This window comes from Paenibacillus sp. ov031 (genome assembly GCF_900143165.1).
Lineage (GTDB): Bacteria > Bacillota > Bacilli > Paenibacillales > Paenibacillaceae > Paenibacillus > Paenibacillus marchantiae.
Map to the genome: position 1 here is coordinate 1040769 of NZ_FRDO01000001.1, position 57671 is coordinate 1098439.

The following is a 57671-nucleotide window of genomic DNA, read 5'->3' on the forward strand; positions in this document are numbered from 1 at the left end:
CTCGCAAGTAGGATATTTGATTACAGCCTTTTCAGCGGGGATGGTCGTAGGAGGTCCCTTACTAACCGCTGCTCTGCTGAATATGCCTAGGAAAAAAGCGTTCATTATGCTAACCGGACTGTTTCTCGCTGGACAGTTGCTTGGCGCGATCGCAGGTAGCTATGAGGTTATGATGGCCTCACGCATCATAGCAGGTGTTGCTTCCTCAGCTGCTTTTGGCGTATCAATCTCGATCTCTGCTTCGCTCGTGGAGGAAAACCAGCGGGGACGGGCGGTGTCGATAATCTTCGGGGGTCTTATGATTGCTACGGTTCTGGGTACACCTGCTGCAACGTGGGTGGCCGATGCTTATGGCTGGCGTTTCAGTTTTTGGGCGGTCGCCATTCTTGTTCTACTGTCAGGAGTAACTGCATTGCGGTTGATCCCCGTATTATCCAGACCGGAGCCCACGAGTTTGCGTCATGAAATGAAATCTTTTCGCAATCGCAAGCTCTGGGCGGCTTACCTGACAAGTTTTCTTATTATAGGAGCCACCTTTGCAGCATTCAGCTACTTTGCTCCAATTTTTACAGAGTTGACGGGCTTTTCAACGTCCGCGGTGCCACTATTGTTTGTTGTGTATGGAGCTGCTACGGTTGCTGGTAATCTGATCACTGGTCGACTGGCGGACCGATACACTATGCTGATTCTAACGATAGGGCTTGTTCTCTTGACGTTTGGTCTTCTGACATTCGCCATTGGCGTACATACAGCTGCCGTGGTTATTCCTGCCGTAATCATCATCGGGTTGGCCGGGGTTCCAATGAATCCGCCTATGGTCGCGCGAGTGATACGCGCGGGAGGAAGTGGTCTGATGGTGAACACCGTTCATACCGCGATCGTCACCTTTGGTGTAGTGGTAGGATCTTCTGTTGGTGGCTTGGCCATTAGTGCCGGTTACGGCCTGGTTGCGCCGATCTGGGTCGGGGTTGTGTTGGCTTTGGTAGGTGTAATTTCGCTGCTTCCGTATATGCGTGGAATCTTCAAAGTTAAGGTTGCAGATATGGATATAAAACATTAAAAACGTTTGATAAGCCGATTTGGCTTTCAGACTTTATGTTCAACAATATGAATAAAAGCAGCCCAGATACGATAAAAGTACTGGACTGCTTCTATTTTTTTGAAATGTGCCCCGGGACATTTCTTCGTATTATTTATAATACAAATGAATTACCCTAATAAATTATTCTTCTGAGATAAATCTTTTGCCAAGCCACAACATTCCGACGCTAATGATTAGAAAATATAAGGGCATTACCAGCAATGAACCGTTATGCAGAGCACCCATTCCCCATGTCGTAAGGCTTACCAGCAAGTAGTAGCCCAAGCTGAATATGGCACCTGCTGTGCCAATTACATCTTGAAAATGAACAAGGGCAAGACTTAGACAATTGGGCAAAGCAATACCTGCGCCAATCAATAGAACAAACTTGGCAGTTAACATGCAGATGATCTGCAAAAGATTGGGCAGCATAGACAAGCTGCTTCCAAGGGTTAGGAGCAGAGCACCGCTGGTCATGACCAGACAACCCAAACGAATAATCTTTTCCGGTGCGTAAACGGTCAATAATCTTTTGGAGATCATTGCACCGACCACCGATGCCAAGGCCACAATAATGCCCAGAAAACCATAAACGCCAGGCGACAGATCAAAGTGTTCAATGAAGATGAAGGGAGCTTCGGCATAATAACTGAATAAAACTCCGTTAATACCACCGATCAATACGCCAAACACCATTACGCGCGGCATGGCGAGCATCTTTTTAACAACCGGAAGTATAGCCACCTTGGATCGTAAAGAAACGTTCGTTGTCTCCGGCAGTTTAATAAAAGCATATATGAACAACAAAACGCTCATCAGTACTAACGCAAAGAATACCCATCTGAAGCCAAGGGCCTGATCAATCCAACCACCAATCAGTGGTCCAACTGCCGGTGTAAATGCAATGACAGCAGAGATTTGGGCAAACATCGCATGTCTTCGATCTCCCGATACACTTTCTCGAAGCATGGTTTGGGTGATAATCGAGCCAGTTGCGGCACCGAAAGCCTGTACGAAACGGCCGATGAGAAGCAACTGAATCGATTCCGAATAAAAGCACATCAAGCTTCCGATCCCATATACGATGAGACCGCCCAGCATTGCAGGTCTGCGACCAATCAAGTCGGACAGCCAGCCCCAGCAGAAAACGCCTAAGGCAAATCCTATAAAATAGATGCTTAACGTGAATTGTACGGAACTATTAGATACACCAAGTGCTGCTGCGATATCTGGCAGCGATGGAGTGTAGATGGTTTCGCTGATTTGTGGAAAAGCGATAAGAACAATCATTAAAAGCAAAGATGGTACAGCATATTTCTTCATTATATATTAGCCCTCCTACAAGCTTATACTCTGTTATGACAACAAGAATATGAGCCTAGCTAGGGAAAGGGGGGCATCATGATGGCGAGACGATTATAAATCATCATTTGTCGAATTACCTTTCATCATTATAAGAGTAGGAGGGTTTGACAATCATTGTTAATACTCGGCCTAGGTTAACATGCTTGATATGTCAAGTCAACCAGCTCTAGCTAATCGTACGATTAAGCAGTTTTGTCCCAAGCTCTGAACGTACTAGACTTGGAATTATGAAATTTAATGAAGCTAGCTATTCGCCAAATGGCAATATAGGACAGGGCAACTACATTATTCAGGAATCCAAGAGTCTTGGGATCAATGCCTGAGATGAACAAGAAGTCAAAGAATCGGATCGAGAAGATAACAATAATTAAAACATAAAGAGATACGTTTCTTTTATAATACATCTTGCCATCCGATTTCCGCTCGAATTGCGTCACCAGAATTAATGGGATCGACAGAATTGCACCTATAGCGATCGAAATGATCATTCTGCCTGATGTAAGCACCAATGTAGGGTCGAACAATTCAAACAAAGATGAAGAGATATAAAGGATCGGAATTAATAATTTCCGGCCTGATTCGTGCAATGGCTTCTTGCTGCCCTGGATAACGCCCCTTAAGATAAGCACGACAATTAATAATGAGATTGTTAAAGATATTGGATTCATGGTAAGCACCTCGTCTGTTTTTTGTGTAACCTAAGTATCGAGGATATTTAAAATTTATATCAGTGTACAAAGTAATTCGTTTAAGGTGACTTTTGTCATCTTCCCGCAAAGATTTATTTTTACAACAAGGAACGGTTTCCAAAACAAATAGGACGATCTCTTCCCAATTGATTCCGGGAAAAAGTCGCCGCTTCAAAAATCTTTTTTTATTGTCTATGTGACAGGGCTATGACCTCGGAAGGCACCTGTCGCTCAATTTGACGAAGTAGAACAACTTGACCGCAGCAATTTTTTACAGTTAGATCGTAACGGCCCTGATGGTGGCAACGGACAACTACTTGTTCGTTATAAGTTCCGTTAGCTGGTACATATCTCTTTTTTAGTGATTTTTTTGGATATGTCCACTCATTCATTGCAGTGCTGGAGTGAGCTAAAAAATATCAAACGGTCGCATCATTTCGTAGTCTTCATGCTCAAGCATGTGACAATGCCATACATAACGCCCGGTAAAAGGTCCGAAACGAGCAATAATCGTTGTAACGTAACCGAAGGGGGTTGCTACAGTATCTTTTAATCCCATTTCATACGGATTAGGAGGACTGGGCGGGCCTGTGAAAATAAGTTTTCCGGTTTTCTGAAAATGAGAAACATCAAAAGGTTGACGATCAAGAATTTGAAAATCAACCAAATGAATATGAATGGGGTGAGGGTCATCATCAATGATATTAATGATACGCCAGATTTCAATCGTATTTACTTCAATTCTTTCGGAGATTCGATCCATCCACATTTTTCCATCTAATAGATTTAAGGAGCGACCATATTGATCCTTCACTCTGACAAGTGTTAAATATCTTGTTCTCTCTGCCATACTTTTTGGGAGTCGTTCGAATGCTTCTAAATAAAATGGAAGTGAGCTGGTATCTATACTTTTTAATGGGACACTTATTCTGAATTGCATGATATCTATTGTTTCAGGGGACGCACTCTTGGTGACATTTTTGAGAATAATAGTTTGACCATAATATTGAGAAAAATCAATGATCACATCTATACGCTCGGCACTTAAAAGTACAAATTCGTTTATTCTTATTGTTGTCTCAAGAAAGCCGCTATCGGTTCCGAGTTGATAAAATGGTTGATTGGATTCCATTTTTAATGTAAGGATTCGACTATTGGATGCGTTTAAAATCCGAAAACGGTATTTTCTTGGTTCTACCTCCAAAAATGGATAAACCTTGCCGTTTATCAGAATGGTATCCGCATCAAAAGGAGGAACAAGGGAAGGATGAGGCAAGTTTGCATCGTTTTGATCCGGTTTGCTGGGGTAGCATAGAGATCCGTCCGGATTGAAAGATCGGTCCACAATGAGTAGAGGGATTTCATATTTTCCTTTAGGAAGATTAAGGGATTGTTCATTTTGGTCTCGAATGAAATAAAATCCCGCGAGTCCTGCGTAGACGTTCAATCTTGTAATGCCTACTGTATGATCGTGGTACCATAACATTGTAGCTCGTTCAATATTTGGATACGTATAAACCTCTCGTTCAAACAAAGGTCCCGTTTGCTCAAAATTTCTCGTAAACCAAGCCTCGGGGTAGCCATCACTATGAGCTGGCGTTCTTCCTCCATGTAAATGCACAACGCTCCTACCCTCTGGAACAGTAATTTCCGAACCATGAATCGTAGTATCAACGGGAAGAAAGTGCTTATTGGGCAGGTCGTTCATCCATTTAACAAACACGGTTTCATTCTTCATCACTTCAAACGTAGGACCTGGAAATGTTCCGTCATAACCCCATAAACGGGTAGGCCCGAGGTCTCTATGCAGCTTCTGAGAAAACTCCTTCATAGTCACTTCGTAATAAGAACTATTACTGCTTCGCTTCCTAGGAGATAATGTGTTTGGAATAGGCAGTTCATCCACGAATTTTTGTAGTTTTATCTTGTCAGGCATAAGAATTGGGAGCCTCCCCACGGTTAGAATTACTATGTAATTTTATGATCTTGAACTTGTTCATTATGTTAGTTGTATATAACTATTGGGTATGCATTCTATTTGTATGTCATTTATACAAACGAGTAAAACGATAGTGATTTCCGCAATCTTTCACTATATGATAAAAGAAATGGATGATTTCAATGAAAGGGAGCGTCGCTTTGGATCGGAAAAGTGGAACAAACACTCTTGGAAGGGCTTTGGATATTTTATTTGCGTTATCTGAGGCGAATGGAACATTATCAGTTAGTGAGATCGCAGAAAAGGTCAGCATTCCAGAAAGCTCAACCTATCGTTTTTTGCAAACGCTTGAAAAGAACGGGATTGTGGAGCGTAGGGGCAAAAATCAGATCGGACTTGGTTTGCGTATTCTAGATTTAGCTCGTAGCTTGAATCAACAAATTCATCGTGAGTTGTTGTCACTTGCATTGCCTATTATGATCAATCTGATGGAGTCTACACAGGAAACTTCGTTATTGTTCGTTAGAACTGGAAATGATGCTGTTTGCATTCAACATGTGAAAGGTCGAGGTCTTATTCAATTTGTAATCGAAAACGGTAGACGTTTGCCTTTACATCAAGGCGCTTCTGGAAAAAGTATCCTGGCTTTTGAAAATGAGAAGACGATTGAGCAGGTTGTAGCGAATATTACAAACGATCGGAACCGATCGGAATTGATTGATAGTTTGAAAGCTGTCAAGGAACAGGGCTTCGCTTGTACTGAAGGAGAATATGATCCCGATGTATTTGCGATTGGAGCACCAGTATTGGATAGTCATGGTCTTGTCGTGGCAAGTCTATCTATTGCGGGTCCTTTATTTCGCGGGACGAAAGAGAGGATACCCGAAATGATTAATAGCGTTATGGAATCGTCCAAGCATCTCTCCAATCTACTTGGAGGGGAATAGAAGAAAATCACCGATCACAATTAATCCCGATAGAAATAGTGGAATTAATGATTGACAAAAGAATGTCCTTGGTAATATTATTGAAATAAGAAATTTAATTATCGCATGTTAATAATAAATGGCTGACCATAACAGTGGAGGTCTTGTTTTTCGCCCATTGGCGAGAAATAAGGCCTTCTTCTTTTTTAGCAAGAATTCGCAATAATAGTTAAATGATGACTGAAGGATGTAAAAAAATTTATTCGTTTATCCAAGTTAACAAATTTGTTTACTGTATTTTGGAGGGAGAGGAAGAACGATGACTGAAGCAGTGGCAGTTGAATTCCAGCATGTAAATAAAAATTATGGCTCTGGCAGTGTGCTGCATGATTTTAATCTTACGGTACCGAAAGGACAGATTGTAACAATTATAGGACCCTCGGGTTGCGGCAAAACTACACTGCTCAAAATGATCAATCGTCTTGAGGAACCGAGTCAGGGAAAGGTTCTTGTTGAAGGGCGAGACGTAGGAGCCGCAGATGCAGTCCAACTTCGACGCGATATCGGATATGTAATTCAACAGATTGGACTGTTTCCACATATGACTATTGAAGAGAATATTGGCATTGTTCCGAGGCTTAAGGGAGCGAGAAAGGAAGAACGAAAAGAGAGGGTTGATCTATTACTGAACCTGATCGGTCTCCCAGCTGAACAATATAGCAAACGTTATCCCCATGAGCTTAGTGGCGGGCAGCAGCAACGGATCGGAGTAGCCCGTGCATTGGCGTCATACCCTTCCATTATTTTAATGGACGAACCCTTTAGCGCACTTGATCCCATCAGCCGAGTCCAGCTTCAAAAAGAACTGATCCAGCTGAATCAGCGGCTGCATAAAACGATAATTTTTGTCACCCACGACATTGAAGAAGCGCTGAAGATCGCTGATCGGATTATTCTACTGAAGGAGGGTGAGGTAATTCAGAACAGTACACCTGCGGAGCTGCTGGCCCATCCGGCAAACGACTTTGTGATCGAATTTATCGGCCAGGAGAGGTTTCGTCCTTCTTTTCCAAGTGGGATGGCACAGCATATTATGATTGACGGTATCTCGATAAGTAATATTTCAACAATCTCAGAGGCACTTGAACTCCTGCGCTTGAATCAGGCTGATGCTCTTGCTGTGACCGGGAATTGGGGAGAACTGCTGGGTATTGTAGGAATCGAAGAAATCAGCGAACATCTGCAGCATGACAGCAAAATGAAGGTCGGTGATATTGTGAAAAATGGGACCCGCGCCCTCTTTGAGAACACACCGATCTCTGATGTATTCGAACTGATGCAAAGTCAACGAATATTGCCTGTCGTGGATGATCAGAACCGTTTAATCGGTACGGTAACCCGTTCAGGTGTTATTGAAGCCATTGGTCGACACTTTCACCGAGAGGAGACCAGTGCATGAACCATATATGGGATACGTTAGCTGCTGACTGGCCGATGATCGTTGAGAAAATGGGAGAGCACATGTATCTGTCCCTCATTTCCGTCCTCATGGCGGGAATCATTGCAATACCCCTTGGTATTTATCTGACCAGCCGCAAGCGGATGGCGGATACAATCATTACTGTAGTCTCTGCCATCCAGACCATTCCAAGTCTGGCGTTGTTCGGATTCATGATTCCGCTGGTAGGCATCGGCACAACACCTGCCATTATTGCATTGACCTTATATGCCGTGCTTCCGATGCTCCAGAACACCTATGTCGGTATTAATGGAGTTCATCCTTCTCTGATTGAGGCAGGAACCGGGATGGGCATGACCAAATGGCAGATGATGAAGATGATTCAGCTTCCGATTGCGCGTAGTGTCATCATGGCCGGCGTAAGACTCGTCGCGGTGCAAACGATAAGTCTTACGACAATTGCGACCTATATTGCCGCAGGAGGACTGGGAGATATCATCACAAGAGGCATTGCCATGATCAATACGGTTACCATTATGGAAGGGGCCATCCCCGTCTCGCTGCTGGTAATCTCCGTTAACTTCATTTTGCTGCTTCTTAACAGGGCACTTACCCCAAAGGGGTTGCGGCATTTGAATAAATTTTAAGCTTTTACCTAGGGAGAGGGGCACCAATCATGACAACCACCAACAAAAAAAGATGGAATGTAACCAAAGGAGGCAGGCTACTTATCACCCTTGGGCTGGTGTTGACAACCGTGCTGACAGCAGTGGGGTGCTCGAATTCCAATGCGTCCGGGCGTAACGATACCATCGTACTGGCCACGAAAGGATTCGCAGAGTCTGATATTTTGGCCAACGCCTTCAAACTCTTGGTTGAGAATGACACGAAGCTGAAGACAGAGATTAAGAAGCTGGACAACACACTGCTCTGGAATGCCATTGACTCAGGGGATGTGGATGCCTATGTAGAGTACAGCGGGACGGCCTTGATCAATATTTTGAAGCAGGAACCAGAATTTGATGCAGATAAAGCATTTAAAACAGTCGTAACCCAACTCAAGGAAAAGAACAAATTGATTGCGCTAGACCCCCTAGGGTTCAACAATACCTATGTCTTTACAGTACGTAGAGAAACCGCTGAGAAGTATGGGCTAAAGACAGCTTCTCAACTTGCTGAGAAATCAGGTGAACTGGTTTTTGGAGCCAGTGAGGAGTTTCTGAATCGCCCAGATGCCTGGCCTTATGTAGAGAGCATATACAAACCAAAGTTCAAGGAGACAAAGTCCATTCAGGACCCTTCCTTGCAGTATCAGGCGATAAAGCAAAAGCTGATTGATGTGAAGCTCTCGTATTCAACGGACAGCCAAATCCTGGCCAATGACCTCGTAGCGTTGGAGGATGACAAGCATGTGTTTATTCCGTATGATGCATTTCCAGTGGTTCGTGAGCAGACGCTGGATGAACATCCCGAGTTGAAAGAAGTCCTCAACAAGTTGGCAGGAAAACTGGATGAGAAGGCAATGCAAAAGTTGAATGCAGAGGTGGAACAGGATCAGAAACCGGCACTTGATGTTGCGAGGGACTGGCTGAAAGCCCAAGGGCTAATCAAGTGAATTTCTACATGATGGATCAATAATTAATGGTAATTACGTTGTCTAACAACGAGTTAATAAGAGAGGGTGACGCATTGTGAGTAATGATAAACGGCAGCTTGCGCTGGGGGCAATGATGTTTTTTCCGGCGGGTGAGCATATTTCAAGTTGGAGACATCCCGGGTCTGAAACAGAGGGACTCCTTGATTTCAATTATTACAAAAGAATTGCGCAGACGGCGGAGCGTGGAAGATTCGACATGTTCTTCTACGCCGATGAACTGTACGTCTGGGATCGATTCGAATCCGGTATTAGCCATGCCAATAGCATTCGGCCGGAGCCGTTCACACTGCTTTCCGCTTTGGCGGCGGTAACGTCTCATATTGGTTTGGCGGCGACCATCTCGACGACCTATAACGATCCGTATCATATTGCCCGGAAGCTGGCGACGCTGGATCATTTCAGTGGCGGGCGAGCCGCGTGGAATATTGTGACGTCTCAGACGGACGAAGAGGCCCGGAACTTCGGTAAGGAACGCCATCTGCAGCATGAGCTGCGATATGAACGTGCGAAAGAATTTGTAGAGGCAACGCAAGGACTTTGGGACAGTTGGGAAGAGGATGCACTGCTGTTCGACAAGGAAAATGGGTACTTTGCAGACAAGAACAAGCTGCACAATCTGGATTACGAAGGTACTCATTTTAAAGTAAAAGGACCCCTTAATATCTCCCGTCCACCACAAGGGTATCCTGTTTTGATCCAAGCCGGAGCTTCGGAAGCCGGTAAAGAGGTAGCCGCGGCAACGGCCGAAATTGTATTTGCCCCTGGTGGCACATTCGCAGAAGGGAAAGCGCTGTATGAAGACATCAAGGGAAGGCTTTCCAAATATGGACGTTCCCCCGATGAGATCAAGATATTGCCTGCCTTGATGCCCATTATTGGTGCTACTGCGGAAGAGGCAGCAGAGCAGCTTGCTATTGTGGAGAATCTTACTCCAGACCGACTGGCTTTGGACTTGCTATCACATTACATCGGGGTAGACGTTTCCGGCTATCCGCTGCATGAACCGCTGCCTTTTCTACCTGAAGTAGAAGGCTTTAACCAGAGTAAAAGTGGTTTACAACGTATCCGACGTATCCTCAAGGAAGAAGATTTGACGCTGATTCAGCTTGCCAAACGGATTGTAAGCAAACGGGCTTTTGCCGGAACTCCCGAGCAGATTGCCGATCATATTGAGGAATGGTTCAACAATGGTGCTGCGGATGGATTCAATATTGCCTTTACTCACCTTCCTGGTGCTCTGGATGATTTTGTAGCAGAGGTAGTGCCCATTCTTCAGCGTAGAGGTTTGTTGCGCCTAGAATATGAAGGAACTACACTGAGGGACCATTTTGGACTCAGCAAACCAGAGAACCGCTATTCACAAGAAAAGATTACTTTAGGAACGGCAGAAAGATAACTCAACGAGGAAGTACAAATAGCTCTAATGTGATGATTTAGCAGGAGAAGGAAAGCGAGGAGTGACTGTGAAAAAGATTGTTGCCGAACGAGGCGGCGTGCTGCGATGCAAAGGCTGGCGTCAGGAAGCACTACTGCGCATGCTGGAGAACGTGCTCGAGAACGGTGAGAACCAGAAGGAGCTGATCGTCTATGCCTCCCTTGGAAAGGCCGCCCGTAACTGGCCTTCCTATCTGGCAATTGTCGATACCCTAAAGCAATTAGAGGAAGACGAAACACTGGTCATTCAGTCAGGCAAACCGATTGGTGTATTCAGAACCCATCGGCAAGCACCACTTGTCGTAATGGCTAACTGCAATCTGGTCGGCCGATGGGCAACCAGTGAGAATTTCTATGAGTTGCAAGATAAAGGACTGATCATTTGGGGCGGCCTTACTGCGGCTGCTTGGCAATACATCGGATCACAGGGTGTCATACAGGGAACCTATGAAATCTTCCAAAGTATCGCAAGGCTGCACTTCGGCGGCGATTTGCGAGGACGTTTCATTCTAACCGCTGGATTGGGCGGTATGGGGGGCGCGCAGCCTTTAGCAGGTTATATGGCTAATGCGGCAATCCTTTGTGTAGAGGTTGCGGAGGAGAGAATAGACAAACGAATTGCTGCCGGTTATTTACAGCGAAAGACAGATAGCCTGGATGAAGCATTACTATGGATTAATGAAGCTGTAAGCAGCGGCACAAGCCTGTCCGTTGGACTGCTCGGAAATGCTGCGGATGTTTATCCAGAACTGCTTCGGAGGGGTGTCCAGCCGGATATTGTGACTGACCAAACATCTGCACATGATTTGTTATACGGCTATATTCCAAGCGGATACTCACCTGCATCCGCTGGTGTGGCACGACGAGAACATCCGACGGAGCTTCAAGCCGCTGCCGGAGCTTCAATTGCGAATGAAGTAAAGGCGATGTTGGAATTCAAACAACGGGGCGCGGTTGTTTTTGACAATGGTAACAATATCCGTTCACAAGCAGTGCAATATGGAGTTACGAATGCTTTTGAGATCGATATATTTACGGAAGCTTTTCTTCGTCCCCTTTTTGCGCGGGCTATCGGTCCTTTCCGCTGGATCGCTCTTAGCGGCGAGGCAGAGGATATACGAATCATTGACGATTATATCCTGAAAGAATTTAGTGATAATGACATCGTATCCAATTGGATCAAACTCGCGAATACGTATGTGCCGTTTGAGGGATTGCCGGCCCGTATAGGCTGGTTTGGGCATAAAGACCGCAGCAAGCTGGCACTCGCGGTTAACCAATTGGTTCGAGAAGGAAAACTTGCAGGACCAGTCGCCTTCTCCCGAGATCATCTGGATGCAGCAGCTATGGCTCATCCCAACATTATGACCGAGCGAATGAAAGACGGAAGCGATGCGATTTCGGACTGGCCGTTGTTGAATGCCATGCTCAATTGTGCATCCATGGCTGATCTGGTGGCGATTCATTCCGGCGGAGGGGGCTACTCTGGTTATATGACAAGTGCGGGAGTCACCATTGTAGCCGACGGATCAGAGGCAAGTGATGCACGTCTTCGTACAGCGCTTGACAATGATACTGGTCTTGGCGTACTCCGATATGCGGATGCCGGTTATGAGCAATCGTTGGCCGAGGTTAAAACAAAGGGGATTGCCCGAATTGATACCCATCAATATGAAACCATTTCATCCACTGTAAAATAACATCGGGAAATGGTTCAACGAAATTTTCATCTAGGAGGAGATTTTATGCGGGAATTAACAAGAGATGATGTAAACGCTGCTGTCAAAGGCGGCTCTGTATTTGCCAGCGGCGGCGGAGGCTGGGTGGATCATGGACTGGAGATTGGACACGCGGCACTGAGTATCGGACGACCGAAGCTCCTGTCGGTAGATGAACTGCCGGATGACGCCATTATATTGACATGTACCGCAATTGGGGCACCTGCCGGACGAGACTGGCAAATGCTTGGAAAGGACTACATTAAGGCTGTTCAGCTAATCATTGAAAACTATGATGGCAAAATAGCCGGGGTCATGACTCCGCAGAATGGCATGTCCAGCACCATTAACGGTTGGCTGCCAGCAGCAGCCCTTGGTCTTGCTGTTATTGATGCTACTGGAGATATCCGCGCACATCCAACTGGCAAGATGGGCTCACTTGGCCTCGCGTCTTCTATTGATTACGAGACGATACAAGCAGTGGCTGGCGGTAAACCAGAGATTGGCAGCTACATGGAACTTGTGGTTAAGGGAACTCCGGCACGGACCTCCAATATACTGCGTACTGCTTCGGACATGGCGGGTGGGTTTATTGCTGCCGCACGGCACCCGCTCCCGATCAAACATATTAAGAAGCACGCTGCGATCGGTGGCATCTCGATAGCGATTGAGTTGGGCCGTGTCATTATGGAGGCAGAGCCGGATGGTCCGGAAGCGGTGCTAGAGGCCGTGGTACACAAGACCAATGGAAGAATCCTCGGCAGAGGGACGGTGACGACAAAAAATGTTCATTATTCAGGTGCTTTCGATGTGGGTACGATCGAAGTATCCATCCCCAACCGTAGGCTTACACTTCATGTGATGAATGAATATATGGCTGTTGAGGACGATGAAGGTACACGCCTGACCACGTTCCCGGACGTAATTACTACGTTTGACCTGAAGAAGGGTCTGCCTGTGAGTGTAGGAGATGTTGAAGAGGGTATGGAAATAGCGGTCTTCGCCATTGATAAATCCAAGGTACCACTGAGTTCCAGTGTAAAGGACCCCACCGTATATCCCGAGGTGGAAGAAATGCTGGGCATCGATTTGCAGAGCTATGCTTTTGACAAGGAGAAAACAATCTATGCTTGAGGAGAGCATTCTCTTGCTCAGCTCTAACCAAATTGTATTGGACGGAAGCCGCATGACCATTGAGGATGTGGAGAGTGTGGCTCGTTCGCGGAGATCCGTAGTGATTGCAGATGAAGCCTGGGAACGACTAGTCTCTGCACGTAAAGTAATTTATGAACTAGCTGCAGAAGGCGTTCCTGTCTATGGACTGAATCGTGGAGTAGGCTGGAATAAGGACAAGGTCATCGGAGATGATTATTTTGAAGATTATAACCGGAATTTATTGTTATCTCACAGTGCTGGGGTGAAGCCGGAGGCTACAGAAGATGTCGTTCGTGCTGTGATGCTTGCCCGGTTAAATAGCCTGCTTGCAGGAGCTACCGGTGCTCAGCCCGATATTGCCAAACGTTATGCAGATTTTCTCAATATGGGTATTCACCCGGTTCTACCGCTTCGCGGATCTGTGGGTGCGGCGGATATTACCTCGATTTCGCATATCGGTCTGGCCATGATTGGTAAAGGTGAAGTGAACATGGCAGGCAATCGGATACCAGCGAGCGATGCGTTAATGGTAATGAGTTTGGAACCCCTGCGCCTTGGCCCCAAGGACGGTCTGGCTATCGTCAGTTCCAATGCTCTCTCAGCCGGAAACGGAGCACTGGCGCTCTTCGACATCCAAGAATTACTGGATACCGCAGACTCTGTATACGCGCTGTCTTTGGAAGCCATCCGGGGAAATATTAGTCCGTTGGATGAAGCGGTTCATCTCAAGCGTCCTTTTCCAGGGCAGTTAAAGAGCCTGGCCATGGTCCGGCGTAGTCTGCGTGGCAGCGGACTCTGGAATGGTTTTAATCCTGATTCGCTGCAAGACCCGCTGAGCTTCCGTGACGCTTGCCAGATTCATGGTGCGGCAAGAGATGCTTATGCCTATGCGCGCCAGCAGCTTGAAGTTCATCTCAATAGCTCGGACGATAACCCCTGTGTGCTGACAGAAGAGCGGAGAATCTTGTCCTGCGCCAATTATGATCCCATAACATGGACATTAGGCTTCGAGATGCTTGGAAGTGCGCTGCATCATGTATCCAAAAGTTCATGCTATCGCATGATCAAGCTGGGTGACCCGGACTTTACAGGGTTAAGCCGTTTCTTAACTGCTGATTCGAGCCGCTCCGTCGGTTTCTGCACGGTTCAGAAAACAGCAACCTCACTGGATGCAGAAATTCGTCATTTGAGTAATCCCGTTTCATCTGATTATTTCTCACTCGCGGGAGACATGGAGGATCATGCTGCCAATTCTCCTTACGTTGTAAGCAAGGTAAGAGAGATTGTTGATCGTGTTACTTATATTTTGGCGATTGAAGCGCTCCATGCTGCTCAAGCTATTGATCTGCGTATGGATATGACTCTGGGTGAGGGGACAAGAGCAGGTTATGAACTGTTGCGTTCCGAGGTTCCTTTTTTGTCTGAAGACCGTAATCAAACCATAGATATAGAGCGTGCTTACCTTCTGCTTAAGGAAGGGAAATGGCTGAAAGCAGTTCGTGGGAAGATGAATTAATTCTCTCAATAATGATGGAAAGAGGAGGAAGTTACAATGGCACATGTTGATCCCCAGTGGTCTTTACGGGACCATTCCCATGAGGGCTGGCAAATTCGTGCGGAGGTCAGTCCAAAGTGGATTCGCGTAAAATTTGACGGGCAGTTTATCGCAGACAGCAAGGAAGTTCTCGTTGTTACCGAAACAGGTAGACTCCCCGTTTATTATTTTCCGAAGAAAGATGTGAACCTTGACGTATTCATACCTTCAGAAAAGCTGGTGAATGATCCGTATAAAGGAAATCAATTGTTTTGGCATATTAGCAGCGGTGGACGTACTGTAGAGAATGCGGTATGGAGCTATTCGGGTGTGCAACAGGAAGAGGTCTATTTGCAGAATCATTATTCTTTTTCATGGAACAAAGTAGATGCCTGGTATGAAGAAGAGGAAGAAGTATTCGTTCATGCGCGGGACCCGTATTCCAGGGTGGATGCGATTCCAGCCTCACGTCATGTTCAAATCGAGTTAGATGGAGTAATTGTTGCTGATAGCAAGCGACCTGTGATTCTCTATGAGACAGGATTGACCCCGCGTTATTATCTTCATCAGGAGGATGTGCGTCTGGATTTGTTGAAGCCCGTTGATTTAACCACAACTTGCCCTTATAAAGGGATAGCCAGCTATTGGACTGCTTTAGTTAATGAAAGAGAATACAATAATCTTGTTTGGAGCTATCAGGACCCATTACCAGAAGTTCATGAAGTTGAAGGACTGTTATGCTTTTACCATGAGTCAGTGGATGCGCTCTATGTGGATGGGGTGAAGTGGTCCCTATCTGCTGATGATCGCCTTCCTTACCGCAATTTAGGATGGGGGGTAAAGTGAAATGGTAAATCATCTGGATTCATCTATTGCCTGCTCTCTGCGTCAGGAAGATAAACTAATGTTGAAGGCAGATCTAAATCCGCGCCGGGTTCACATCACGTTTGCTGGTGAGACTATTGCGGACAGCACACGGGTTATTACACTTCATGAGCGCGGCAAGCTACCGGTTTATTATTTCCCACTAGAAGATGTGATGCATCAATTTCTGGTGAAGACCGAGTTGCAGACCCACTGCCCTATTAAAGGGGATGCTTCTTACTGGACCATTCAAGTGGGTGAGCGTATTTCTGAAAATGCAGTCTGGGGTTATGAGAATCCACTTAAGGACATCGAGTCGATCAAAGGTTTTGTGGCTTTCTATTGGAACAAGGTGGACGCCTGGTATGAAGAAGAAGAGCAGATCTTCGTCCACCCGCGTGACCCATACAAGCGAGTTGATGCGATCCAAAGTTCCCGCCATGTTCAGATCGTTCTAGATGGCATCAAGCTTGCAGATAGCCGCCGCCCGATGATTGTATTTGAAACGGGCGTCCCCGTTCGCTATTATCTTCCGATTGAAGACGTGGATCAGAATGTGCTCACCGCAAATGACAAGCAGACATCCTGCCCTTATAAAGGTGATGCATCCTACTGGACGGCTGTTCTCAATGGACAGACCTATGAGAATATCGTGTGGAGCTATCTAAATCCAATTCCTGAAATTCCAAAGATTGCTGGATTGATGTCGTTTTATAATGAGCAAGTCGATGTCTATGTGGATGGCGAGTTACAGCCCAAACCAAAATGGTACTATTCTGCACTTGAATTCTTTAATGAAACTGAAGTAACTGTCAGAAGACAATGATGAGTGTGTGATGGGGGACTCTGTCTGCTGCATAAGCGGATAGCGCCCTTTTTTTGATGATTGGCTCAAAAGCCTTGTCAATACACAACGATTTGAATACCTTATGACATAACACAAAAGAGGAGGAGATTACATGAGTGAAGTAGGATATGGAAATGTTGGAGGTCTTGGTGGATACGGTGGTTTCACATCCATCGGTGCAATCCTTGTTCTGTTCATCTTGTTGGTCATCATCTCTAAAGCGTTCCTGGTTTAATTCCTTTACCTTATGAACAACTCTGCTGGCATTCCGCTGGCAGAGTCTTTTTGTCATGATTACAATTTGAAAGCGTTTGACATATAGAATTATCAATCTATAATTATGGAGTTATGCATTCAACATAGAATGGATGAAGTTAAGGAGAATAGGTTGGAATGACACTTAAAAAAAGGATCTTTTTGCTGTTTTTTCTCAGTGCGTTTATTCCCTTCATTAGTATATTTGCAATTTCCTACTACACCATTGATTCCATTTTTGCGAACAAGATCGATGATGGCATTCGGAGCAATTTACAGCAGGTGACTTCCTCACTGGAGAATTCGATCACCAACCTGAATCATGTTACTCAGCAATTGTCTTACAGTGGTACATTAGGTAAAAAGTTGGATGAGGTGTTGAAACCATCCTCCAATATATTTGAATTGATTGAAACGCGGGATGAATTAAAGAGCGAATTAAATGTCGTAACGTTTACCAACCCGAATATAGGTTTGACATTGTATTATTTTCAGAAGGATGGCTCCACACAGTTCGGAAACTTTCCCATAAAGGACCGTTTTTCACCCGAATCTTTGCCTGTGCTCTCCAAAGCATATGGGATCACCTACTATGGTCCTCATGTCAGTATGAACCGGTTTGATGATCAACTCGTCTTATCCGCCATGCGGAAGGTAAAATTACCCCAGAGGGACGATGCTTATATTTACGTTGAATCCGGTTTTCACCTTGCGCAGGATATATTGGGTTACAATCAGTACAAGGGAGATCTATCCCATCTGATCCTCGATGGAGAGGGAAACATTGTGTACAGTGAGATCCCTGAAGCGATGAAAGTCGGGGAGAATTTCTCCAGCTTATCGAATGGTGCAGCATCGGACGGTATAGCTCGCGGTCATCATTGGTTCAGACAGGATTCCACTCAGAACTGGAGCGTTGTGTCGGTGATCTCTCAGGCCAAGTATCAACAAGAGAAAAACCAATGGTTGCTTCAAATATTACTGGTCGCTTTATTTTTCCTTGGCTTTACGGTATTTCTGGCTTGGCTGCTGTGGAAGATGGTTTATAAACCCCTTGGTCTGTTTCATTCGCAAATCAACGGAATGTCTCAAAATCCACAAACGACAGGCAGTCAGACCCGTACGCAAATTCCCGAATTTGATTTTCTGTTAGGCGAATTCTCAAATATGCAGCATCAAATCGGTGACCTCTTTAAAGAGGTGCAGCAGAAAGAGAAAATTCGTGCAGACCTTGAAGTAGAGAAGCTGTTGTATCAGATTAATCCTCATTTTTTGATGAATACGCTGGATACGGTGCACTGGCTGGCGGTAATGAATGGACAAGGGGAGATCGACAAGCTGGTGCAGTCCCTGAATAAGCTGTTGTATTACAATTTAGGTAAATTGGGACAGGTTTCCACAATGGAAGAAGAGATTGATGCGCTTAGACAGTACTTGACCCTGCAGCAAATCCGCTATGATTTTGAATTTGATGTGCGTATTTCCGCTGATGAGCAAGTGCTTCAAATACCTGTACCTCGTTTTATACTACAGCCGTTGGTTGAAAATTCACTTTATCACGGACTGAGCGACGAAGGTTTTATTCAAATTGAAGTTACACGCAAAGAAACGCTAAACATTATGATTCAGGATAACGGAGCAGGCATGACGGAGGAAGCGATTGAAAGACTTCTGAACAACCGTGTAGCTGAACATCAAAAAGTAGGGATGGGCATTGGGCTCAATTACGTTCACCGCATGTTAAAAGCACAATACGGGGAGCAAGCTCAACTGGTGATTGAGAGTGAATTGGGAACAGGGACAAGCATATTGCTTATACTTCCGATCAAAGGAGAAGATATCTCGGCATGATTAAGGTATTGATTGTGGATGACGATAAATTGGTACGAAAAGGAATAAGCTCCGCGATGCCGTGGAACGAGTTCGGCATGGAGGTAGTTGGAGAAGCAAGTAACGGGGCTAAGGCATTGGATTTTCTGGAATCCAACTCGGTAGATCTGATGTTAACGGATCTGGCGATGCCGGTGATGTCTGGCATTGAACTGATGCGCGCTGCAAGGCAGCTCTACCCCGAGCTTCATATTGTCGTGCTTACCCTTCATCAGGATTTCGATTATATCCAAGAGGCGCTTAGGCTGGGAGCGATCGATTATATAGCCAAAGTTCAGCTCGAGAAGGAGCAGTTCGAACATGTGCTGAATCGAATACATACCCGGATTGGTGAGCTCGCGAATACAAGACGAAAGCTGCCGCAGCTTGGTGAAACCAATATCCATTACCGTAAAGTGTATGCTCTGGTTTCACTGGACCGAAAGTCCGGCCAAAATTGGCCCATTGGACTCGAATCCAATGTAGACGAGGTCCTATTTGAAGTGGAACGGAACAGCTGGATGTGGGCGGCATCCCTGGATGGAGAGGATCAGCTATTCGATAGATTGAAGGGATACTTGGATCAAATTCCCCAAGGAGCCCTACTGGTATTGTCTGATGTTCAAGAACGGACATGGTCGCAAATTCAAAACTGGATTATAAACTATACAGAAACGTCCTTATTTTATGCGTATGAACCCCAAGATCCGGTTATTGCCGTTTCCTTGAATGAACAAGACACTTCTCCAACAGAACCTCAGGATGAGGACATGGATCGAATTAAGCGAAGTTGGTTTCTATCTCCGTGGACGCATAACGACAATTTTTATAACCAGCTTGTTGAAGAGTTTAAATCCCTAAGGCTGCAAAAAGGGCAATTGATGGGATTACTGTATTCCCTGGTCATGGAGTGGAACCATCTTTTTGCCCAGACTACGCTGGGCAGAATCTCAATGATCCATTCTTTTCAATCCTGGTACGAAGTGGAACAGTGGATCAAGCAGACCTCTGAGAGTATTCGAAAGGCGGATGAACAGACTTCGTATTCTCAGGAAATGATAGATGGTGTGAAAAAAGCCGTGATGATTATGCAAAATGATTTGGATCAGGCTTTTACAGCTTCAGGGCTGTCCCAGCAACTCAACATTAGTCGAAGTTATTTCAGCCAATGCTTCAAGGACATCATGGGAAAAACCTTTAATGATTACTCCCGATATATCCGAATGGAGAAGTCGAAAGAGTATTTATTAAACACAAACAACACGATTTTCTGGATTGCAGAGCGGGTGGGTTATACGGATGAGAAATATTTCAGCCGAATCTTTCGCGAACTGACAGGCGTGCTGCCTAGTGAATATCGACAATTAGGCAGAGCGGACAAATAGTGTACGCTCCACATAACCGACTGACAATCCGGTGAAAGAAGGGAAAGCAATGATCAAGAAGATGGCTGCGTGTGTTGTTGTCGTCAGCTTGATTGCAGGTATCGTATTTTTCAGTATTTCTTACTTTCGGGAATCGCCTAGTGGACCAACAACATCTATACCTGACACAGCCTCCACCGATCCATTTGGCAAATATGAACATCCCGTTTCCATCCGGTTGGGATATGTGGTCGACCCAACTGGTACGGATCTCTCTGAAGGAGAGACATTAGAAAAGAACATGTGGAAAACGGCGATTAAACAAAACCTTAACATTGATGTTGAAGTCATGTGGCAGGTATCCAAAGAGAATTTCGGTCAGAAAATTGATTTGGCTATCGCCAGCAATGATTTGCCAGATGCGATGATCGTTAATCAGGTTCAGTTGAATGAGATGGTCAAAGCGGGAGAAATTGAAGATCTAACCAAGGCATACGCAAGCAGCGCTTCACCCGAGATGAAGAAAATTATCGACAGCACTAATGGATTGGCACGGGAACAAGTGACCTTTGAAGGGAAAATGATGGCTGTTCCGTCTGTGACGGCGGAAGACTTCAGCATGCTCTGGATCAGGCAGGACTGGTTGGATCGTCTTGGGTTGAAACCACCGAAAACGGTGGACGAATTGGAAGCGATCGCGAAGGCCTTTGTGGAGCAGGACCCGGATGGGAACGGAAAACGGGATACGATCGGGCTTGCCTCAAGCACAAGTCTGTTTAACGATTTCAACAACAGTGCTTTTGCTTTTGATCTAACACCGATCTTCTCGGCTTATGGAGCTTTCCCCGGATATTGGCTCGAAAAAGATGGAAAACCTGCATACGGTTCGATTCTACCAGAGACAAAGAACGCTTTGGTAAGGCTTCGTAATATGTATGCCAAAGGTCTCCTTGATCCAGATCTGGGCATTCGCAAAGAGCCAGAGGAAACTGTTATTAGCGGACAGGCGGGGATGTTCTTTCAAGGTTTCTTTGCAGGCTACTGGCCGCTCCCAAGCGCTTGGCTGAATGATCCCAAGGCGAACTGGCAGGCTTACGCGCTCCCACTGGATGCAAATGGAGCATTTCGTGTGAAGGTGGATAATCCCTCAAGTTCTTTCCTTGTGGTTCGCAAAGGGTATGCTCATCCGGAAGCGATCATTAAAATAAACAATCTGTACCTCCGGGATGAGTTCAAGTATGGTACGAGTTTTATGCTGAGCCGCAATTTCTTTGCTCCAGCAGATGAAGCACGATTTGAATCCAAAGCCGTGCAGGAGATTCTGACCGGAACCAAATCCCCAGCTGATTTCAAGGACAAGTCCGAATATAAGCTGTTGGAAAATACGGTTTCGACGATAAAACAAACCAAGCTAAAGCCTTATGATCAACTTGGCATTTCGTATTGGGATCAGCACAGTGAGAACTTTATGCGTGGTTATTCATTACTCGTGGGTGGAAGAAACTTCTTTGATCCGAATATTCATAAAGTTCGAAGCCTTACCTACAAACGCACGCCAGCCATGGAGAGCTCGTGGGTTAAACTGTCCAAATTGGAACATGATACGTTTTTGAAAATTATTTTAGGCGCTGCACCGATCGATTCATTCGATCAATTTGTACAGGAGTGGAAGGAACAGGGCGGCGATCAAGTAACTGCTGAAGTGACTGCATCCCAGAATCAACGCTGAAGAGCTAACCTATACAACGCTGAATTCCACACGTTTTTGTACTCAATTCAATCATTCATAGCCGGTAGACTCCTGTTTGAGGAGTTTGTCGGTTTTTCTTTGTGCCACACTCGCTGTGCTACCTTCCCTTATTAACGAGGATAGACAAATGTAAGTCAGTAGGTAAGATAAATGTTCACAACCTCCATGTTGCTCGTTGATCCGAGTGAAAACTGTATACATTTCTCTATCCAAACTAGCGTTTAATCCCTATCTCGATTAAGCTTCTCCAAGTTTTATAATGAAAGCGCAAACAACATGATAGAGAAATAATCAGAACGAAGGGGAGTTGAATTTGATGAGAAATAATTGGTCAATAAAAAGCAAACTGTTGACGAAACGACTGGCTGTGCTGTCCATGTCCGCATTGATGGTTTCCGTCCTTGCAGCCTGTGGGGGATCCTCCAATCCACCGACTGCTGAGGATGCAGGCCAATATGAGGTAACACCTGGAGATCCGTTCAGTGCCTATAAAGACGAAGTGACGGTAACGATGGGACGTGTTACGACGGCGAACCCGAAATTACCGGCTGGAGATACATATGAGAACAATGCGTATACCCGTCTGGTTAAAGAATCGTTTAACGCACAAATTAAGGACCAATTTGAGGCTAACGGTGAAGATTACAGTCGTCAAGTTTCTCTTGCAATCGCTTCCGGGGAACTGCCCGATATGATGCGTGTCGATTCCAAGGATGAACTTAAAGAACTGGTTGATAATGATCTGATTGAAGATCTGACGGAAGTATACAAACAATATGCCACCGATAACATCAAACAGGTTTACGACTCCTACGATGGCCGTGCACTGGACAATGCCACGATTGATGGCCGACTGATGGGCCTTCCAGCAACCTCTCTGGACTCCGCACCAACTATGGTTTGGGTTCGTCAAGATTGGCTGGATGTGCTGGGAATCAAACTAGATGCTGACGGAGACGGTGCCATCAAGCTCGAAGATGTAGAGAAAACAGCAGAAGAGTTCCTGAAAAAAGATCCTGGGCAAACCGGGAAACCGGTGGGCATTCCTTTTGTGAACACCCTGAATACGACGGACTATAATGGTTCTGCCTACACCATGCTGGGTGTTGCTTCAACCGAAGGGGCGTATCCTCAATATTGGATGAAGGGTGAAGACGGCAGCATCGTTTATGGTTCAACTACAGAGGAAACCAAGCAGATGCTGGGTGTTATGGCCGACTGGTTCAAGAGAGGTATCATTGACCCGCAATTTGGAACCCGTACATTTGACGATATCAATGCACTATACACAAACGGTCAGAGCGGAATTGCTTTTGGACCGTGGCACATTCCAGACTGGGGATTGAGCAGTGTTAAACAGATGGATAAACATGCGAAATTCACGGCTTACACGCTGGAAGATGCAGACGGCAAGGTAAACGTGGCACACGCCAATCCATCCGGTCAGTTTATCGTAGTGAGAAAAGGATATGAACACCCGGAACTCGCGATTAAAATTATAAATCTGTTCTACGATAAACTGGCAAATGACAAAGATGTCGCAACTACCATGCCAGAGGCAGCCAAGTATTTGGAAAGCGGCGTAGACGGTTCAACCAGACCTTTTAATATCGAAGTCAACTCGGCAACCTCACTGCTGGATGATTACTCCGACGTCGTTCGTGGAATTAAAGGCGAGATCGGTTTGGATCAAGTTCGTACAACAGAATCGAAGAACAATATTGGCAGTATCCAAACGTACTTGAAAGACCAGGATACGGATGATGTAACAGCTTGGTCGAAATATCACTCACGTATGAACGGAGTGGGGCTAATTGATAAGTTGACCCAAGAAGGCAAATTTAACTGGATGACGCCAGCGTTCTCTGGAACTACACCAAGCATGAAACAGACGTGGGCTAACCTGACCAAAATGGAACAGGAATCTTTCATCAAAATCATAACGGGTGCAGAACCGCTGGATTACTTCGAAACATTCGTCACCAATTGGAAGAAACAAGGCGGCGATCAAGTGATCCAGGAGATCGAAGCCGAGACCACATCCCAAAAATAATTAAGCTAACACTGCTGACAGGCTGCGCTAAGCAGCCTTTCTTCAGGAAAGGGGTTCATCCATGAAGCAGGAAAAATATAAAGCAAGAAACCGCTTGGGCACGGGTGCCATGTATCATATGATGATGCTGCCAGGCATTTTATTTTTGCTGGTATTCAGCTACATTCCAATGGTTGGTGTCATTACGGCGTTTCAGGATTATGTACCAGCCAAAGGTATGTTTGGCTCCGAGTTTGTTGGACTCAAGCATTTTATTTATATGTTCAAACTGCCGGACATCGGCCAAGTGATCAGCAATACGTTGGTGATTGCCATCGCCAAGATTCTACTCGGGACACTGATGGCCATCATTTTTTCCATTTTATTAAATGAAATCCGTTTTAAATTCGTTAAAAAATCCGTGCAGACCATTGTATATCTGCCTCACTTTTTGTCTTGGGTCGTTCTGGCCTCCGTGGTCGTTAACATGTTCAGCCTGGATGGAAGTGTAAATCAGATTTTAGCCTTTTTCGGCTTGGAAAATATTAATTTTCTCGGAAGCAATACCTGGTTCCAACCGCTAATTATCGGGACGGACGTATGGAAGGAATTCGGTTATAGTTCCATCGTTTATTTGGCTGCAATTACCTCGATTGATCCCGGCCTATATGAAGCGTCAGGCATAGATGGAGCGAGCTGGTGGAGAAAAGTATGGCATATTACATTGCCGGGTATGCTGCCTATTATCCTGCTCATGGGGGTCATGAGTCTGACCAATATTTTGAGCGCAGGCTTCGATCAAATCTACAATCTGTATAACCCGGTTGTCTATGAGTCGGGCGATATTCTGGATACCTATGTATACCGGATTGGTCTCGTTGGCAGACAGTATAGTTTTGGTACGGCTGTTGGGTTGTTCAAGTCAGTGATCGGTATTGTTCTATTATTGTCCGCCAACGAATTGGCCAAAAAATACACCGACAGAAAAATATTCTAAGGAGGCGAAACTTGTGTCTTATTCCGCAAGCCTGAAAGACCGAATGGGCCGGTTTGTCATCTACGCCATCGTTATATTGCTGGCTTTGATCTGCCTCCTTCCATTATGGAATATCGTTGCGATTTCATTCAGCAGCAGTGAGGCCGTCTCGGCCAATGCCGTAGGTCTGTTACCCGTCAAGTTTACAACAGCCGCTTATTCGAAAATTATTGAGGATGCGCAGTTCTGGCGATCCTTTGGCATTTCCGTTCTACGTGTGGCTCTATCCCTTATACTCAACATGATTCTTATTGTTTTGATGGCTTACCCGCTCTCCAAATCGAAAAGGGAGTTTAAGGGCAGAAATATATATATGAATGTCATGATTTTTGCCATGCTGTTCAGTGGGGGCATGATCCCTAGTTACCTGTTGATCAAAAACCTGGATATGCTCAATACAATTTGGTCGCTTGTACTGCCAGGTGCTGTCCCGATATTCAGTGTCATCCTTGTGATGAACTTCTTCGCCGCAGTACCTAAAGCGCTTGAAGAAGCGGCTTTTATCGATGGAGCGAACGCATTGCAGGTTCTGTTCAAAGTGTATGTGCCCGTGTCTATTCCGGCGCTGGCGACTGTATCCCTGTTCAGTATCGTGGGCACATGGAATGATTTCTTTAGTGGATTGATCTATATGACCAAAGTCAGCAATTATCCGTTAATGACCTACATACAGTCTCTTAACGTAAATATTGCTGAACTTCTGCAATCCGGTACAAACTCAGCTCAGCTCAGCAATCTGACTGAGATTTCGAACAAAAATCTAAATGCAGCCAAAATCGTAGTGGCTGTCATTCCGCTGCTGCTGATTTATCCGCTGCTGCAAAAATACTTTGTAACCGGAATTGTTGTGGGGTCGGTAAAAGAATAATAGTGAATGAAACGGATATTGGATAAGCAGAATCTGGTTCAAGAGAAAGGTGGTGCGTTATGGGAAATAAAAATTGGTGGAAAGAAATTGTCGTATATCAAATTTATCCCCGCAGCTTTCAAGATAGGAATGGTGACGGAATCGGGGATCTGAAAGGTGTATTATCCCGACTCGATTATCTGAAGGATCTTGGCATCGGTGCGATCTGGCTGTCACCAGTGTGCAAGTCTCCGCAAGATGACAACGGGTATGACATTTCCGATTATCAGGATATCGATCCGATGTTTGGTTCACTTGAAGATATGGAATTGCTAATTCAGGAGGCGGGCAAGCGGGACATCCGAATTATTATGGATCTGGTGCTTAACCACTCATCAGACGAGCACCCCTGGTTCAAGGAAGCCCGGAAAAGCAAGGATAATCCGTACCACGATTATTATGTGTGGAGAGATGGTGTGGAAGGAACACCTCCCAACGATTTAGGTTCAACGTTTGGTGGATCGGCCTGGGAATGGGTCCCCGAGTTGGGACAGTATTATCTGCATCTTTTCTCTGTTAAACAACCGGATCTCAACTGGGAGAACCCCAAGGTACGGCAAGAGATATATGATATGATTCAATGGTGGATGGATAAAGGCGTAGGTGGTTTCCGTCTTGATGTTATCGATCTGATTGGCAAGCAGCCTGACCTCAAAATTACAGGAAATGGGCCGAATCTGCATGAATATATGCGTGAACTCAGTAAAGAGACATTCCAGAAGGGTGATCTGCTAACCGTCGGAGAAACCTGGGGAGCAACGCCCGAGAGTGCCAAGCTTTATAGCAACCCGGACGGCAGTGAACTATCCATGGTCTTCCAATTTGAACACATTAGCTTGGATGAGCAGGAGGGGAAAGGCAAGTGGGATCTCCAGCCGCTGGATCTGCTTCAATTAAAGAAAGTGTTATCCAAATGGCAGACCGAGCTGAAAGGAGAAGCCTGGAACAGCTTGTTCTGGAACAACCATGACCTTCCGCGGATCGTGTCCCGTTGGGGAAATGACGGGGAATATCGTGTGCAGTCTGCCAAAATGCTGGCTACTCTTCTTCATGGCATGCAAGGTACGCCATATGTGTACCAGGGTGAAGAGTTAGGCATGACGAACGTACGTTACCCTATTGAAGAATACCGTGATATTGAGTTGCTGAATCTGTATAAGGAACGGGTCGAGAATGGGTATCCAGAGGAAGAAGTGATGGAATCCATTTATGCAAAAGGCCGTGATAACGCACGTACGCCGATGCAGTGGGATGCTTCCGAAAATGCGGGTTTTTCGGAAGGCAAACCATGGATTTTGGTAAATCCGAATTACACGGAGATTAATGCGGAAGAATCTATACATGATCCGGATTCCATTTACCATTACTATAAAACACTGATTCAGCTGCGAAAAGAGCATGAAGTGATCATTTATGGGGATTATGAACTGTTGTATCCGGAAGACACCAACCTTTTTGCTTACACACGAACACTTGGTGATACCAAATTGCTAGTCCTGTGCAACTTCTATGGCAAAGTTGTTCCATTCCAGCTTCCAAGCGAATTTGCAGGGGATAAAAGATTATTAATTAGTAACTATTCGGACGTTGTTTCAGAAAACGCACTTCGTCCTTATGAAGCAAGGATGTATCTTCTTGTGTAATTTCAAAAGAGGGTTGAGGGCGAATAGCCTTCAACCCTTTTTTTTGACAAAAAGAAGCTTTTGCAAGAAAACATCAAGCGCCATGGAATGTGAATGTTCCTTGTGGCGAATGATGGAGAAGCTGCGTTCCAGATGCAGCTGTCTAATTCGCAGTTCTTCGATTTCCCCGGTTGCCAACTCCTTATGAACAATCCATCTGGATACCATTGCAATTCCGAGTCCCGCAGCAACAGCTTCCTTCACACCCTGACTGCTGGTGAAAACATAGGACCGCTTCGGACGGATTGCAGTCTGTTCCATAAAATGATCGCTAAACGCGCGTGTTCCCGAACCCAACTCACGAAGAACCCAGGGGTGATCCTGAAGCAAGTTCTGCTCTACCACGACGGAACCGGAAAGGGGGTGACCGGAAGGAGCTACTACGATCATCTCATCCTTCATGTAAGGGATAACGTCAAGGTCTGCCGAGGCTTGCGCTTCACCCTCCACAAATCCGACATCCAGCTGATTTCCCCTAACCGCAGACAGAATCTCCTGGGTATTGCCAATCGTAACCTGAATGTTGACCTGCGGATACTGTGATGCGAATTCTGCCAGCTTCTTAGGCAAAATATATTCACCGATGGTGAAGCTTGCCCCGATCTGAATGCTTCCAGTCACTTCATCCCGCAGCATCTGAATCTCCTGCCGCGCTTCATCGTAGCGGGCCTGAATGACTTTAGCATGTCTGTAGAGGATTGCCCCCGCTTCAGTCAGGGACACTTGCTTTGGAGAACGATGCAGCAGCTTGGCTCCCAGCTCATTCTCCAGATTTTTGATATGCAGGCTCACCCCCGGTTGGGACAGATTCAGCAGTTCTGCGGCCTTGGAGAAATGGCTTTGTTCCGCAACGGTAACGAAGACTTTTAACGCATCAGTTATCATTAGAATTCCTCATTTGAACAGTGTATTTTCTTGGTTATAAGCCTATTGAGCTCATTTTAGCATAAGATACCTAATCAATCATAAGTTTTTGTAATGATTAGGATCGCAGATTCATATTTCACTTCCTTCCTGTCTACTTCTATAGTAAGGATATACTTTATCCAACAAGGAAGTGTGGAGCTATGATTTTACAGACACAATTGAGATTCGTTAAAAACATAAAAGGTGTTAGGAACAGGGGATTTCTGCTGGGAATCGGACTGACTTTACTGCTCTCGTTCATTGCCAAGCTGCTGGGTTATCTGCCGCTCTTAAATATTATGGGTCAACTCGTTATTGCAATTCTGCTTGGCATCTTGTACCGGGCGGTGCGTGGCGTTCCGCTGACCGCTCAATCAGGGATCTCCTTTTCGGGAAAACGATTGCTGCGGTTCGGCATCATCCTGCTGGGTTTGAAGCTGAACCTTATGGATATTGTCCATGCAGGATACAAAGTCGTTGCGCTAGCGGCAATCAATGTTGTTGTTACGATTTTTGTTGTCTACGGACTGAGCAAATGGTTAAAGATCGACAAACGAATAGGGCTGCTGACTGCTTGTGGAACAGCCATCTGCGGTGCAGCGGCAGTGGTCGCGATTGCGCCACAGATCAAGGCCAAAGATGAAGAAACGGCAGTAGGTGCGGCCACGGTAGCTATATTGGGAACAATCTTCACCCTTGCATATACATTGTTATACCCGGTATTGGGTCTAAGTGCGAAAGGATATGGCTTATTCACAGGAGCTACACTGCATGAAGTGGCACACGTCATCGCTGGGGCTGCACCAGGAGGGCAAGCGGCAATAGATATGGCAGTTATCGTGAAGCTAACCCGGGTCGCTATGCTGGTGCCGATTGCACTGATCATAGGTTTGTGGAGTGCACGACAGGCGCGTGGTGGAGAGCAAAAATCATCTAAAGGTATCCGCTGGCGAGAATTGCCAGTGCCCTGGTTCATTTTCGGTTTTCTGGCTATGAGTGGATTAAACACGCTGGGCATTATTCCACAAGAGATGATCTCGGGACTTCTGGTTCTGTCCTATATGCTGCTCGCGATGGCCATGGCTGGATTGGGGTTGGGTGTGGATATTGCAACCTTCCGTCGTCTAGGCAAGAAACCTTTTTTGGCAGGATTGCTGGGCTCTATGGTGTTGTCCATTCTCGGCTTCATGCTCGTTTGTGGCTTTGGCCTGAACTAAGGCGTGTGTTCAAACTTAGGTATTCCCCTAAATGACGTTAACAAAAAGCACGCATTGACCCTAAGTGGATCAATGCGTGCTTTTTGTTGTTTGAAAGATGCTGGTCATTAGATCCAGAATGAACACGAAAGGAATAGTATAAATCCATCGCTTGAAAAAATATAAATATTTCCCTCTTTTGGTTCAAAAGTCCGAAATACACACAGGAAAGTCTGGATAACGATGTATTTTCTGCTCGCAAGCCTTAAGGCTGCTCGTTAACATCCAAAAAGGAACATCAGAAGTCCGAATACCGTCTCTAGGGGTCCGATAAGGAGAATTGGAAGCAGTCTATACTTAATCTATTCCAGAGATGACAAATCCAAGCAGAAAATCAAATCAGTTTATCCAAGAAACTCCTCAAGGTAAGTAAGACCAAATATTATGGTTTCACAATCCTTTTTGAATGCCTTTGCTATTTTTTTGTCATGTACTTTGATAAGGGGGTGATGATCGGCGCAGAGAAAAAATAAGGCAGATCAACCGTCCATTTTCATTGAAAAACCATTTTGCTAATAACCTGAGGAGGAATTGAATTTGCGCAACAAGTACATTATGTGGTCACTCGTATTAACGATGCTGATCTCGAACGTATTCCTGACTGTCGGATTTCCATCTCCTGTATCAGCAGCCGAAAGACCGGACCTGGCACAGGGCAAACAGGTTACCGCGAGCGGGTACAACCAAACATACAGCCCGACCAATGTGATTGACAGTAACCAAGCAACCTATTGGGAAAGTACGAATAGCGCGTTCCCCCAATGGATTCAAGTGGATCTTGGCACCAGCACCAACATTGACCAAATCGTATTGAAGATTCCGACAGTGTGGGAAAAGAGAACCCAAACGATAACCGTGCAAGGTAGCACCAACGGTTCATCGTTCACGGATATCGTGGGTTCTGCAGATTATGTATTTAATCCAACCGTTGGGGAGAACTCGGTTACCATCGATTTTCCTGCTGTCGAGACAAGGTACGTTCGCTTAAGCGTAACGGGCAATTCCGAGTGGCCGGCAGCTCAACTGTCGACATTTGAAATTTACGGTCCAGCCAGTGAGGGACCAACGCTACCTGGCCCCGATCCTGTGGATCCCCCAATCATCCCTACAGAGGGAAGCAACATCGCCATCGGTAAGTCGATTACTGCATCGTCCAGTACCTTATCCTTCGTAGCTGCGAATGCAAACGATAACAATATCAATTCGTACTGGGAAGGGGGCAGCAATCCAAGCTCACTGACGTTGGATCTCGGCTCCAATCATAAGATTACATCCATTGTACTTAAACTAAACCCGGATCCGGTCTGGAGCACCCGAACACAGACCATTCAAGTGCTTGGACATAACCAGGATACAACCACCTTCAGCAATCTGGTTTCCGCCCAATCATATACATTCAACCCGGCTTCCGGTAACACGGTGACCATTCCCGTTACAGCCACGGTTAAACGTCTGCAACTGAACATTACCACGAACTCGGGCGCTCCTGCCGGGCAAATTGCTGAATTTCAGGTATTCGGCACACCTGCACCTAATCCTGATCTGACGATTACAGGCATGTCCTGGTCTCCATCTTCTCCAGTGGAGAACAATGCCATAACCCTTAATGCCATCGTCAAAAACATTGGTTCCGCTGCTTCTCCAGCTTCTAGCGTCAACTTCTATCTAAACAATGAACTGGCGGGTTCCTCACCAGTAGCTGCTTTGCAAGCAGGGGCTTCGACTACGGTCTCGCTTAATGCTGGCAATAAAGCAGCTGCATCATATACGCTCAGTGCCAAGGTGGATGAGAATAACCAGATCATTGAAGAGAATGAGGGAAACAATAATTACACACACGCTTCTTCTTTGGTGGTTGCACCGATTACAAGTTCTGATCTGGTAGGCACGGTCTCTTGGAGTCCAGGAACCCCTACAGCAAACAGCACAGTAACATTTACAGTTAATCTGAAAAATCAAGGCAACATGGCCTCCACAGGTGGTGCACACGGAGTTACAGTGGTTCTCAAGAACGCTGCCGGAGCAACACTTCAGACGTATAGTGGTTCCTATACCGGTACATTGGCACCTGGAGCTTCGGTCAATGTCAATGTAGGTACCTGGACTGCTGTAACTGGTAACTACAATGTGACAACTACCGTAGCAGTAGACAACAATGAAGCTCCGGTCAAACAAACGAATAACGTCGTTACAACAGGTTTGAACGTATATTCAGCTCGTGGTGCAAGCATGCCTTATACCCGGTATGATACGGATGATGCTACGCGTGGTGGCAGTGCCACACTGAAATCCGCACCAACCTTTGATCAGGCTCTTACGGCTTCGGAAGCCTCTGGCCAGCGCTATATCGCACTTCCTTCCAACGGTTCTTATGCTCAATGGACGGTTAGACAAGGGGAGGGAGGCGCAGGTGTAACCATGCGATTCACGATGCCGGATTCCACAGATGGCATGGGTCTTAACGGCGCACTTGACGTTTATGTTAACGGGACCAAGGCCAAAACGGTTCCTTTGACCTCCTACTACAATTGGCAGTACTTCTCCAGTGATCATCCGGGGGATACGCCAAGTGCAGGACGTCCGTTGTTCCGTTTTGATGAAGTGCACTGGAAACTGGATACACCTCTAAAAGCTGGAGATACCATTCGTATTCAGAAAAACAATGGAGATAACCTGGAATACGGTGTGGATTTCCTCGAAATCGAACCCGTTCAGGCGGTGATCCCGCGCCCGGCTAACTCTGTCTCTGTAACCGATTTTGGTGCGATTGCAAATGATGGAAAAGATGACCTTGCCGCATTCGAAGCGGCGGTCCAATCCGCGGTATCTACAGGCAAGACTCTATATATCCCTGAGGGCACGTTCCATCTGGGAAATATGTGGAAAATTGGTACGCCGACGAATATGATTAACAACCTCACCATTGTAGGTGCAGGCATCTGGCATACGAACATTCAATTTACCAACCCTAATGCAGCCTCAGGCGGAATTTCTTTCCGTGTGCAGGGTAAGCTGGATTTCAGCAATATTTATATGAATTCCATGCTGCGTTCGCGCTATAACGAGAATGCAGTTTACAAAGGTTTTATGGACAATTTCGGTAAAAATTCAAAGGTTAGCAACGTATGGGTTGAGCACTTTGAATGTGGTTTCTGGGTAGGGGATTACGCCCACACACCTGCAATCATTGCCGATGGCCTAGTGATCGAGAACAGTCGTATTCGGAATAACCTTGCTGACGGTGTCAACTTTGCCCAAGGCACGAGCAATTCGACTGTACGCAATAGCAGTGTCCGTAACAATGGTGATGATGGTCTGGCCGTATGGACCAGCAACGTGAATGGTGCTCCTGCTGGTGTGAACAATACATTCTCGTTCAACACGATTGAGAATAACTGGCGCGCAGCAGGCATTGCATTTTTTGGTGGCAGTGGACATAAGGCAACCAACAACCTGATTGTTGACACGGTTGGCGGATCGGCGATCCGGATGAACACTGTTTTCCCTGGATACCATTTCCAAGATAACACAGGTATTCTGTTCTCCGATACAACGATTATTAACAGCGGCACGAGTAAAGATCTGTACAATGGTGAACGCGGAGCTATTGATCTTGAAGCTTCCAACGATTCCATCAAGAACGTTACGTTTACCAATATTGATATCCTCAATACGCAGCGCAGTGCTGTTCAATTCGGATACGGCGGCGGTTTCCAGAATATTGTGTTTAATAACATCAACATTAATGGTACCGGTCTGGACGGAATTGAGACATCTAGGTTCACAACCCCACATAAAGGTGCAGCAATATACACCTATACCGGTAATGGTTCTGCCACATTCAATAATCTGACAACAAGCAACATTGCCAACCCTAATGTGAATCAGATTCAAAATGGCTTTAATTTGATCATTCAATAAATTATTTCAAACAAAAACAGGGAGCTCTATGAGTTCCCTGTTTTTTAGGTTACTTTGATGAAGTAAGGTGAACATTGATTGATCCGGATTTGAAATATTGAAAAAATAGCCGCGCAAAGTAAATTTTTAAGATACCCCATATTTGCTTCTGTAGTGACTTAACGTGAGAAGAGGCCAAATATATGTATAGCTGTGATAATGGGAATAAAAGTTCCCGGGAAGACCTGCGCCTGTGGGATATGAGGTTCTCCAATCGTTCTCGTGCATTGATGCAATAAGCCGTAGAACGCCTTGATTCATCTCAGGTGTAGGCTTGGGTTGGACTGCAATGAGCGCGTCAAGTGCCCAAGCGGTCTGGGAAGGGGTACTTTCCCCTAATGGCACATAGTGCAGGAGTCGGTCACTTTGACAGGATTCTCCCCAGCCACCGTCGGAGTTCTGGATGCTTAAGAGCCACTGCGCTCCTTTTTGCAATGTACCATGGCTTGCTGGTAGTCCAACTGCAGTAAGTCCGGTTAATGCAGCCCAGGTACCGTAGATATAACATACGCCCCATCTTCCGTACCATGAGCCATCCTTCTCCTGGTTTCGAATGAGCCATTTTGTTCCACGTTTGATCCATTCAAGCCTGGTATCAAGCCCGGCAAAGTTTCCGAGGTACTCCAAGGTACGTCCCGTTAGGTCAGCCTCTGAAGGGTCTGTAGCCGCAGATTTGGCACCATCGATGGCGAGCCAGGTGAGCATCTCCTTGTTCGTATTTTTTTCGAATGCCGGCCAGCCGCCGTCTTTATTTTGCATGGACAGGACCCAATTCAGCCCACGATTCCAGGATTCCTGAAACGTTGGAAGAGTAGTGGACAAGCTTCGAATAGCCCGTAAAGCTGCTGTTGTATCATCCACGTCTGGATTGATTGTATTCGACTCCGAAAATCCCCATCCTCCAGGGACGGTATTCGGATTATGGATGCTCCAGTCGGCTCTTTTATCTTGCTGACGGGAGAGCAAATAGGAGGCCGCGAGTTGAATAGCCTTATGGTCATCGGTAAGAGAAGCCTCCTGCAATGCGTAGGTGATTAAGGCCGTATCCCATACGGTAGAGGGGGAGTTTTGAATCGTTGTTTGACCTCCAGAAGAACGGCACTGCATTGCCGTGAGTCCGGTTATGGCTTTCGTAATCAGGGGATGCTGCTTATCGTATTTTAGGGCCAATAGGGCAAAGATCATGAGAATTGTACTGCTGGCGTAGCTGTATAATGTGCCATCAGACTCAATCCGCTCTATTATGAACTGTTCTGCCTTTTTTCGTGCAGTGTCGTGGATGTGGCAAGGGTTACCGATCAGTCGGCTGCTTCCGCTTAGAATGTCGTCCTGCATTTCCTGATATCCCGGAGTCGTTAGCTCATCTCCAACATTTCGTGAGTCGGTCAGATCAGATAGATCGGGCGCATGGGGTGGTGTAAGGGCGAAGCGCAAGTCGGCCATAATGAGCATGGGAGTGAGGTGAACTCTGGAATAACCGGAAAATTCAAAATAGTTGATGGGAAAATAGGTAGGGAACATCAGTATTTCCAGGGGGATCATAGAGATGGATAAAGGCCATTTCATTTGTCCGGTAGCAGCAAGAATGGCTTTGGTCAAAATGCTGCTAACTTTTCCAATACCTCCTTTGGACTGAATATACTGTTTGGCCCGCTGGATTGGCTCGTCCGTACTCTGGCTGTACCCGGAGTATAGCAGGGCGTAGTACGCTTCAACCGATGCGGATAAATTTCCATCCTCTTCATCGGCGTACAATCTCCAGCATCCATCCTGTTGCTGTTCGTTAAGGATACGATCATGCAACTCCCGGATCAGCGCTTCATTCGGGATTTCCAATATCCGAAAGAGAATGATGATATAAGCATCAATTACCGTACCGTTCTCAAAACAAAAATGCCAGGAACCATCTTGTTGCTGCTGTTGAAGCAAGGAAGTCATGATCCGATTTATTTCCTCATCAATTGCGCTCAGTACATGGCTCATTCCAGGGATACCTCCAGAGGACGTCATTTTTGTATTATATGATGGCAGACTGGGGGAAATGAGGAGCAGAATGAGCGTGGAATCCAGTCCATTTCAGGATTTTCTACAATTTTATATAAAAAAATAAAATTTAGTGTTGAAATTTTTTCCAATAAAGTGTATAAATATCTTTGTTAACGCTTACAAGATTTTGATCTACATCTTTCTCCGATACCCTTCAAAAAGGAGGTGAAAGTACTACGACATGCAATAACTGAAAAAAGGACTTTATGATTTTAAAAATGAAATCGATTTCATTTTGTAGTATCTGATATTCGGCAGTCCAAATTATCATAAATCAAAGGAGATATGTTTATGAAGATATGGAAAAAGAGTGCGTTAGTGTTGCTGTCCACTTTTCTGGTAACGGCGGGTTCATATGGTTCATATATGCCCAAGACTGCGCATGCAGCGGGTGAACAGGTGGAGGTATGGATTTCAACTTCAGACCCTAATTCTGAACCGGCAGTGGGGCTTAGAACAGATGCCAGACTCACCAAGATTGCATCAAAAAACTTCAGCAGCAACTCAGGCAATGCGGATGTTACCATTACGGTCAACGAAAACCAAACGTATCAGCAGATGGATGGTTTTGGGGTGTCATTAACGGATGCTTCCGCATGGCTCATGAACTACAAGCTGGATAATAATAAGCGCGCGGAAGTGATGGAGAGGCTGTTTGGCAACACAGGCATTGGACTTAGCTTATTGAGACAGCCGATAGGAAGCTCCGATTTTGCTTGGGCCGCCTATACCTATGCCGATACGGCAAATGATACTTCACTCAGCCAATTCACGATCGACCGGGACAAGGCTTACATACTGCCCATGGTCAAAGCGGCAATCGCTAAGAATCCCAATATCAAAGTAATGGGTTCCCCATGGAGTGCGCCTGCCTGGATGAAATATTCCAACAATCTGAACGGCGGCAAACTGAAAGCAGAACACTACGGAACATATGCGAATTATTTCAAAAAGTACATTGAAGCCTACCAGGCTGAAGGGGTACCCATCTATGCTGTTACGTTGCAAAACGAGCCAATGTACGAGCCATCCCATTATCCTTCCATGGGTATGAATGTAGAGGATCAGACGGGCTTTATCGGCGATTATCTTGGACCAACACTCCGCAATGCCGGAATCAACACCAAGATTATTGCATTCGACCATAACTTTCTGAATTGGACCTTCCCGAACCAGGTCATTACGAATCTGAAGAACGCAGGCAAGGGTAGTTACGTATCCGGGAGCGCATTCCACCATTATGACAGTGGGGACGGATCAACAATGACCTCCATGCATAACAGTCACCCGGACAAGGAAGTTTGGTTCACGGAGGGTGGTTTCGGCAACTGGAATGATCCGCAGAATGGTACCTCATCTGGTTTCGATAATATGATGAATGAGTTCATTAATATTACGAGAAACTGGTCCAAATCGATCATTCTCTGGAATGCTGCCCTGGATCAAAAAGACGGTCCAGCATTGCTATCACCGAACAACACGAACAAAGGCATGATTACAATCCGCAACTCGGACAACCGTAATGACGCACCTGAGAATAATGTCACATATCACAAACAATATTATTTGCTGGGTCACTTTAGTAAATTTGTAGTACCCAATGCATACCGCATTGACAGCAACACCGGATCTGAAGTCAAAAATGTGGCTTTCCGCAATCCGGACGGTTCCAAAGTGGTAGTTGCCTACAACTCTTCCAGCTCGTCGAAAAATGTGAAGATCCAATGGGGCAGCCAAAGCTTCGTTGTCACTATTCCAGGCAAGTCCGCTATGACGTATAAATGGAATGGAAATGTTTCTTAAGGGGTAGCAGGAATTCAGATTCCCGCATCCAACAAGCTAGGGGCCGCGAGCAGTCGCGGCTCTTTTCATTTGTTTTTATTTAAAGATCATCCATCGTATACATTTGTTGTGATTTTTACATATTCAAGGATTTTACAATTTTAATATTATGAATTTTTAGTTTAACTGTCCTCTTACATTGGGTTGATATACTAGCCTGAGCTTTTATATGGGAGAGGGGTTAGACAACTTGAAAGACATCAATCAACGCTGGGTAGCGACGATCCTTGTGGCAGTAATGGTTATCCAATCATTCTGGACATTTGCAGGAATCGGACATGCTGCAGCATCAGAAAACCTTAACACCAGCAATTTAGCGAAAAACGTGGTGATCAGCCATTTTTATGGAGGCAAAAAAGACGACGTACTCGACGTCTACGGCAACGACTTTGTAGAACTATATAATCCGACAGCAGAGCCTGTTTCGCTGAACGACTGGTCTATACAATTTGCGGATACCAAAAACAATAATTGGAAGGCAGCTCAGCTAGGGACAATGACTGCCCAGATTCCGGCATTTGGTTATTATCTGATTGCGCTTGGCAGCAACGGCAACGTGGGAGGGCAACTTCCACAGCCGGATGCCAGCGATGCTTCATTTAAACTAGATAACAAAAGTGGAAAGCTGGTCTTGTTGAATACGACAGAATTGTTGACGACTAGCGATCCGATGTCTGATTCTTTACAGGAACATGTGATTGATTTTGTTGGATATAATGCGGATGCTTATTGGGGAAGTCCGGCTCCAGAAGCGGGCAAACAAAACACCATGCAACGATTGGTGTTCGATCCGCTGAACCCGGAGAAATCCACTAAAGAAGCTGCGTTCCCGAATCACGGAAACAACTGGGACACTCGGAATAACGGAAATGACTTCGAGAAGGTCAAAGACGCGAAGGCTCGCAATTCAAGCACAACTTCCGCCTATGTCATTCTGGAAAGTAATCAAAGGTTAGAAATGCAATCGGCTTCGAGCGTAGATCCTGTACATAACAAGATTGTATTGAATGCATTTGGAGGCTTGGTTAAGCAGGGACCATGGTCATCCGACGACTTCAGTGTGCTCGGCCTCCCGGCAGGATTCACTGCTGAAGCCAATGCGAACGGAGATCAGATCGAAGTGACCATAACTGGAGACGATACCGGGAATGTGGTTTCAGACAGCCTTCTGACATTTGAGATTCATCCTGGTGCGTGGGATCAAGTACACAGACCAACCTCATCCTTAACGGTGTATCAAGGAAGCAACACCGTAACTTTGGCTCAATTCACACCATCCAATAAGATTGTAGCAACATTGGACTCCTCATCGTCCAACATTCGTATGAACAGCGCGAAGGACTTAAATACCACGATCCAACTCAATCTTAGCGCCGGCGTTCCCGTGGATGGGGTATTGGACTCGAATGCTTACAGTGTGACGGGCCTTCCTGAGGGAGACTGGAGTATCCAGGCTGAGGGCCGAAGCAGTGATCGTACAATTACGCTATCCATTTCGGGTACATCCACTTCTGCTGTCATGAACTCCGTCATGTTGAATGTGACGTTAATGGCTGAGGCTGTGCAGGATCCGGACTGCCTGGCTTCGGAAGTGATCAGCGTCCCCCTGCTTCGGTACAGTCAACCACTTCTTGCTGATGAGAATCGCAAACATGTCGTTGAAAACAGCATCATAGCGGACAATACAGGTTTTAATGACCCTGCCACCAAAGAATATAAATATGGAAGTGACGCCATGGGAGCGAATGAATATACATTCCTGCGTGGTACACATTCCTTATTCAAGGCTGATCTGGCAGCGGGTCTTATTCCTTCACCGAATTCGGTCATTCCAGGCTGGAATGAGAAGGACATCCTTACGTACACGCAAGGCGATGCCCATATTCAGAATGTGGGAACTTTTAACGACAGTACTAATCAAATGGTGTTCAGCTTGAACGATGTGGATTCTTCCGGCATCGGCAGCTTTTATGATGATCTGATTCGCTTTGTTACAAGTATTTATGTAGTCAAATACGAAAAAGACAGCTCTGCGATTACCAATCTGCAGGACGCCGATTTCCGGGACGTATCTCGTACTTTTCTAGATACCTATAAGGATACTCTGATAAAGATTAATAGCGAGATAAGCCCCAAAAACACTAAGTTGACCAAAAGCAATGTAACTCCATATACGAAAGAGGTCATGGACAAAGTCTCCAAAGTGTCTTACGAGGAAGCATTGCAAAAGTTGCTCGGGAAGCGGGCACTTGATGGAAAATTAAACATTGCCGGCAACTCCGATAAGTTTGAAGCCGCTACAGATGCGGAGAAATCTTCCCTGCAAGACGCTTGGGAAGCATACAAATTGCAAGTCAGAAGCAATTTCCTCAATCTGAGCGATGATGAATTCGATGCCTATTTCAAAATAAAGGATATTGTACGCCGTATTCATCAGGGAATTGGCAGCATTGGGGTTGAACGCTACAATATGTTAATCGAAGGAGCAAGTGAGGCCAATACGGATGATATTCTGCTCGACGTGAAAGAGCAGACCCGGGACGCCAATTTATCGAAAGATGCTTATCTTAAAACTTCAGTTGATCCCGATTCTTATCTGGGTGTACTCGAAGCAATGAATCGCTCGTATCTGATCAAGGAAGTCTCACCTTTTAAAGGGGATTACACGGATAAGCCGTTTAAGAACAAGCAAGAGCTGGAGCAGTATTTGGTCGATGCAGCCAAGGCTTACGCTTATGCAAGCTCGCGCTTGGACAAGGTATCCGATGAGTTGAACTACCGTTTTGAGGAACGTTTTGTAACAAATATCGTACCCATCTGGGATGATTTGCAGAACTTTATTCTTAATGCAGCGGAGGATTACTCCCACCAGGTCGCAGCTGATTTTGCGCTTGTGAAGGAAGATATGCGAACCGGGAAGCTGATTGACGTTTCCACATTGGATGATTTATCTGTTGATCAAGGCGCTTTGACTCCAGCATTCAATCCTGCAATCACGGCGTATACTCTGAATGTTGAACAAGCAACAGACTCCATCAGTATTACGGCGAAGGCTACGGATAGCCAAGCTACTTTGTCTGCTAAAGGTGAACCCTATGCAAACGGAATAAATCAATCTTTCGGGTTGTCTGTTGGAAAAAATGTAATTCCAATTACGGTGCAAGCACGTAATGGATCAAGCAAGACTTACAGTATAACTGTCGTCAGAGCCGGAGATTCCACCTCGGTTCCACCAACGTCTTCGACTCCTTCAACTCCAACTGGAGGAACGAATGGTGATCAAACGGGTACCAATGCCAACAGTGGAACGATTAGTGTGAATGGTGGATCGTTGAGCTTGGGCGGGGTCAAAATCAATGTGCCAGCCGGAGCGATGGAGAGCAGCATCGTCATTTCCGTAAATAAAGTAAGCCAAACGTTGAATCTGTTTACCGATTCCACATTGAAACTGCTCGGAGATGTCTATGAGATTACTGCAAGCAAGAGCGGGAATTTCAGCAAACCGGTAACTGTCACCTTGCCATTCGACAAGAACAAGGTGGACTTTGACAAATCAATAGTGGGATTGTATTGGTTCAACGAGCAGGCCCAAAAGTGGGTTTCACTCGATAATATGAAAGTGGATCAAATGAATGGAACGGTATCGGGAACCATTAATCATTTTACCAAGTTTGCTGTTCTGGTATCCGATAAGACCGTAACGCAAGCTCCGGAAGGAACCAAGAATTTCACGGATCTCGTAGGACATTGGGCTTCCGGCAGTATTATGGATTTGGTTGAACTCGGTGTGATCCAGGGTTATCCGGATAACAGTTTCAGACCGGATAAAAAAATTACCAGAGCCGAATTTGTTACTCTTATCATTAAGGCTTTACATCTGCAAGGCTTTGCTGACAAAGGATTTGCGGATACTACGACGCATTGGGCGCAAGACGCAATTTCCACTGCGGCAGGTCTGGGCATTGTGAATGGATATAGTGATGACACCTTTGGTCCAGATGAATTGGTGACCCGTGAGCAAATGGCGACAATGGTCGTTCGTGCAGCGCAGATCGCTGATTCAGACAGTAATATCAGCTTCTCCGACGTCGCTGAAATATCCGGTTGGGCACGTTCAGCACTTGCTGCCGCCATTACCAATGGGCTTGTTAACGGTTATCCAGACGGAACATTGAAGCCAAAAGGGAATACAACTCGCGCAGAAGCCGCTGCACTCATCGAAAGAACTATTCAATTGACAAAACAATTCACATTATAAATCCAAGATTTTAAAAAGGCTGCTCTCCAGCAAGTTTAACTTGCTGGGAAGCAGCCTTTCTGTATTGTTTGTATGTTTTTGTATTGCTTATATCTTTTTGTACCTGGTTCATTCGTTTTGTTACAATGATATCCCATTTTCGATAATGACGCGATTGAGCTTGGTATTCACCGGATTGGAAATCGTATCACCCACAGGACATTTACTTTCTAGAAATTGTACAAATGATTCAACTTTTTCTTCAGATGAGCTGGTTTTGATATAAAACGTGTATCGAATATCGGAATAACCGGGGCGTACATCAGATCGGTTAAAAAATCCGTCAAGATCCAGTTCACCTTCAACTTCAACTCTGAAATCATCAAGGACGACATCGAACTTGGAGGCATAGACCCGGGCCACAATGGATTGACATGCGCCAAGGGAGGCAAGTAAAGCTTCTACAGGATTCATTCCTGTATCCGTACCACCGAGGTTTGTTGGCTCATCGATGATCAGTTCGAATTGTCTTGCTTTGGTGATTACTTTAACCCCATCTTGTAGGTGTGCAGTAGCTTTGAAAGTCTGAACATTAGCCATCCGATACCTCTCCTTTATAAAACATTGTATGTAACTTGGTTTAGTAAGGATTATAGTTCCATGAATCACAAGTTGTCAATATAAGGATGGGAATAGAATTAGATATTCACTCTTTAAATTGAAAAATGGATAGCCTAATGCTATCCATTTCTCTAACATTTCAACTTCTCAGCCGGTGTACTTATTCACTCATAACATGATCATATTTTTCCTTCAAACGTTTGATATCTGCTCTCGGCGGCGCGCCGAACATGCGGGAGTACTCCCGGCTGAATTGCGACGCACTCTCGTAACCAACCCGGAATGCTACATCCGCAGCATCAGCTGACTCAGCCATAAGGAGACGACGTGCTTCCTGAAGCCTCAGCTGCTTCTGAAACTGAAGTGGGCTCATGGCGGTAATTTCTTTGAAATGTCGATGGAACGAGGACACACTCATATTGGCTGTCTCCGCAAGATCTTCGATTCGAAAAGGCTGCTCCCAATGTCGAACAATATGCTCAATGGCTTCCCGAATCCGGTAGCTACTGCTGCCTTCCACTGCAATCTGGGCCAGTTCAGCTCCATAAGGTCCCTGCAAAAGCCGGTACAGGATCTCCCGCGTATAGAGTGGGGCAAGGAACGGGATTTCTCCTGGTGTATCCAGCAGCCGAACCAATCGAAGTACAGCATCTTGAATGGAGGGCTCCATCTGTCCAACAAATAGGGCGCGTCTGGCGTTTTCTTTAGACGTGACCTTAATATTACATTCATTCAGTACTTCAAGAATCTGGTTCTGTGTAAACTCAAGCTTCAGACTCAGGTAAGGCATATCAGTGGATGCTTTTATAATCTGACCAATCACTGGAAGGTTCATGGAAGCAATCAGATAATTGGATGGTCCGTATTCGAATCTTTCCTGTGCCAGCAAGATTTCTTTCAAGCCTTGAACGATCACACAAAAGGAAGGCTTGTAAACCCTGTAAGCAGGCTCACTTATGCTGGAATGCTGATAGACATACAGGGAAGGGATTACCGTTTCCTTAGAGCTGTTATGAATGGAATGGCGCTTGATTAGTTCGGTGAGTTCCTGTTTCTGCTGCACTGCGTTATCGGACATACATATCCTCCTTGCAAGTTGTTCTTGCTTCATTATAAGACTTAACGACCTTAGACAAAAGTAGGCCTGAGAGGATCAGGCAATCAATTAAGACAAATGATATACCGCTTCGCTCCTTCAGTTCGGCATAATAATATTAGGCTCGCAGAATCAAGCAAGGGGACGCAAAAAGGCAATCAGCCAGCAAACCTGTAGTACTTCTACGAAAACAGAAAATTTATCCTGAACAAAAGGAGGTATGGGAATGAGTCATGTATTAGTTTTGGGTGCCAACGGTCAAATCGCCCGCGAAGCGATAGACTTGTTTCTCAAGGAAACCGATGTCAGGCTAACACTCTATTTGCAGAAATCCAGCAGGCTTGGAAATATCGATTCGAATCGTGCACGTGTGATCGACGGTGACGTGATGGATCAACTCAAATTGAAAGACGCCATGAATGACGTGGACGTTGTCTATGTCAATCTTGCAGGTGATCTGGAACAGTACGCCAGAACCATCGTGGAAACGATGAAATCTGCAGGAGTGAAACGACTAATTTTTATCAGTTCTATGGGGATCTACGATGAAGTGCCTGGACAGAAGTACAGCAGCATATTGGACCCTTATCGTAAAGCAGCTTCCATTGTTGAAGCTTCAGATCTAGATTATACAGTCTTACGGCCAGCGTGGTTTACCAGATCAAACGAGATTGCTTTTGAAATAACCCAGAAAGGCGAGCCTTTCAAAGGAAGCGAAGTATCCTGCAAAAGCGTGGCCGCTCTGGTGGTTAAGCTGGCAGAGTCACCAGAACTGGAAATACGACGCAGTCTTGGTGTGAGTAAACCCCATTAATTCAGTGTACTCCTAAATGGAGATAATAAATTCATGTACATTAGTTCACATTCACATTCACATCATTTGAATGAAGAAAGGAAGTTATATGATGCAAAAACGAACACTGGGAAATAGCGGGTTAGAAGTTTCGGCAATTGGGCTTGGTTGTATGGGAATGAGCTACGGGTATGGTCCGGCTTCGGACAAAACGGAGATGATCGCGGTCATACGGGAAGCTGTTGAACGCGGTGTAACTTTCTTTGATACCGCCGAAGTCTATGGTCCATATATCAATGAAGAACTCGTCGGCGAAGCACTTTCCCCTGTACGTGATCAGGTTGTCATAGCGACAAAGTTCGGATTTGACATTCAAGGTGGCAAACAGAGCGGGATGAATAGCCGTCCTGAGCAGATCAGGAAAGTTGCTGAAGAGTCTCTTAAACGACTTAAGATCGAGGCAATTGATTTGTTTTACCAGCACCGTGTTGATCCGGATGTGCCGATTGAAGAGGTTGCCGGAGCCGTGCAGGATCTGATTCGAGAAGGTAAAGTGAAGCATTGGGGGTTATCGGAAGCTGGCGTGAACACGATTCGACGTGCGCATACCGTTCAGCCAGTCGCTGCTGTTCAGAGCGAATATTCCTTATGGTGGAGACGTCCGGAAGAAGAACTGATTCCAGCGCTTGAGGAGCTCGGTATTGGGTTTGTCCCTTTTAGTCCTTTGGGTAAAGGATATCTCACGGGAAGTTTTAATGCAAAAACAACGTTTGATCAGGGGGATTTGCGTAATATTCTGCCACGCTTCACGCCCGAGGCGCTCGAGGCCAATCAAGTGCTGGTTGATCTGTTGAAAGAGAAGGCGGAGAAGATGCAAGCTACCCCTGCGCAAATCGCACTTGCTTGGTTGCTGGCCCAAAAACCATGGATTGTACCGATCCCGGGAACGCGCAAGTCAAGTCGTCTCAAAGAAAATATGGGTGCGGCGGACATTGAACTTACACCCGAAGATGTACAGAGCATTAATGAAGCAGCTTCAAAAATCACCCTGATGGGTTCTAGATATACGGAAGAATTGGAGAGAAGAACGGGTCTTTGATCCATTTTAGTATGCCAGAAAGATGGGTGGAAAGGTTGAGTAAACGCTTATCTAACCAAGTGAAACAAATTGTAATGAGAGATTGGAGTCCCAGATCAAATGGGAAGAAAATCCGATTTTCAAAGAATTGTATCTCAGTTATTGGATAAAATTAACTTCATAAAGGAGTGTTTTAACATGGAATATGTAAAATTGGGTCGTACCGGACTGGACGTTTCGAGATTATGTCTTGGTTGCATGAGCTATGGAGTTCCTGAACGCGGAATCGCTCCATGGTCGTTGAATGAGGAAGAGAGTCGTCCTTTTATACAAAAAGCGCTGGACTTGGGTATTAACTTCTTTGATACAGCCAACGTCTATTCGGATGGTACAAGCGAAGAAATCGTGGGTCGTGCGTTGAAGGATTTTGCTCGTCGTGATGAGGTTGTTATTGCAACAAAGGTTTACTTCCGCATGAAGCCGGGGCCAAATGGTGCAGGTTTGTCGAGAAAAGCCATTATGAATGAGATTGATAACAGCTTGAAGCGCCTAGGCACCGATTATGTGGATCTGTATCAGATCCATCGATGGGACAGCAGTACTCCAATAGAAGAAACGATGGAGGCCCTTCATGATGTTGTTAAGGCGGGGAAAGTCCGTTATATAGGAGCTTCTTCAATGTACGCCTGGCAGTTTATGAAGGCTCAGCATACGGCGGAACGCAACAGCTGGACCCCATTTGTCTCCATGCAGAATCTATTGAATCTGATGTATCGGGAAGAAGAGCGGGAAATGCTGCCTCTCTGTCGTGAAGAGGGAGTGGGTGTAATTCCATGGAGTCCTCTTGCCAAAGGGCGTCTTACTCGGGATTGGGATGAGAAAACAGCCCGTTCATCGAACGACGAAGCAGGAGACCGACTTGCTGCGGGAATGGTTGATGCCGATCGTAAAATAGTGGAGACTGTCGCTGATATTTCGAACAAACGAGGTGTTTCCAGAGCAACCGTTGCACTGGCATGGTTATTGCAAAAAGAAGGTGTCACCGCACCAATTGTGGGTGCAACGAAAGAACATCATCTGGAGGATGCCGTAGCAGCCTTGTCCGTAAAGCTAGATGCGCAGGAGATTGCAAGCTTGGAGGAATACTACGTACCACACAAAATATATGGCATGTAAGTTCCCTCTAGCCCAGTAGCGAAAAAGGGTTGCCAATCAAAAAGAATTGTGTATAATTGGAGTCACATCAAAATACTCAAATGTTTTCTAGGGTTCCGCGACAGTTATGTCGGTCTGGTCCGAGAGAAAACTCACAACCTATTGGTTGTGTCACGGAGGGACAAAAGCCTGGGAGATGAACTGCTTAATGCAGTTTGTTTCCCGGGCTTTTTTATTTTGGCTTCATGTAACTAATAATACACGTAGCAAAATTTGATAAGGAGTGTGACAGAAATGAACAAAACATGGTTGTCCGTCGTTATTGCAGCTTTATTTGAGGTCGGTTGGGTCATTGGATTGAAACATGCCAGTGGTTTTCTGGAGTGGGGGGCTACACTGATCGCGATTATTGTCAGTTTCACCTTGATGATTGCGGCTTCCCGCTCACTTGATGTAGGGACTGTATATGCGGTATTCGTTGGACTGGGTACAGCAGGGACTGTACTGGCAGAGATTATATTGTTTGATGCGGCGATTCAATCCGGGAAAATGCTGCTCATTGGGGTTCTTTTACTGGGCGTAATCGGTCTTAAAATGCTCAGCAAAGGAAAAACAAAGGAGGTACATGAATCATGAACTGGGTATTTCTTGTTTTGGCAGGTGTCTTTGAAATGATTGGCGTTTTGATGATTAATAAATTGCACAAAGATCGTAACCTGATGTCAATCATACTGTTGGTTGCAGGTTTTGGACTAAGCTTTCTGTTCCTATCGCTTGCGATGAAGACTCTTCCGATGGGAACGGCATACGCTGTATGGACAGGAATCGGCGCTTCCGGGGGAGCTATTCTCGGCATGATATTTTATGGGGAACCTCGAAATGCGTTAAGAATTCTGTTTATTGCCATGGTGCTTGGATCAGCAGTAGGGTTGAAACTGGTAAGTTAATAGATTGATGTTTCATCGTTTGTTCAGAGCTAATGTATGTTCAACCATAATGGCATCCAGGGCTGAATTTTCAAAATATGATATACAGAAGTGCTTTTTAATGTTATCCTTATGTGTTACGTTTTGAAATGAGATATACGTCAAATGAATATTTGTTGCGTAAATTAAGGAGACCTAATGACATTTAAAGACTTGAATATTATACCCGCAATTTTGGAAGGCTTGAACAAAGCAAACTATACTGCCCCGACACCTATACAGGAACAGGCGATTCCAGCCGTATTGGCAGGCAGAGATTTGCTTGGCTGTGCGCAAACAGGTACAGGCAAGACGGCAGCATTTTCTGTGCCTATCATTCAGTTATTAAGCGAAAAGTCGAACGGGCCCAAAGCCGCACGCCATATTCGCTCATTGATTTTAACACCAACAAGAGAACTTGCGATTCAGATTTCAGATAATATTAAGGCATATAGCCGTTTTACCGATATTCGTTGTGCCGCAATCGTTGGTGGCGTTTCACAGAAAGTCCAGGAGCGTGCGCTCAATCAAGGTGCAGATATTATTATTGCAACGCCCGGTAGACTGATTGACTTGGTCAATCAAAAGCGTATTGATCTGAAACATGTGCAAATACTGGTTCTTGATGAAGCAGACCGCATGTTGGATATGGGCTTCATTCATGATGTGAAGCGAATCATTGCGAAGATGCCGAGCAAGAAACAGACCTTATTCTTCTCAGCTACAATGCCTCCTGAAATCACAAAAATGGTAAAAACACTGCTCGTTGATCCGGTAAAAGTAGAAATTACACCCGTCTCCTCCACAGTGGATCGAATTGAACAGTCTGTGTATTTATTAGAAAATGGCAAAAAACAGAGTCTGTTGAATCATATCTTGCAGGATAAATCTATTGTTTCGGCATTGGTATTCACTCGTACAAAGCGTGGAGCTGACCGTGTAACTCGCGATTTGTCCAAAGTGAATATTACGGCTCAGGCCATTCATGGCAACAAATCTCAAAATGAGCGTCAAAGAGCCTTGAATAATTTCAAAAGTGGAGTTACACGAGTACTGGTGGCGACGGATATAGCGGCAAGGGGCATTGATGTTGAAGAGCTGTCACATGTAATCAACTTCAACCTTCCTAATATTCCGGAAACGTATGTCCACCGAATTGGCCGTACAGGTAGAGCAGGGCATAGCGGAATGGCGATTTCCTTTTGTGAAAAGGAAGAGCTTCCGTTCCTGAAGGATATTGAGAAAGTAATCAAGAAGACCATTCCTGAAGTGAAAAATCATCCTTATCCGATGACAAGTGTGCCTGCTTTTGTAAAATCAAATCAAACATCGAAGTCTGCACCTCATAAATCTGCAGCCGATAAACCCGCGAAGTCAAAAGCGAATCCGGCTCGCAAACCTAAATCCGAGTGGTTTAAGAAGAGCGGTAAAGCTAATCACAGTAAGCCAAACGGTAGTAAGCCAAATAGCGGTAAACCAAACCACAATAGTACAAGTCACAGTAAACCAAAGAGTAGCAAAGTGAATAAAGCTCTCTAAAATAACGAGCAAATGCCTTCTCCATTTCGTGGAGGAGGTTTTTTTATGAACACAAAATCGATACGATATTGATAATCATTTTCAATAAGAATAGAATAATAGAGAGGAACTTAAAAAATGTCCCAAGGCCATTGTATCCAAGCAGTGACTTGAGGCAATCAGGAGGCGTAATTCATGTTCATTCAAACTCGCGTTATGGTAGTCGAAAAGGGCCATAGTCATAAACTGGTGGAACGTTTCGGTGCCCCTAGCCCTGTAGAAGAAATGCCGGGACTGATTGATTTCAGTGTAATGGTTAACAAAAAGAGTAAAGAACACGAAGAAGTGATGGTGCTGATTCGTTGGGAGTCGGAAGAAGACTGGAAGAATTGGGAGAAAAGCGATGTGCATATTAAAGGTCATAAGGAGAAAAGAGGACAGGAGAAACCCGAGTATCTGATTAGCACTACGGTAAATATGTACGAAGTACAGAAAGTGAAGACAGCTAGAGTATCGAATGCATAATTCGAATGATGAAAAACCGATTTCATGAATTATTTCATAGAGTCGGTTTTTTTTGTTGTATGTCCAAATAAGTTGCGTAGCGATCAAGGAAGCTGTCTGAGAAGATGATGCCTGTGATACAGGAAGAATAGTTGAAATGAAATGCTTGATATTTACATGCAAACGTACATTCGGTATCATTAGATTGGGTAGGGAAAGTTGTTGTCTTCTGCGCAAAGGAGAGATACTGAATTGAAGAATAAGATTATAGAGTACTGTTTGAAGAAAAAAGGTGCAACAAAGGATTATCCCTTCGGAGCCGATCCTGTTGCTATGAAAATTGCAGGGAAAATGTTTGCGCTTATTTTTGAGGACAAGGCGGAAAACGTTCGCTTGAACTTAAAATGTGATCCGATCATTGCCGAAAACCTGAGAGAGCAGCATGAAGCCGTTCAACCGGGGTATCATATGAACAAAAAGCATTGGAATACCATTATTCTAGATGGCTCCTTGTCGGAGCAGGATATCTTTGTCATGATTGATCATTCGTACGATTTGGTTGTCAAAACGCTGTCCAAGAGTCTTTTGGAATCCATATCTTAATTAGACCACATGCAATAACAATTTAGACAGCAGGTGGTCGGCGCCAATTGCAGAAAAATCAGCTTTTTTTGAAAAGTAATAGCGGTAGTCCCAGGGTGTTAACTTCGTATCCTGAGACTACCGCTATTTTAGTTACGTGCACATTGCACGTTATCCCAAATTCATTTTGATTAATTCTCCTAATTGCTCAGACATGACTTCGGGTGGATGGGGCATTTCGTTCTTTATCCACCACTCAACGACCCCCACATAAGACATGACCACATATTGGAGAATGATATCCTCACTTAATCCGGATTTTCTGGCCTGAGATAAGTGTATTTCCTCCTTAAAATCCTCATTAAGAAATTCAACCAAGCGGTTGCGGAATTGTACCGCTCCTTTACTGGCCATCATCGTCGAGAAGAACAAGTAATTTTGTTCCAAATAGGTAAACCAGGGAACGATGGATTCTTTCCATTCCAAGTCGGAAACCGAATGACAAATTTCACTTAATTCTTGGATATGCCCGTCAATGAGCTTGTCCAACAGATCATACTTATCGACGTAGTGCAGATAAATGGTGCCTCTGCTAACATCCGCTCTATCGGAAATATCCTGTAAAGTAATATCATCGAAATTTTTTTCTGACATCAATTCAATCACTGCTGCTTTGATGGCTTCTTGTGATTTTCGAATTCTTCGATCCACTTTGGTCATGTGATTCTCACCAAACTTTCTAAAGATAATAAACAAATTTATGTTTAATGTTCACTAATTAACGAAACGCGTTCAATTAACAATGGTAAGCTTTCTTATTCTGTCTATAATTATTAACAGATGTTCATTAATATATCAATATTTGTTTTTATACAAAAACAGGTCAAAACATAGATTTCATAACTAGAGTGGGGGATGAATGATGCAACGTTTATGGACAAAGTCATTTATTCTAATGACGCTGGGTTTGCTTTTTTTATTTACTGCATTTTATATGCTGTATCCCACACTGCCACTTTTCATTAAAGAGATGGGTGGCAATGAAAAACAGGTGGGCTTGGCCATGGGAGCTTTAATGTTATCTTCCGTCATCCTTCGTCCTTTTGTTGGTGGACTACTGGATCGATTCGGCAGACGTCCGTTTATGATCGGAGGGTTGATTTTATTTATATTGGCGATGTACATGTACAACTGGGTTGGTGGAATCATCATGCTGATTGGACTTCGTATCGTGCATGGAATGAGCTGGGCTTTATCCACAACTTCCATGATGACAGCTGTGACTGACATGATTCCATCGGCTCGGCGCGGGGAAGGTATGGGGTGGTTTAGCACCTCCATGACGCTGGCAATGGCGGTTGGCCCCATGATTGGTCTGGGGATTATGCAAGGCACATCATATCAGACGATGTTTCTCTTTGCTGTTGGTTTGTCCGTCGTGGCCCTGCTTTTGACGCTAGGAGCCAAAATGCCATTTCAACCACATACGGACAGAAAGAAAATCCAAATCTTCGAAAAATCAGTCCTGCCTGTGATGGCGCCAATCTTTTTTCTTTTCATTGCATATGGTGGAATTACTACATTTGTACCCTTGTTTGCGGAGCAGATCAAAGTCAATTCTGGCACATACTTTCTGGTCTATGCCGCGACACTTGCACTATCCCGGCCCATTGCGGGAAAGCTGTCCGATAAGAAAGGAGAGACAGCAGTCATTCTCCCGGCGCTTATCATTACGATCATTGCTTTGATCGTGCTTAGCTTTGCAACCAGTTTGCTTGGCGTGCTCGCTTCAGCAGTTCTGTACGGGATCGGCTTTGGTTCCGCTCAGCCATCTCTTCAGGCCATTACGCTCCGCCTTGCCCCCGAGGATCGAAAAGGGGCAGCCAATGCTTTCTTTTCAACGGCGACTGATCTCGGTATCGGACTGGGTGCGATGGTCTTGGGTCTGGTCTCTGAATACATGAGCTATCATATATTGTTTATGGTTAGTGCCTTGTCAGTCCTGGTTTCTTTTCTGGTTTTCATGATCTACGTAAGACGGTTGTTGAAAATCAAACAGACACTGCCTGCCAAAACGAGTGATTCCGTTTCATTGTAGTTGAATGGTAGTGTGTTAAATCAAATTTGTAGTATAATTTGTGCAGTTAAGAGCAGCAATTATTTCAGGATGCGGAGGCTTACTGCATGTTCATTAGAGAGATAGAAGAAAGAGATAATCAAGAAGTAGAGTCTCTGATTCGAAGTTGTTTGATCGAATTCGGGGCCAATAAATCTGGGACAGCGTGGGCTGATCCGAATCTGGGCGATTTTTATCATCTTTATCAACGCGAGGGCTCCAGGTATTGGGTGGTTGAGCATAACTCAACCGTTGTAGCTGGCTGCGGTATCGGACCCGTAGAGGGATTTTCACATATTTGTGAGTTGCAGAAGATGTATGCCTTAAAAGAAGCACGAGGCACCGGAATCTCATATGAATTGCTTCAGATTTCCCTTGATTTTGCCAAAGAACACTATGAACAATGTTATCTTGAGACGCTTAACAATATGGTTGCGGCCAACAAGTTCTATATCAAGAACGGTTTTATTCCTTTAGAAGAACCGTTAAATGCAACGGAGCATTTTGCTTGTGATGCATGGTATATCAAAACATTATAAATTCCACAACTCATGCTCAAAGAGCCTAGTTCAAGCGGCAGATTGCCGACGATGAATTAGGCTTTTTGAGCATTTTATATACCCATTTACGTTAAAGAAACGTCAAACAGAGCTGCTCTACAATGCGGTCAGGAGAGTTGCCGCGTACGTTTTTTTGAAACAGATACGAATCATTACTCATGGCAGTCAGAAGCATGTCCGTTTTGAACAAGCTGATGGCCTGCGATTCGTCGCTCTCTGTTGCCATCTCTTCGAATAATCCAAATAGCTGTTGATGCAATTGGTCATAAAGAGGACTTGAGGTTCTGGACTCTGATCCTTGATATACTGCATTCTCGATGCCCGAGAGCAGCTCCGCATTTTTCTCTCTAAACTGGATAAACAACGTCAGCAGACCTCGCAATCGCTCAGTTGGTGGAAACTGTGCGTTTTCCTGCAAATATATCTCCACATCATCGAAGAACAGCGCTGCGTTATCTTTGATCAAGTCCATACATAACTCACTTTTATTGCGGTATCGGCGGTATAAGGTACCCGCTCCAATCTGCGCTTCGGAAGCGATCTGATTCATGCTGACCCGCTCCACGCCGTGCAGCTCGAATAATGTGCTAGCCACATCCAAGATACGTTGGCGATTCTCGGCAGCATCCCGTCGCTCCGAACGAGAGGTTGTATTGGTTTTATCCACTGTCTGTCACTTCCTATCCTTCAACGTCCAAAATTTGACAAGGGGAGAGCCCTCCGTTTAATATCAAGAAGAGGTTAAGCGGAGAGTTCTCCCCTTAATCTTAATCAAAACGAGAGGGATGTGCAACCCATGGAGAGTCATCATAACCAAGCTGCACTTCTGGTCATGGATATGCAGAACATCATTGTATCGCAATATGCGAAGCACGAGGATGCACTGCTCCCGTTTCAGAAAGCGATAGAAGCAGCTCGCAGACATAACGTACCTGTGATTTTTGTGAAGGTTGGTCATCGCCAGGATTCCCCTCCAATCAGTGAGCGTAACAAATTGTTTGGAAAAAAGTCGAGCCGTGGTGGAGAGAACGCAGCCAATCCGGCGATGAAAATGGCAATGGACATTCACGAATCGGTACAGCCGCTTCCAGGAGAGCACATTGTGGACAAGTTCCGCGTCAGTGGATTCTCAGGAAGCAACCTGGAAAACCTTCTTCAATCCCATGGCATTAATACACTTATTCTTAGCGGTATCGCAACAAGTGGAGTAGTGCTGTCTACCTTGTGTGAGGCGGCGGATAAGGATTACGCGCTGACTGTACTTTCTGATGCTTGTCTGGATAGGGACCCTGAAGTTCATCGAGTTCTCGTAGAGAGCGTATTCCCCCAACAAGCTGATGTGCTGACTGTAGATGATTGGATAAATTCATTAATGTAAACCAATAAAATGGTCGAAGCGAAGGGATGGTAATTATGAGTGAGTTAGATCTTAATGTTTCACAAAAAGCAGCACTGAGCCTGTTTAGTGGGGAAAGTGGTGAAAATCCGTTTTCACTGATCAAGCAATTGCGTGAAACAGGTCCTGTTATTCCAGTATCCTTGCCAATGGGTGGTACAGATCGCGGGCAGTGGTTGGTCACACGAATGGAAGAAGCGTCACAGGTACTCAAAGATCATGCCCACTTCACGGTAGACCCACTCTCCATCGACGGCAATGAGAATATTCTGAAAGCTTATGTGGAAAACGTAGATCCAGATGCTCCTCCAACGTTCTTTACCGGAAAATCAATGCTCTCTGTAGATGATCCTGATCATCGGAGATTACGTCGACTGGTCTCCAAAGCCTTTACCCCCAAATATATGGAAAGTCTTCGTCCACGTGTGCAGCAGATCGCTGATGAATTACTGGATCAGGTTCAATCCCAGGGTGAGATGGACTTGGTCAAGGACTACGCCTTTCCCTTACCGATTCATGTGATTTCCGATATGCTGGGAGTACCTAAAGCAGATCGCCCGCAGATCCAGACCTGGTCCTCCGCGATTGCACACGGTCTGGGCCTCGGAGTGCGTGAACCGGGAGTGGAGGAACACCTCAAAGCCTTCGGTGACTATACCGCACAACTGGTAGCTGAGAAACGCAAACATCCTGCGGATGATTTGATCAGTCAATTGATTGCTATAGAAGAAGAGGGCGATCGACTCAGTGAACCAGAATTGCTATCCATGATTACGTTATTGATCTTTGCAGGCCATGAGACGACATCTAATCTGATTGCTACGGGTGCAATGATGTTATTGGATCATCCTGAACAATTGGAGAAGCTTAAGGCTGATCTTAGTCTGGCACCTTCCGCTGTTGAAGAATTGCTACGTTTTAACGGGCCTGCAACCATTGCTGGACCTCGTTTTGCGATTCAGGATATAGAGCTGGCAGGGCAACAGATCAAAAAGGGAGATATGGTCATCCCCGTGCTGAAATCAGCCAATCGGGATGAACTTCAATTTGAACAGCCAGAGGATCTGGATGTTACACGTCATATTAATCGTCATCTGGCTTTTGGTCATGGCATTCATTCCTGCTTGGGAGCTCCACTTGCTCGTGTGGAGGGAGATATCGCCTTTACAACATTGTTAAAACGCATGCCTAATCTGCGACTTAATATTCCTCGGGAAAACATTGAGTGGCATTTGGCGCTAAGTTCGCAGAGCTTGGCTGCCTTACCTGTCGCATTTTAGCAGCAAGAGTTAGAGCTAAGCTTCTATGGGGAAGAAAAAAATATATACCCAAAAAATCCGCCATGTTTGGCGGATTTCTTGTGTTAGGCTATAAGTTTTATGACGATAGGCAACACTCCAGGAATAAAGCTGTTTGATATTATGCTAGATCGATTACCACTTTAACGGTTTCTTTGGCTTCAATGGCCGTAGTAAAGGCTTCCTGAATATCATCCAGCTTATATACATGAGTGACCAGTGTGGACAGTTCTTCTTGGAAGCTGGTCAGATACTCCACCACCTTGCTAAAATCCTCGTGGGTGTAGCCACTGGAGCCTTTGATCTGAACTTCTTTGGACATGACCTGATGTAAACTGATCGGTACTTCGGATTTATACACGGCAATAATCGATATTTTGGCTTTAGGTTTGACGATCTTCATCATGTTCTCAAACAAAGCCGGAGCGCCTGCCGCATCAATAAATACATCGACATCCGGGACGTCAACACCGTATACGTTCACAGAACCGTAATGTCCAATCAATCCTTCTTCAAGTGCAGTTTCACCTGTATTCACGGTTAGAGCCCCAAGTCCGGCAGCTTTAGCCAAGCGCCATTCATCCATATCGACCACGCAGACATGTTTCATGCCTTCAGCAATCAAACTGGCAGCGGCCAGCAAGCCGATCGGACCTGCACCCATCACGACAATGTGGTCTTCGGGCTCAGGGCTGGTACTGAAAGCGCCGTGTCGCCCAACGCTCATCGGTTCAATCAGTGAAGCGACTTCTGCGGGTACCGTTTTACCCATTTTGTACAGGTTATAATCAAGCTCGGCGTCTTCTATTAATACATACTGGGAAAATCCGGAGCATTCCAGGGATTTACGTCTTCCTGCTTTTTTGGCAGTGATGGGATTGATCCCGACGCGCATTCCGATTTCTATCATTGGAGAAACTTCTGAGCCAATTTCGACAATATCACCAACCATTTCATGTCCAAATTCTGAACCAAGGCTGATGCCCATGTCACCTTTTCCAGCCTTTACAATATTAATATCAGTGCCGCAGATGCCGGCCCGCACATTTCTGACCAGAACATCTCGGGGACCTACGACCGGGATTGATCTTTCTTCAACACGAATATCATTTTTACCATAATAGATGGCTGCTTTCATCATGACTTCACTCCTTATGACTGATTATCGTCCATTTGCTGCTGATGCTGCCTATGAACGATTCGATAGGACAATCATGAAGTACGGATGTTTCCAAGTTGTTAGCAAGATGTTTGAGAGATATGAATTAAAATGATGAATTGAAAATAATAGAGCGGTGTGCACCGCCATGAACAATTTGTTAACAACTTTTTATTATAATGACCCCATTCAGTCAGCTGGAAAGGATGTTTTTTATATGATCCATATACTTGTTGTGGAAGACGATACCAAACTCAATCGAATTATTTGCACCTATCTATCGAATAATGGGTACGAGGCCAAAGGCTGCTTTAATCCACGTGAGGCATATGATTTGATGTATAACCAGATGTACGATCTTCTCATTTCCGATGTGATGATGCCAGAGATTGATGGCTTTGAATTTGCGGAGACCGTAAGAGGCATCAATAAGAACATTCCCATTCTTTTTATTACCGCCCGTGATGATATTTCCTCCAAACAAAGAGGTTTCCTTGCAGGCATCGACGATTACATGGTCAAACCGGTGGATCTGGACGAATTGGTTCTGCGTGTGGGTGCTCTCCTGCGGCGGGCCAATATCGCACATGAGAAGAAATTGATTGTAGGCAGTCTGCTGATGGACGCTAATGATATGACGACCACGGTGGATGGCAAAGAAATTCCTGTGACAGTCCGGGAATTCAACATTCTATATAAATTGTTATCTTATCCGAAACATACCTTCTCACGAGCTCAGCTTATGGATGAGTTCTGGGGTATCGAAAGTCAGACGAGCCTGCGTGCCGTGGACGTATATATTGTCAAACTTCGCGACAAGTTCTCCAGTTGTGAAGATTTCAAGATCATGACGGTACATGGTCTGGGTTATAAGGCCGTACTGCAATGAACAAGAAGCAGAAACCTGATGCACGAATCAAGTCCCATCTTTTTTCATGGAAAGAGTTCCTATTTACCTACCTTTTGCTGTCGATCCTGACGGCGGGTCAAGCGCTAATCTATGATGCGTATTTACCGGTG

47 protein-coding genes and 1 riboswitch (2 of these 48 cut by a window edge) are annotated in these 57671 nt (G+C 45.2%); of the genes, 37 read left to right on the top strand and 10 right to left on the bottom strand.

What is annotated here, in order from left to right; genetic code table 11:
• Positions 1–1060, top strand: partial view of an MFS transporter gene (locus BUA17_RS04560; protein WP_063565160.1) — the 3' portion only. It extends 110 nt beyond the left edge of the window; only the last 1060 of its 1170 coding nucleotides appear in the window; the start codon falls outside the window, past its left edge; the stop codon is at positions 1058–1060.
• A gap of 162 nt (positions 1061–1222) precedes the next feature.
• On the opposite strand, the gene BUA17_RS04565 is transcribed toward BUA17_RS04560, so the two are convergent.
• The 3 genes from BUA17_RS04565 to BUA17_RS04575 form a co-directional block, all read right to left on the bottom strand.
• A complete protein-coding gene (locus BUA17_RS04565; protein ID WP_072732741.1) occupies positions 1223–2404 on the bottom strand; it encodes a multidrug effflux MFS transporter in 1182 nt (393 codons plus the stop codon).
• Between the two features lie 224 nt (positions 2405–2628).
• Entirely contained in the window at positions 2629–3114 is a 486-nt protein-coding gene (locus BUA17_RS04570) for a CcdC protein domain-containing protein (protein ID WP_072732742.1), read from the bottom strand.
• 430 nt (positions 3115–3544) lie between these two features.
• Positions 3545–5071 carry a multicopper oxidase family protein gene (locus tag BUA17_RS04575; RefSeq protein WP_083584579.1) on the bottom strand — a complete coding sequence of 509 codons (1527 nt, stop codon included), beginning with the start codon at positions 5069–5071 and terminating at the stop codon, positions 3545–3547.
• A 203-nt stretch (positions 5072–5274) separates the two neighbouring features.
• Here BUA17_RS04575 and BUA17_RS04580 point away from each other — a divergent pair, with 203 nt between their 5' ends.
• The 18 genes from BUA17_RS04580 to BUA17_RS04660 all read left to right on the top strand — a co-directional run bounded on the left by BUA17_RS04580 (position 5275) and on the right by BUA17_RS04660 (position 27524).
• Complete coding sequence (locus BUA17_RS04580; RefSeq protein ID WP_244552066.1) at positions 5275–6021, top strand: IclR family transcriptional regulator; 747 nt, start codon at positions 5275–5277, stop codon at positions 6019–6021.
• Positions 6022–6319: 298 nt separating this feature from the next.
• The gene (locus BUA17_RS04585; protein ID WP_072732743.1) at positions 6320–7459 is read left to right on the top strand and encodes an ABC transporter ATP-binding protein; all 1140 of its coding nucleotides are present in this window, start codon (positions 6320–6322) and stop codon (positions 7457–7459) included.
• A complete protein-coding gene (locus tag BUA17_RS04590) occupies positions 7456–8106 on the top strand; it encodes an ABC transporter permease (RefSeq protein WP_063565155.1) in 651 nt (216 codons plus the stop codon). The genes BUA17_RS04585 and BUA17_RS04590 overlap by 4 nt, the downstream gene beginning before the upstream one ends.
• 29 nt (positions 8107–8135) lie before the next feature.
• Complete coding sequence (locus BUA17_RS04595; RefSeq protein ID WP_063565154.1) at positions 8136–9074, top strand: ABC transporter substrate-binding protein; 939 nt, start codon at positions 8136–8138, stop codon at positions 9072–9074.
• A gap of 76 nt (positions 9075–9150) precedes the next feature.
• Positions 9151–10512: an LLM class flavin-dependent oxidoreductase gene (locus BUA17_RS04600; RefSeq protein WP_063565153.1), complete on the top strand. Its 1362-nt coding sequence runs from the start codon at positions 9151–9153 to the stop codon at positions 10510–10512.
• Between the two features lie 67 nt (positions 10513–10579).
• Positions 10580–12250, top strand: coding sequence for a urocanate hydratase (locus tag BUA17_RS04605; protein ID WP_205412014.1), 1671 nt, complete (start codon positions 10580–10582; stop codon positions 12248–12250).
• A 45-nt stretch (positions 12251–12295) separates the two neighbouring features.
• The gene (locus BUA17_RS04610) at positions 12296–13402 is read left to right on the top strand and encodes a DUF917 domain-containing protein (protein WP_063565151.1); all 1107 of its coding nucleotides are present in this window, start codon (positions 12296–12298) and stop codon (positions 13400–13402) included.
• Positions 13395–14939 (top strand): HAL/PAL/TAL family ammonia-lyase, encoded by a 1545-nt coding sequence (locus tag BUA17_RS04615; protein ID WP_072732744.1) that lies wholly within the window; start codon positions 13395–13397, stop codon positions 14937–14939. The genes BUA17_RS04610 and BUA17_RS04615 overlap by 8 nt, the downstream gene beginning before the upstream one ends.
• Positions 14940–14975: 36 nt before the next feature.
• Positions 14976–15803, top strand: a complete 828-nt coding sequence (locus BUA17_RS04620) for a DUF427 domain-containing protein (protein WP_072732745.1) — start codon at positions 14976–14978, stop codon at positions 15801–15803.
• Between the two features lies 1 nt (position 15804).
• Complete coding sequence (locus BUA17_RS04625; RefSeq protein WP_072732746.1) at positions 15805–16647, top strand: DUF427 domain-containing protein; 843 nt, start codon at positions 15805–15807, stop codon at positions 16645–16647.
• 133 nt (positions 16648–16780) lie between these two features.
• Entirely contained in the window at positions 16781–16903 is a 123-nt protein-coding gene (locus BUA17_RS30560) for a sporulation protein YjcZ (protein WP_079697598.1), read from the top strand.
• A 158-nt stretch (positions 16904–17061) separates the two neighbouring features.
• On the top strand, positions 17062–18774 hold the full coding sequence (locus tag BUA17_RS04630; protein WP_072732747.1) for a sensor histidine kinase: 1713 nt from the start codon (positions 17062–17064) through the stop codon (positions 18772–18774).
• Positions 18771–20177, top strand: coding sequence for a response regulator transcription factor (locus tag BUA17_RS04635; protein ID WP_072732748.1), 1407 nt, complete (start codon positions 18771–18773; stop codon positions 20175–20177). The genes BUA17_RS04630 and BUA17_RS04635 overlap by 4 nt, the downstream gene beginning before the upstream one ends.
• A 49-nt stretch (positions 20178–20226) precedes the next feature.
• On the top strand, positions 20227–21885 hold the full coding sequence (locus BUA17_RS04640) for an extracellular solute-binding protein (protein ID WP_072732749.1): 1659 nt from the start codon (positions 20227–20229) through the stop codon (positions 21883–21885).
• 337 nt (positions 21886–22222) lie between these two features.
• Positions 22223–23959, top strand: coding sequence for an extracellular solute-binding protein (locus BUA17_RS04645; RefSeq protein ID WP_072732750.1), 1737 nt, complete (start codon positions 22223–22225; stop codon positions 23957–23959).
• A 61-nt stretch (positions 23960–24020) separates the two neighbouring features.
• Positions 24021–24935, top strand: coding sequence for an ABC transporter permease (locus BUA17_RS04650; protein ID WP_063565144.1), 915 nt, complete (start codon positions 24021–24023; stop codon positions 24933–24935).
• Positions 24936–24948: 13 nt separating this feature from the next.
• Positions 24949–25842: a carbohydrate ABC transporter permease gene (locus BUA17_RS04655; protein ID WP_079697595.1), complete on the top strand. Its 894-nt coding sequence runs from the start codon at positions 24949–24951 to the stop codon at positions 25840–25842.
• A gap of 59 nt (positions 25843–25901) precedes the next feature.
• Entirely contained in the window at positions 25902–27524 is a 1623-nt protein-coding gene (locus BUA17_RS04660; RefSeq protein ID WP_072732751.1) for a glycoside hydrolase family 13 protein, read from the top strand.
• Between the two features lie 30 nt (positions 27525–27554).
• Here BUA17_RS04660 and BUA17_RS04665 read toward each other — a convergent pair whose 3' ends face one another.
• Positions 27555–28448: a LysR family transcriptional regulator gene (locus BUA17_RS04665; protein ID WP_072732752.1), complete on the bottom strand. Its 894-nt coding sequence runs from the start codon at positions 28446–28448 to the stop codon at positions 27555–27557.
• A 182-nt stretch (positions 28449–28630) separates the two neighbouring features.
• On the opposite strand from BUA17_RS04665, the gene BUA17_RS04670 reads away from it, so the two are divergent.
• Together BUA17_RS04670 and BUA17_RS04675 are read left to right on the top strand one after the other, a co-directional pair.
• Positions 28631–29686 carry a YeiH family protein gene (locus tag BUA17_RS04670; RefSeq protein WP_072732753.1) on the top strand — a complete coding sequence of 352 codons (1056 nt, stop codon included), beginning with the start codon at positions 28631–28633 and terminating at the stop codon, positions 29684–29686.
• Between the two features lie 576 nt (positions 29687–30262).
• Entirely contained in the window at positions 30263–33646 is a 3384-nt protein-coding gene (locus BUA17_RS04675; protein ID WP_072732754.1) for a galactose-binding domain-containing protein, read from the top strand.
• A 126-nt stretch (positions 33647–33772) separates the two neighbouring features.
• Here BUA17_RS04675 and shc read toward each other — a convergent pair whose 3' ends face one another.
• Positions 33773–35668, bottom strand: coding sequence for a squalene--hopene cyclase (gene shc, locus BUA17_RS04680; RefSeq protein ID WP_072732755.1), 1896 nt, complete (start codon positions 35666–35668; stop codon positions 33773–33775).
• A 354-nt stretch (positions 35669–36022) separates the two neighbouring features.
• Here shc and BUA17_RS04685 point away from each other — a divergent pair, with 354 nt between their 5' ends.
• The gene (locus BUA17_RS04685; RefSeq protein ID WP_072732756.1) at positions 36023–37534 is read left to right on the top strand and encodes a glycoside hydrolase family 30 protein; all 1512 of its coding nucleotides are present in this window, start codon (positions 36023–36025) and stop codon (positions 37532–37534) included.
• 229 nt (positions 37535–37763) lie between these two features.
• Positions 37764–41831 (top strand): S-layer homology domain-containing protein, encoded by a 4068-nt coding sequence (locus tag BUA17_RS04690; RefSeq protein ID WP_072732757.1) that lies wholly within the window; start codon positions 37764–37766, stop codon positions 41829–41831.
• A 120-nt stretch (positions 41832–41951) separates the two neighbouring features.
• On the opposite strand, the gene BUA17_RS04695 is transcribed toward BUA17_RS04690, so the two are convergent.
• Both BUA17_RS04695 and BUA17_RS04700 read right to left on the bottom strand, forming a co-directional pair.
• Entirely contained in the window at positions 41952–42410 is a 459-nt protein-coding gene (locus BUA17_RS04695; RefSeq protein WP_063565136.1) for an OsmC family protein, read from the bottom strand.
• Positions 42411–42591: 181 nt separating this feature from the next.
• Entirely contained in the window at positions 42592–43509 is a 918-nt protein-coding gene (locus BUA17_RS04700) for an AraC family transcriptional regulator (RefSeq protein ID WP_063565135.1), read from the bottom strand.
• 244 nt (positions 43510–43753) lie between these two features.
• On the opposite strand from BUA17_RS04700, the gene BUA17_RS04705 reads away from it, so the two are divergent.
• The 8 genes from BUA17_RS04705 (at position 43754) to BUA17_RS04740 (ending at position 50143) form a co-directional block, all read left to right on the top strand.
• Positions 43754–44341 carry an NAD(P)H-binding protein gene (locus BUA17_RS04705; protein WP_072732758.1) on the top strand — a complete coding sequence of 196 codons (588 nt, stop codon included), beginning with the start codon at positions 43754–43756 and terminating at the stop codon, positions 44339–44341.
• Positions 44342–44432: 91 nt separating this feature from the next.
• Positions 44433–45419 carry an aldo/keto reductase gene (locus tag BUA17_RS04710; protein ID WP_170867787.1) on the top strand — a complete coding sequence of 329 codons (987 nt, stop codon included), beginning with the start codon at positions 44433–44435 and terminating at the stop codon, positions 45417–45419.
• A 177-nt stretch (positions 45420–45596) separates the two neighbouring features.
• Positions 45597–46574 (top strand): aldo/keto reductase, encoded by a 978-nt coding sequence (locus BUA17_RS04715; protein WP_072732760.1) that lies wholly within the window; start codon positions 45597–45599, stop codon positions 46572–46574.
• A 76-nt stretch (positions 46575–46650) separates the two neighbouring features.
• Positions 46651–46751, top strand: a riboswitch (guanidine-I (ykkC/yxkD leader).
• 96 nt (positions 46752–46847) lie between these two features.
• A complete protein-coding gene (locus tag BUA17_RS04720) occupies positions 46848–47189 on the top strand; it encodes a DMT family transporter (RefSeq protein ID WP_063565132.1) in 342 nt (113 codons plus the stop codon).
• The gene (locus tag BUA17_RS04725) at positions 47186–47500 is read left to right on the top strand and encodes a DMT family transporter (protein ID WP_072732761.1); all 315 of its coding nucleotides are present in this window, start codon (positions 47186–47188) and stop codon (positions 47498–47500) included. Before BUA17_RS04720 ends, BUA17_RS04725 begins: the two co-directional genes overlap by 4 nt.
• 177 nt (positions 47501–47677) lie before the next feature.
• Complete coding sequence (locus BUA17_RS04730) at positions 47678–49057, top strand: DEAD/DEAH box helicase (protein ID WP_072732762.1); 1380 nt, start codon at positions 47678–47680, stop codon at positions 49055–49057.
• 174 nt (positions 49058–49231) lie between these two features.
• Entirely contained in the window at positions 49232–49561 is a 330-nt protein-coding gene (locus BUA17_RS04735) for an antibiotic biosynthesis monooxygenase (RefSeq protein WP_072732763.1), read from the top strand.
• Between the two features lie 231 nt (positions 49562–49792).
• Positions 49793–50143: an MmcQ/YjbR family DNA-binding protein gene (locus BUA17_RS04740; protein ID WP_063565128.1), complete on the top strand. Its 351-nt coding sequence runs from the start codon at positions 49793–49795 to the stop codon at positions 50141–50143.
• Positions 50144–50293: 150 nt separating this feature from the next.
• Here the strand turns inward: BUA17_RS04740 and BUA17_RS04745 are convergent, their stop codons facing one another.
• Positions 50294–50842 (bottom strand): TetR/AcrR family transcriptional regulator, encoded by a 549-nt coding sequence (locus tag BUA17_RS04745; RefSeq protein WP_072732764.1) that lies wholly within the window; start codon positions 50840–50842, stop codon positions 50294–50296.
• A gap of 202 nt (positions 50843–51044) precedes the next feature.
• Here BUA17_RS04745 and BUA17_RS04750 point away from each other — a divergent pair, with 202 nt between their 5' ends.
• Positions 51045–52220: an MFS transporter gene (locus BUA17_RS04750; RefSeq protein ID WP_072732765.1), complete on the top strand. Its 1176-nt coding sequence runs from the start codon at positions 51045–51047 to the stop codon at positions 52218–52220.
• Between the two features lie 86 nt (positions 52221–52306).
• Positions 52307–52777 carry a GNAT family N-acetyltransferase gene (locus BUA17_RS04755; RefSeq protein WP_072732766.1) on the top strand — a complete coding sequence of 157 codons (471 nt, stop codon included), beginning with the start codon at positions 52307–52309 and terminating at the stop codon, positions 52775–52777.
• Between the two features lie 91 nt (positions 52778–52868).
• On the opposite strand, the gene BUA17_RS04760 is transcribed toward BUA17_RS04755, so the two are convergent.
• Complete coding sequence (locus tag BUA17_RS04760; RefSeq protein ID WP_072732767.1) at positions 52869–53465, bottom strand: TetR/AcrR family transcriptional regulator; 597 nt, start codon at positions 53463–53465, stop codon at positions 52869–52871.
• A gap of 129 nt (positions 53466–53594) precedes the next feature.
• Between BUA17_RS04760 and BUA17_RS04765 the strand changes: the two genes are divergently transcribed.
• Together BUA17_RS04765 and BUA17_RS04770 are read left to right on the top strand one after the other, a co-directional pair.
• Positions 53595–54176 carry a cysteine hydrolase family protein gene (locus tag BUA17_RS04765; RefSeq protein WP_072732768.1) on the top strand — a complete coding sequence of 194 codons (582 nt, stop codon included), beginning with the start codon at positions 53595–53597 and terminating at the stop codon, positions 54174–54176.
• Positions 54177–54211: 35 nt separating this feature from the next.
• Entirely contained in the window at positions 54212–55474 is a 1263-nt protein-coding gene (locus BUA17_RS04770; protein ID WP_072732769.1) for a cytochrome P450 family protein, read from the top strand.
• A 139-nt stretch (positions 55475–55613) separates the two neighbouring features.
• On the opposite strand, the gene BUA17_RS04775 is transcribed toward BUA17_RS04770, so the two are convergent.
• Positions 55614–56633: a zinc-dependent alcohol dehydrogenase gene (locus BUA17_RS04775; protein ID WP_244552067.1), complete on the bottom strand. Its 1020-nt coding sequence runs from the start codon at positions 56631–56633 to the stop codon at positions 55614–55616.
• A gap of 235 nt (positions 56634–56868) precedes the next feature.
• Here BUA17_RS04775 and BUA17_RS04780 point away from each other — a divergent pair, with 235 nt between their 5' ends.
• The gene (locus tag BUA17_RS04780) at positions 56869–57540 is read left to right on the top strand and encodes a response regulator transcription factor (protein WP_072732770.1); all 672 of its coding nucleotides are present in this window, start codon (positions 56869–56871) and stop codon (positions 57538–57540) included.
• Positions 57537–57671, top strand: partial view of a HAMP domain-containing sensor histidine kinase gene (locus BUA17_RS04785; protein WP_072732771.1) — the 5' end (the start) only. Its footprint extends 933 nt past the window's final position; only the first 135 of its 1068 coding nucleotides appear in the window; it begins with the start codon at positions 57537–57539; its stop codon lies off the right edge, out of view. The genes BUA17_RS04780 and BUA17_RS04785 overlap by 4 nt, the downstream gene beginning before the upstream one ends.

Coding starts and splice junctions, on each gene's coding strand:
- BUA17_RS04755 (WP_072732766.1), top strand. CDS start 52,307: ATGTTCATTAGAGAGATAGAAGAAAGAGATAATCAAGAAGTAGAGTCT.
- BUA17_RS04660 (WP_072732751.1), top strand. CDS start 25,902: ATGGGAAATAAAAATTGGTGGAAAGAAATTGTCGTATATCAAATTTAT.
- BUA17_RS04695 (WP_063565136.1), bottom strand. CDS start 42,410: ATGGCTAATGTTCAGACTTTCAAAGCTACTGCACACCTACAAGATGGG.
- BUA17_RS04645 (WP_072732750.1), top strand. CDS start 22,223: ATGAGAAATAATTGGTCAATAAAAAGCAAACTGTTGACGAAACGACTG.
- BUA17_RS04780 (WP_072732770.1), top strand. CDS start 56,869: ATGATCCATATACTTGTTGTGGAAGACGATACCAAACTCAATCGAATT.
- BUA17_RS04585 (WP_072732743.1), top strand. CDS start 6,320: ATGACTGAAGCAGTGGCAGTTGAATTCCAGCATGTAAATAAAAATTAT.
- BUA17_RS04715 (WP_072732760.1), top strand. CDS start 45,597: ATGGAATATGTAAAATTGGGTCGTACCGGACTGGACGTTTCGAGATTA.
- BUA17_RS04765 (WP_072732768.1), top strand. CDS start 53,595: ATGGAGAGTCATCATAACCAAGCTGCACTTCTGGTCATGGATATGCAG.
- BUA17_RS04685 (WP_072732756.1), top strand. CDS start 36,023: ATGAAGATATGGAAAAAGAGTGCGTTAGTGTTGCTGTCCACTTTTCTG.
- BUA17_RS04595 (WP_063565154.1), top strand. CDS start 8,136: ATGACAACCACCAACAAAAAAAGATGGAATGTAACCAAAGGAGGCAGG.
- BUA17_RS04570 (WP_072732742.1), bottom strand. CDS start 3,114: ATGAATCCAATATCTTTAACAATCTCATTATTAATTGTCGTGCTTATC.
- BUA17_RS04725 (WP_072732761.1), top strand. CDS start 47,186: ATGAACTGGGTATTTCTTGTTTTGGCAGGTGTCTTTGAAATGATTGGC.
- BUA17_RS04630 (WP_072732747.1), top strand. CDS start 17,062: ATGACACTTAAAAAAAGGATCTTTTTGCTGTTTTTTCTCAGTGCGTTT.
- BUA17_RS04745 (WP_072732764.1), bottom strand. CDS start 50,842: ATGACCAAAGTGGATCGAAGAATTCGAAAATCACAAGAAGCCATCAAA.
- BUA17_RS04735 (WP_072732763.1), top strand. CDS start 49,232: ATGTTCATTCAAACTCGCGTTATGGTAGTCGAAAAGGGCCATAGTCAT.
- shc (WP_072732755.1), bottom strand. CDS start 35,668: ATGAGCCATGTACTGAGCGCAATTGATGAGGAAATAAATCGGATCATG.
- BUA17_RS04730 (WP_072732762.1), top strand. CDS start 47,678: ATGACATTTAAAGACTTGAATATTATACCCGCAATTTTGGAAGGCTTG.
- BUA17_RS04635 (WP_072732748.1), top strand. CDS start 18,771: ATGATTAAGGTATTGATTGTGGATGACGATAAATTGGTACGAAAAGGA.
- BUA17_RS04650 (WP_063565144.1), top strand. CDS start 24,021: ATGAAGCAGGAAAAATATAAAGCAAGAAACCGCTTGGGCACGGGTGCC.
- BUA17_RS04620 (WP_072732745.1), top strand. CDS start 14,976: ATGGCACATGTTGATCCCCAGTGGTCTTTACGGGACCATTCCCATGAG.
- BUA17_RS04565 (WP_072732741.1), bottom strand. CDS start 2,404: ATGAAGAAATATGCTGTACCATCTTTGCTTTTAATGATTGTTCTTATC.
- BUA17_RS04750 (WP_072732765.1), top strand. CDS start 51,045: ATGCAACGTTTATGGACAAAGTCATTTATTCTAATGACGCTGGGTTTG.
- BUA17_RS04610 (WP_063565151.1), top strand. CDS start 12,296: ATGCGGGAATTAACAAGAGATGATGTAAACGCTGCTGTCAAAGGCGGC.
- BUA17_RS04710 (WP_170867787.1), top strand. CDS start 44,433: ATGCAAAAACGAACACTGGGAAATAGCGGGTTAGAAGTTTCGGCAATT.
- BUA17_RS04640 (WP_072732749.1), top strand. CDS start 20,227: ATGATCAAGAAGATGGCTGCGTGTGTTGTTGTCGTCAGCTTGATTGCA.
- BUA17_RS04575 (WP_083584579.1), bottom strand. CDS start 5,071: ATGCCTGACAAGATAAAACTACAAAAATTCGTGGATGAACTGCCTATT.
- BUA17_RS04665 (WP_072732752.1), bottom strand. CDS start 28,448: ATGATAACTGATGCGTTAAAAGTCTTCGTTACCGTTGCGGAACAAAGC.
- BUA17_RS04775 (WP_244552067.1), bottom strand. CDS start 56,633: ATGATGAAAGCAGCCATCTATTATGGTAAAAATGATATTCGTGTTGAA.
- BUA17_RS04705 (WP_072732758.1), top strand. CDS start 43,754: ATGAGTCATGTATTAGTTTTGGGTGCCAACGGTCAAATCGCCCGCGAA.
- BUA17_RS04590 (WP_063565155.1), top strand. CDS start 7,456: ATGAACCATATATGGGATACGTTAGCTGCTGACTGGCCGATGATCGTT.
- BUA17_RS04770 (WP_072732769.1), top strand. CDS start 54,212: ATGAGTGAGTTAGATCTTAATGTTTCACAAAAAGCAGCACTGAGCCTG.
- BUA17_RS04615 (WP_072732744.1), top strand. CDS start 13,395: ATGCTTGAGGAGAGCATTCTCTTGCTCAGCTCTAACCAAATTGTATTG.
- BUA17_RS04720 (WP_063565132.1), top strand. CDS start 46,848: ATGAACAAAACATGGTTGTCCGTCGTTATTGCAGCTTTATTTGAGGTC.
- BUA17_RS04700 (WP_063565135.1), bottom strand. CDS start 43,509: ATGTCCGATAACGCAGTGCAGCAGAAACAGGAACTCACCGAACTAATC.
- BUA17_RS04625 (WP_072732746.1), top strand. CDS start 15,805: ATGGTAAATCATCTGGATTCATCTATTGCCTGCTCTCTGCGTCAGGAA.
- BUA17_RS30560 (WP_079697598.1), top strand. CDS start 16,781: ATGAGTGAAGTAGGATATGGAAATGTTGGAGGTCTTGGTGGATACGGT.
- BUA17_RS04670 (WP_072732753.1), top strand. CDS start 28,631: ATGATTTTACAGACACAATTGAGATTCGTTAAAAACATAAAAGGTGTT.